The organism is Geodermatophilus sp. SYSU D00691, from assembly GCF_054050275.1.
Map to the genome: position 1 here is coordinate 57,672 of NZ_JBJGYZ010000013.1, position 56,480 is coordinate 114,151.

The window sequence follows — 56,480 nt, forward strand, 5'->3', positions numbered from 1 at the left end:
CCGCAGCCGTGCCGGCCTCGTCGGAGAGCGCGGATCGGTCATGTGCCGTCTCCTGTCGTCCACTCCTCGAAGGGAGCCGGCGCCGACCGACGCCGTCCCACCTCGGGTCGGCACCATCGCGACCGGCCGAGGACTCCGCAGCCGGAGGGATCGGTGCGTCACGTCGACCCCGGCGGTGGATCCCCGCGAGGGTGGGCGCGGTCGGCGGTGGCGTGGCCGCCCTGCGCGGCGAGCAACCCGGCGTCCTCGCGGACGACCCTGTCGTAGAAGGAGCCCATCAGCTCGCGGAACCGGTCGGGGGCCTGCACCCACGGCAGGTGCCCACAGGCGTCGAGGACCACGTGCTGGGCAGAGGGCAGCCTGCGACGGACGGCGTCGATGCTGGCCCCGTAGATGTCGTCCTGCCCGTAGACGACGAGGACGGGTACGTCGCTGCCGGCGCCGAGGTCGTCGAGCGTCGCGGCCGGCGTGGAGCGGATCGCGGCGACCGTGGCGCGGGCCGGGCGGCTGCGTGCCCCTCGGAGCCAGGACCGGTCCACCGGCGGTGCGGTCGCCGGGTCCGGGAAGTAGTCGGCCCAGACGTGGGCCAGCACGCGGCGGCCCGCGAGGTCCCCGAGCGGGCCGGGGAGGTGCGCGGCGAGCGACCACGCGCCCAGCGCAGCGAACCCGAGCGGGCCGCTCCTGCGGCGGTTGTGGGCCATCACCTCGCGCTGCATGGTGGCCCAGTCGGTACCGACGCCGGCGGAGGAGTTGGCGAGGACGACGCTGCGCACCCGACTCGGGTGCGCGTGCAGGTACAGCTGCGCGAGCAGACCACCCCACGAGTGCCCGAACAGGTGGACGCGTTCCGCGCCGAGTGCACGGCGGATCGCCTCGACGTCGGCGATGTGGTCGGCCAGGCCGTACGAGCCGTCGCCGGTGGAGGCGCCGACGCCGCGCTGGTCGAAGGTCACGGCACGGAACCTGTCGCCGAGGTGGCGGGCGACCGGCTCGAGGTAGTCCGGACAGCCGGGACCGCCGTGGAGGAGCAGGACGACGTCGCCGGACGCGCCGAACTGCCGAGCGGCCAGCACGACCCGGCCGGAGCGCACCCGCCGGTGGGCGGGGACCGGCGGCAAGGAGCGCGGGTCGGCGAGGAAGCGGACGACGGCTGCGGCCTCGTCGCGGACCCGGGCGGCATCGGAGACGTGCCCGCCGGCGGCCAGCCGGTGGACCGCGGCGCCGGGGTAGAGCTCCCGCAGGCGGGTCGCCATGGCTCCGTAGAGCTCGTCACGGTCGGCTTCCAGCAGCAGGACCCGACCGGGCCATGCGGCCAGGTCGGCGGCGGCCATGCGGTCCCGCGCGTGGAAGTCGGCCGCGAGGGCCGACAGCGCCGTCATGCGCGCCTTGGCATCCGGCAGGACACGCTCCTCCAGGTAGGCGGTCCAGGACCTCCGTTCCGCCTCGGGCAGGGACCGGAGCAGGCGGGTGAACGCCATCCGGACCAACCACCGGACGACCGGCGCCGGGAGCGCGCCCAGGATCCGCCGTTGCGCCTCGGCCGACCGCCGCCGGGCGGGGTCGGGGGCGGCCGTGCGGCCCAGCACCAGGTGGTGCGCCCGTGCGGGTGCGGCCCGGACGAGGACCTGCGCCACCATGCCGCCGAAGGAGTTGTCCCAGACGTCCACGGTCGCCAGGCCCTCGGCGTCGAGGACGCCGAGGATGCCCTCGACCAGAGCCGACATCGATCGCAGCGGGGGATAGGTCACCGCGACGACGCGGACGTGGGGCTCGAGCGCCTCGATCACCTGGAACTCGGCCTCCGCCTGCCCGGCGCCGCCGGGGAGGAGCAGGACGACTTGCGGGCCGGTGCCGCTGTGCAGGACCCGCCACTCGTGCCCGTCCACCCGGTGGACCCGGGTGAGGGTGTGCGCGGACGCGGTGATCCCGGTCATGTGGGCGACCTCCCGAATGCCGCCGCGGGCTCGGTCCACGACCTGCCCCGGAGCTGCTTCGAACCCGTGGTGCCCGAGGGATCGTGGCCGAGCCCGGCGAGGTGCAGCAGGGGCCAAGGCCCTGGGGTCCTGCCCGAACGGCTCGACGTCCGGATCCGGTGCGGCCGGTCCCTGGGCTTCGCCGGTGCCGTGCCGCCGGGCCGACAGCCGTGGACCTGCGGCCGGTACGGCGCCATCGTGGCTCCATGCGCCAGGAGGCGACGACGTGCTGCGTGGTCGGTGGTGGGCCGGCGGGGATGATGGCCGGGCTGCTGCTGGCCCGCGCGGGCGTGGACGTGGTGGTCCTGGAGAAGCACGAGGACTTCTTCCGTGACTTCCGCGGCGACACGATCCACCCGGCGACACTGCGGATCCTCGCGGAGCTGGACATGGCCGAGGAGTTCCTCGCTCTGCCGCACACCCGGATGCCGCGGGTGACCATGGAGACGGCGTCCGGGCCCGCGGTGATCGCCGAGTTCACCCGGTTGCGGCCGTACGGGTTCATCGCCTTCGTGCCGCAGTGGGACTTCCTCGACTTCCTGCACGACCGGGCGGAGACCTGGCCCGCCTTCCGCCTCCTCCGGCGGGCCGAGGTGACCGACCTGGTCCTCGACGGTGCCCGCGTCGCCGGCGTGCGCGCCGACACCCCGGACGGGCCGCTCGAGGTCCGCGCCGACCTGGTCCTCGCCGCGGACGGCCGCAACTCCGTCGTCCGCGAGCGCGCCGGGCTCGAGGTGATCTCCACCTCACCCCCGATCGACGTCCTCTGGTTCCGGCTGCCCCGGATGCCCGACGAGGAGATGCCGCTGTTCCGGAGCGAGGGCGACAGCGTCCTGGTCTCCATCGACCGGGGCGCGTACTGGCAGCTCGCGCACGTCATCCCGCACCAGGGGTTCGACCGGGTGAGGGCCCGCGGTCTGCCGGCGTTCCGGGAGGCGGTCGTCGGGCTCGTGCCCACCTTCGACGACCGGGTCGGGGGCCTCACCGACTGGGAGCAGGTGAAGCTGCTCAGCGTGCGGGTGGACCGCCTGCGCACCTGGTACCGCCCGGGCCTGCTGTGCATCGGGGACGCGGCGCACGCCATGTCGCCGGCGGGCGGCGTCGGTATCAACCTCGCCATCCAGGACGCGGTCGCCGCCGCCAACGTCCTGGTGCCCGCCTTCCGGGCCGGCGGTCCGACCGTCGAGGACCTGCGCAGCGTCCAGCGACGGAGGGACACGGCCACCCGCCTGACCCAGGCGTTCCAGATCAGGGTGGTCGGCAACCTCTACCCACGGTCGGGACCGGCCGGTCGCGATCGGCCGGATCCGATCCTGGTCCGCCTGATCCGCCGGCTGCCCCCGCTCAGGCACCTGACCGGCCGGTTCATCGGCATGGGCCTCCGGCCGGAGCACGTGCGCACCGCCGCAGCCATGCCGCTCGGCTGACGTGGTCGGCGGGCACCTCCGCCCGCCGGTGGGACCGTGTCCGCGGTTGCTCAGGCCGTGCTGCGCAGCCGAGCCGCACGGCGCACGTCGACGGCGAGCACCGACGGCAGCCGGAGCAGCCGCTGCTCGAGCAACCGGCTCTCGTCGGTGTCGGCGAAGCAGTCGAGATCCAGACGCCACCGGCCGGCGCCGGCCTCCTCGGCCTCGAGGTGGGTGAAGCGGTGCCCGCGGCCGGTGAGGAGGGCGAGGACGCGCTGGACACCGACGTCGTCGGTGGTGGTGACGGTGAGACGGACGAACTGCGGGAAGTACGCGACGGCGTGCACGGGGATCTCCAGGCGGGCGTGGGTGGGAGGTGCTCCCGATCCGTGCTCACGGACCCGCCGGCTCGAGAGTCAGCCTCCGGCGAGCCCGCTGATAATCACCGTCCTGCGCATGCGGCGAGGTTACCGGCCGCCACGCGACCGCCGGAAGCCCGGCAGGCCGGCGCCGGCAGGATCGCTCAGGCGACGTCTTGACGGCGCTGCGGCGCCGGAGCGGCCGCCGCCCCTCCGGGCAGCACGACGAGCGCCGGCCGCGCGGCGGCCGGGCGGGCCTCGCCGAGCCGGGCGCGCAGCCCCGTGTTCGCGTAGCCGGCCGGCAGCCGGTGGCACTCGTCCAGGACCTGCAGCGGCGGTGCCGGGGCGGGCTCCTGCGCGAGGTGGACGTACACGATGCGGTCCGCGGGGTCGTAGATGTTCATCTCGTCCTCGCCTCCTCCGCGGTGCGTTCCGGACAGGTACAGGATGGCCCCGGGGTACGACAGAACCGGGGTCCTCGGAGGGCGTCCGGTTCACTGGTTCAGACCCTGGTCGGCCGCGGAATTCAGCGGTCTGGCTAGCCTGCTCGGCGTGCCGCTGCTGGGCCCGACGGACCCCCTCCCGCACCGCCCCGCGCGGGTCCTCGTCGCCGGCACCTCGGGGTCGGGGAAGACCACTCTGGCGTCCCGGATCGCGCACGCCCTGGGCAGCGAGCACGTGGAGATCGACGCTCTCTTCCACGGCCCCGGGTGGACGCGGCGGCCGTCGTTCGAGGCCGACGTGCACGACGTCGCCGCGCGGCCCACCTGGGTGACCGAGTGGCAGTACGACAGCGTGCGCGAGCACCTGGCGGAGCGGGCCGACCTGCTGGTCTGGCTGGACCTGCCCCGGCCCGTCGTCATGCGCCAGGTCGTCCGGCGCACGCTCGTCCGGCGGCTGGGGCGCCGGGAGCTCTGGAACGGCAACGTCGAGCCCCCGCTGCGGACGGTCCTCACCGACCCGGAGCACATCGTGCGCTGGGCCTGGACCACCCACGGCCGGACCGGAGCCCGCGTGACCGCGCTGCTCGACCGTCGTCCCGACCTCGTCGTCGTCCGGCTGCCGAGCCGGGCCGAGGTCGCGCGCTGGCTGGACGGGCCGCTGCGCGACCGGTGACCCGGCTACCCGCGCCGGTCGGTCGCCGCGTCGAGCAGCTTCCCGGCGATGCGGGCGAGCTGGTCGACCTCCTCCGGGGCCAGCCGGTCGACCACCAGCCGGCGCACCTCCGCGACGTGTCCCGGGGCGAACCCCTCCACCGCGGCCCGGCCGGCGGGGGTGAGCCGGGTGACCTGGCCGCGCCCGTCCCGCTCCGACGGGCAGCGGACCACCCAGCCGCGGTCCTCCAGCGCGCTGACGGCGTGCGAGAGGCGGCTGGGGGAGGTGGCGGTCAGGCCGGCGAGCTCGCTCATCCGCAGCTGCTGCCCGGGAGCCTCGGAGAGCATGGCCAGGATCTGGTAGTAGACGTGGCCGATCCCGGCGTCCTCGCGCAGCTGCCGGTCCAGCCGCTGCGGCAGCAGCGTCATCAGGCGGACCAGCGGCAGCCAGGCCGCCATCTCCGCCGGCGTCAGCCAGCGGGTCCCCTCCGGAGCGGTCATGCCGCCTGGAAGGAGCGCCTCGACAGCCCGACGCCGTAGCCGTCGAGCCGCGTGACGACCGGCGCGGTCGGGTCGGTGGCCGCCCCCAGGGTGACGAACAGCGGGGTGAAGTGCTCCACCGTCGGGTGCGCGTAGGGCATGCCCGGCGCGGCGCTGCGGAACCGGGCGAGCTCGGCGACGTCGCCGCGGGCCAGGGCGTCGGCGGCCCAGGCGTCGAAGTCGGCCGACCATCCCGGCACCTCGTTCCCGACGAACATCTCGCGGGTCAGGAACGGCAGGCCGTGGGTCATGTGGCCAGAGCCGACGACGAGCACGCCCTGCTCGCGCAGCGGGCGCAGCCGCTCGCCCAGGGCCAGCAGCCGGTCGGGGTCCTCGGTGGGGAGGGACAGCTGCAGCACCGGGACGTCGGCGGCCGGGTACATGATCTTGAGCGGCACCCAGGCGCCGTGGTCGAGGCCGCGGCGGGCGTGCTGGTGCACGTGCTCGGTGTCGGGCACCAGCCCCACGACCTGGCGGGCGAGCTCGCCGGCGTCGGGGGTGTCGTAGCGGAACGTGTGGTAGAGGGGGTCGAACCCGCCGAAGTCGTACACGAGCTCGTCGGGCCGGTCGGCGCTGACCGACAGCGGCGCCGACTCCCAGTGCGCGGAGACGACGAGGATCGCCTTCGGCTTCGGCAGCGAGCGGGCCCAGGCGTGCAGCGGGTCGAGCCACTCCGCGCTCTGGAAGGGCAGCGGGCCGCCGCCGTGGGAGAGGTAGAGGCTGGGCAGCGGCCCGTCCTCCGGCGTCCACACCGCGTGCGGCTGCTCGGCCTCGAGGGCCGCGGCGCGGGTGAGGTGCCGGGCGAAGGGGTGGGCCGCGGGGATGCGCGCGTCGGCGATCGCGGTGGTGGACATGCCGTCTCCTCGGAACTTGAAGTCTCAACAACCGTACGGCGGTTTCGTTGAGACTTCAAGCAGAGACGCGACGGCCCCCGCCCGGGTCTGCGGGCGGGGGCCGTCGTGCTCGGGTCAGCGCAGGTCGAAGCGGTCCAGCTCCATGACCTTGACCCACGCGGTGACGAAGTCCTGGACGAACTTCTCCTTCGCGTCGTCGGACGAGTAGACCTCGACGATGCCGCGGAGGATCGAGTTCGACCCGAAGACGAGGTCGGCCGCGGTGGCGGTGCGGACGACGTTGCCGTCGGCGTCCAGGCCCTCGTAGACGCCCTCGATGTCGACCGACGTCCGCCACGAGACGCCCAGGTCGAGCAGGTTGCGGAAGAAGTCCTGCGACAGCACGCCCGGCCGGTCGGTGAAGACGCCGTGCTGCACGCCGCCGGTGTTCGCGCCGAGCACCCGCAGCCCGCCGACCAGCACCGTCATCTCCTTGGGCGTCAGCTCCAGCATGTACGCCTTGTCGACGAGCAGCGTCTCCGGCCCGATCTTGGTGCCGGGGGAGACCCAGTTGCGGAAGCCGTCGGCCCGCGGCTCCAGCCAGCCGAAGTTCTCGACGTCGGTCTGCTCCTGGGAGGCGTCGGTCCGCCCAGGGGAGAACGGCACGGTGATCTGCACGCCGGCGTCGGCCGCGGCCTTCTCCACCGCCGCGCTGCCGCCGAGCACGATCAGGTCGGCGAGGGAGACCTTCTTCCCCGTCTGCTGCTCGAACTCCGACTTCACCCGCTCGAGCACCGGCAGCACGTCGCGGACGCCCTCGTTGACCGCCCAGTCGATCTGCGGCTCGAGGCGCAGCCGGGCGCCGTTGGCGCCACCGCGCTTGTCGGTGCCGCGGAACGACGCCGCTGCCGACCAGGCCGTGTGCACCAGCTGCGGCACGGAGAGCCCCGCGGAGAGCAGCCGCTGCTTCAGGTCGGCGATCTCGGCCTCGCCGACCAGCTCGTGGTCGACGGCCGGGACCGGGTCCTGCCAGATGAGGTCCTCGGCCGGCACGTCCGGACCGAGGTACCGGCTCTTCGGGCCCATGTCGCGGTGCAGCAGCTTGAACCAGGCGCGGGCGTACTGGTCGGCGAAGTACTCGGGGTCGTCCCGGAACCGCTCGGCGTACGCGCGCAGCTCGGGGTCGACCCGCAGGGCCATGTCGGCCGTGGACATCATCGGCGGGTTCTTCTTGCCCTCGATGTGCGCGTCGGGCACGAGCTCCTGGGCCTCGGGGTTGCTCGGCTGCCACTGCTTGGCGCCGGCCGGGCTCGTGGTGAGCTCCCAGTCCCAGCGGAAGAGCGTCTCCCAGTAGGAGTTGTCCCACGTCGTCGGCGTGGGGGTCCAGGCGCCCTCGAGACCGCTGGTGATCGTGTCGGCGCCCTTGCCCGTGCCGTACTGGCTGATCCAGCCCAGGCCGTTGCCGTGCACCGGGCAGCCCTCGGGCTCGGGGCCGACCAGCTCGGGGTTGCCCGCGCCGTGCGTCTTGCCGAAGGTGTGCCCGCCGCCGATGAGGGCGACGGTCTCCTCGTCGGTCATGCCCATCCGGCGGAAGGTCACCTTGATGTCGTGCGCCGAGGCCAGCGGGTCGGGGTTGCCCTTGGGGCCCTCGGGGTTGACGTAGATCAGGCCCATGGTGACGTTCGCGAGCGGGCCCTCGTCGAGGTTCAGCGGGTCCTCGCCGGCGTAGCGCTCGTCGCCGAGCCAGGTGTCCTCCGGACCCCAGAAGACCTCCTCGGGCTGCCAGGTGTCCTCGCGACCGAAGGCGAAGCCGAAGGTCGGCAGGCCCATGTCGTCGTGCGCGACGTTGCCGGCGAGCACGAGCAGGTCGGCCCAGGAGAGCTTGCGGCCGTACTTCTGCTTGATCGGCAGCAGCAGGCGGCGGGCCTTGTCGAGGCTCGCGTTGTCCGGCCAGCTGTTGAGCGGGGCGAAGCGCTGGGCGCCCTGGCCGCCACCGCCCCGGCCGTCGGCGATGCGGTAGGTGCCGGCCGCGTGCCACGACATGCGGATGAACAACGGGCCGTAGTGGCCCCAGTCGGCCGGCCACCAGTCCTGCGAGGTCCGCATGAGCTGGCGCAGGTCCTGCTTCAGCTCCTCGACGTCGAGCTCGGCGAAGGCCTTCTTGTAGTCGAAGTCCTCACCGAGCGGGTCGGCGTCCTTCGCCGTCTTGTTCAGGACGCCCAGGTCGACCTGGTTCGGCCACCAGTCGCGGTTGGTGCGCGGCCGGCGGTCGGTGTGCGCCTCCGGCGACGGGATCGCCGGGTTCTCGCTCTCGCTGGTGCTCGCGGTCTCGACCTTGTTGTGCTCGTCCTTCACGGTGTGCCTCTCTGTGGTGCGGATCCGTCAGGGTTCGGGGACGTGCGGGCCGAAGCGCAGGCGGGGCAGCGGCCCCACCAGATCACCTCGGCCTCGTCGATCTCGTAGCCGGCGTCGTCGGACGCGGTCAGGCACGGGGCCTCGCCGACCGCGCACGCGACGTCGACGATCGCGCCGCACGAGCGGCAGACGACGTGGTGGTGGTTGTCGCCGGTGTGCATCTCGTAGCGCGCGACCGAGCCGGTCGGCTGGAAGCGCCGGACCAGGCCCGCGTCGGTCAGCACGCGCAGCACGTCGTACACCGCCTGGTGCGACACGTCGCCGGAGTCGCGGCGGACCGCGGCGAGGATCGACTCGGTGTCGGCGTGCGGGTGGTCGTGCACGGCCGCCAGCACCGCGAGCCGCGGGCGCGTCACGCGGAGGGGCACCCCGCGCAGCAGGCGCTCGAGTTCCGCGGCGGTCGGCACCCCTTCACCTAACTCCGAAATCTTGAATGGATCAAGTCCAGCGTCGTCTCATGTTGCGACGCCGTCCCCGCCGGTACGGTGCCGCGACGTGACCGCCACCGTCGTCCGCCCGCTGACCCTCGACGAGGCGCGTGCGCTGATCGCGGGCCCCGAGGAGTTCGGCCGCCGCACCGGGCTGGGCGTCGCCGAGGGGTACCTGGAGTTCCCCGAGGCGCTGCCGGCCACGGTGGAGGCGCTCGCGGCGGGGACGCCCCCGGAGTGGTTCAGCCACCTGATCGTCGACCCGGACGCGGACCTGGTCGTCGGCCTGGGCGGGTTCACCGGCCCGCCGCAGGACGGCGCGGTGGAGATCGGCTACAGCGTCGCCCCGGCGCACCAGGGCCGCGGCCACGCCACGCGGGCCGCCCGGGCGTGGGTGGAGGCGGCGCGGCGGGCCGGCGTGGCCACCGTCCGGGCGCACACCCTGGCGCAGGAGAACCCCTCGACGGCCGTCCTGGCGCGGGTCGGGTTCGCGCGCGTGGCCGAGCTGCACGACGCGGAGGAGGGCGACCTCTGGCGGTGGGAGCTGGCGCTCTAAGCCGTGCCGGCGGCCCGGTCGCGGGGCATCAGCGCGACGGCGGCGAGCATGACCAGCGACACCGCGGCCGTGGCCAGGAAGACCTGGTGGACGGCGGTGCTCAGCGGCCCGGGCAGCACGTCGCCGCTCTCCACCGACGTCGTGCCCAGGGAGGCGTTCACCACCGCGCCGAACACGGCGACCCCCACCGCGCTGCCCAGCGAGCGGAAGAACATGTTCGCCGCGGTCACCACCCCGCGCTGCTCCCAGGGCACCGCGGACTGCGCGGCGATCAGCGTGGGGGCGGCGGTGAAGCCCATGCCCAGGCCGATCACGAAGCAGGTGGCGCCCACCTGGAGGACGCTGGTGCCCTCGTCGAGCAGGAGCAGCAGCCCGCTACCCAGCACCGCCACCGCGGCCCCGATCAGCGACGTCCGGCGGATGCCGATCCGCAGGTACACCCGCCCGGCCTGCGAGGCCGACAGCGGCCAGCCGAGCGTCAGCGCCGCCAGCGCGAACCCGGCCACCAGCGGACCCGTGCCCAGCGCCACCTGGGCGAACGTCGGCACGTACGTGGTGAGCCCGAGGAGGATGGCGCCCACGCAGGCGGCCACCAGGCTCGTGGTCACGATCAGCCGGTCGCCCAGCAGCCGCAGCGGCACGACGGGGTCGGCGGCGCGCCGTTCGACCAGCACGAACACGGCCAGCAGCGCCGCGCCCGAGCCGAGGACGGCGATGCTCGGCGCCGAGCCCCACGCCCACGCCTGGCCGCCCTCGAGCAGGCCGAGGATCACCAGCGTGAGGCCGCCGGTGAGCACGACCGCGCCCGCGTAGTCGATCCGCGGCCGGCGGCGCTCCACCTGCTCGGTGAAGCGCAGGGCGATCATCGCGCCGGCGACCAGGCAGAGCGGGATGTTGACGAAGAAGATCCAGCGCCAGCTGACGTACTCGGAGAAGACCCCGCCCAGGGTCGGGCCGACGACGGCCGAGATCGCCCACACGCTGGCGACGTAGCCCTGCACCCGCGCACGCTCGGCCAGCGTGTAGAGGTCCCCGACGATGGTCATCGACATCGGCTGGACGGCGCCGGCACCCAGCCCCTGGACGGCGCGGAAGGCGATGAGCGCCCACATGTTCCAGGCCAGGCCGCAGAGCACCGAGCCGAGGAGGAACAGCCCGATCCCGGCGAGCATCACCGGCTTGCGGCCGAACAGGTCGGCGAGCTTGCCGTAGACCGGGACGGTGACCGCCTGCGCCAGCAGGTAGACCGAGAACAGCCACGGGAACTCGGCGAAGCCGCCGAGGCTGTCGACGATCGACGGGACGGCGGTGGCGATGATCGTCGAGTCGATCGCGACCAGGCCGGTGGAGAGCATGACGCCGATGAGCACCGGGCCGCGCTCCGACCGGAACCCCACCCCGGACGACGCCGGGCTCCCCGACGTCGGGGAGCCCGGGACGGTGCTGCGTGCGGCGGGGCGTCTCACTCCTCCATTCGTACCCGCGTCCCCGCCCGCAGGAGCACCCAGGTGAGCAGGGCCACGACCACGCCGAGGGCCGTGATCCCCCAGGCGACGGTGCCGAGCGCCGGGAACTCCGCGCCGATCCGCGCCCGCACGTCGACGATCCCGGAGCCGTCGGCGTTCATGACCACGAACACCCACTCGCCGTCGTCCGGACGCCAGTCGACCTGCTGCGTGCCGGGGCCCTCGGCGCGGGCGAGCCAGAAGTCCTGGGCGCCGGGCGCGGCGGCCGGCGCGCCGCCGGGCAGCTCGTCGTCCGGGCCGGCGGGGGAGTCGAACCCGAGGGCGTCGACCTCGGTGCGCCGGACGTCGCCGAGGTAGGCCGCCGCGTCGGCCGGCCGGGCGATCCCGACGAAGACCGCGCGGTCGTCGACGGGGGTGACCTCGACCCGCGCCTCGCCGACGGCCGCCGACACCGGCAGCCAGTCCGGGCCGGCGACCAGCTCGGCCCGCTCGCTCACGAGCGCGTACCCGGACGAGGTGAACCGGTCCTGGGGCGAGACGACGACGCCGTCCTCGCGGCCGACGCCGTGCGCCCAGAGCAGGACGCCGCCGCCGACGAGCAGGCCCAGCGCCGGCAGCACGAGCAGGCAGCCGAGGACGAGGGCCACGATGCGCCCGGCGCGGCCGGGGCGCCGCGCGGGAGCGCGGGGTGGGGGAGCGGTGGTGACCATGGGGACCTCCCGGTGGGGATCGGACGACTCGAGCCTCGCCGGGCGCGTCCCCGCCCACGAGCCCCGCGAGGAGCCGGTCGCTCCCTCGCGCGGGGGAGGCAGGTCGCCTCGCGCGGGGGGTCCTCCCGCGGCGCTTCCGGCGGGACCATGGGAGGTGTCGCCGTCAGCCCGGCGCTGGGCCGGGACCCGTGGGGACGCCTGGCTGGCCGCCGGGCTCGTCGTGCTGTCGCTGTCGTCGGTGCTGGCGATGCCCGCCGGCGACCCCTACCGCCCGGTCGACGCGGCCACGCTGCTGCTCGCCGCGATCGGCCCGGCCGCGCTGGTCTGGCGGTCGACCGCGCCGCTGGCCGCGCTGGGCGTGGCCGGCGCCGCGATCCTCGCCAACGCGGCGCTCGGGGCCGCCATCGGCTTCCTCGAGTGGCCGGCCTGGATCGCGCTGTTCAGCTCGTTCGACGTCGGGGGCCGGCGCGTCCGGGTGGCCGCGGCGGCGATCACCGTGGTGTCCATCGCCGGCTGGGTGGTCCTCGACCGGGCGCACCCGGTGGGGTCGGTGCCCGGGATCGTCATCCACTTCCTGATCGCCGCGGTGATCGGTGACCTGAGCAGCCGGCGCACCCGCGCCCGGGTCGCCGAGGCACGCCGGGCGGCGGAGAGCGAGCAGCACGCGCTGGCCGCCGAGCGGCTGCTGCTCACCGAGCGGGGCCGGCTGGCCCGCGAGCTGCACGACTCCCTCGGCCACACGGTCAACGTGGTGGTGCTGCAGGCCGGGGTGGGCCGGCGGGTGTTCGACGACGACCCCGGCTACGCGCGGGAGGCGCTGGCCTCTATCGAGACCGCCGGCCGGGCGGCGCTCGACGAGCTCGACCGCCTGCTGCGGGTGCTCCAGCCCGACGGGCGCGGCTCGCCCGAGGCGTTCGCGCCCACGTCGGAGGACCTGGTGGAGCTGGTCGAGCGGGTGCGGTCGACCGGGCGGGAGGTCGAGCTGCGCGCCGACGCCGGCGACCTGCCGGCCGGGGCCGCGCGGGCGGTGCACCGGATCGTGCAGGAGGCGCTGACCAACGCCGTCCGGCACACCGCGGCCGGCCGGATCCGGGTGGAGATCGCCCGGCAGGGCGCCGACGTGCTGCTCGAGGTGACCAACGAGTGCGACCCGGTGGCCGCGCCGGTGCCCGGCCACGGGCTGGTCAACATGCGCGAGCGGGCCCGCCTGGAGGGCGGCGTGCTGGAGGCCGGACCGATCGAGGGCGGCTTCCGCGTGCACGCGGTGCTGCCCGTGGCCGCGGCGGTGGCCCCGTGATCCGGGTGCTGCTCGCCGACGACGACGGGCTGGTGCGCAGCGGGCTGCGGGCGCTGCTCGGCGGCGAGCCGGACCTCACCGTGGTGGGCGAGGCGGCCGACGGCCGGGAGGCGGTGGAGCGGGCGCGGTCGCTGCTGCCCGACGTCGTCCTCATGGACGTGCGGATGCCGCGGCTGGACGGCGTCGCCGCCACCCGGGAGATCGCGCGCTGGCCGCGCCGGCCGCGGGTGCTCGTGCTGACCACGTTCGACCTCGACGAGGTCGTCGACGACGCGCTGGACGCCGGCGCCGACGGCTTCCTGCTCAAGCGGGCCACCCCCGAGGAGCTGGTGGCGGGGATCCGCACCGTCGTCGCCGGCGACGCGCTGGTGGCGCCCGCGGTGACCCGGCGGCTGCTGGCCGCCTACGCCGCCCGCAGGCCGCCCGACCGCGAGCGGCTGCGCCGGGCGGCCCGGCTCACCGACCGCGAGGCGGAGGTGCTGCGCGCACTGGCCGAGGGGCTGTCGAACGCCGAGATCGCCGGCCGGGTGCAGGTCGCACCGGAGACGGTGAAGACCCACCTGAAGAGCATCCTGGCCAAGCTCGGCGTCCGGGACCGCACGCAGGCGGTCGTCTGGGCCTACCGCACCGGCTTCGCCGGCCCGGGGTGAGCCGTCACTGCACGCCGAGGCGGGCGATCGGCTCGACCAGCTCCCGCTCCTCGTAGGACAGGTGCGACAGCAGCGTGTCGCCGAGCAGGTCGACGGCGGCGCGCAGGCCGTCGAGGCCGCCGTCCCCCGAGACCAGCGCGACCAGCGCCCGGTCGACGCCCTCGAGGACGTCGTGGATGACTGCGTGCTCCTACTCGAGCCGGTCGATCACCGGCGCCAGCCGCGGGTCGCCCGCCCGCAGGTGCGGGAACAGCGAGCGGTCCTCGAGGGTGTGGTGGGTGGTCACCACGCGGCAGTAGGCCTCGCAGTAGGTGCCCAGCGTCCAGTTGTTCTGCCGCATGGTCATCGTGTTGATGTGCGACCGGGCGGTGCCCACGTCCACCGTCCCGGCGGCGACCTGCTCGACGAGGTCCTGCACCTGGGCGAGCTCGGCGCGCAGGTGGTCGTGGACGTCGACGAGGTGCTGGCCGGCCGCCTGCTCGTGCGCGGTGTAGGTGCGCCGCGGGTCGCGGGCCGGGCCGGTGGGCCGTTCGGTCTCGTCCCACAGCCGGGTGCTGCTGCGGCGCGTCCCGTCGTCCGGGGTGGGGACGACGGCGAACGCGCCGACGGCGACCACCGGCCGCGCCGCAGGCGCCGCGGGGATCCCCGACCGCTCGGCCGCCACCAGCTCCCGCACGCCGGGGGCGACCTCGGCGGCGAACCGGCGCAGGTCGTCGGGGTCGTCGCTGCCGAGGATGAACGTGCTCACCCCGTCGCGGAGGGCCAGCTCGGCGAGCTCCTCGGCCCACTGCTCGGCGGGCCCGTGCAGCCGCCCGCGGCCGGTGGCGGCGAACCGGCCGCTGACGTTGAGCAGCCGACGCACGTCCGCGGGCTCGCGGCCCGCCTCCAGCGCGGCGTCGTCGACGATCGCGTTGCCGGCGGCGAGGTCGCCGGGCTGCAGGTAGGACAGCGACGGCAGCCAGCCGTCGGCCCGGCGGCCGGTGAGCCCCAGCATCTTCGGCTTGTAGGCGCCCAGCCAGATGCCGACGTCGTGCGCGGGCGCCGGGCCGCGCTCGGCGCCGACCACGCGGTGGAACTCGCCGTCGACGCGGACGCCGCCGCGCGCGTCGGCGTCCCACACCTGCCGGACCACCTCGATCGCCTCCTCCAGCGCGCGCACGCCCTGGCCGGCGGTGAGCCGGCGACCGCCCATGGCCTCGATGGCGTCCCAGAACGCGCCGGCGCCCAGGCCGAGCTCGACCCGGCCGCCGCTGAGCAGGTCGAGGCCGGCCACGCTGCGGGCCAGCACGGCCGGCGGGCGCAGCGGCAGGTTGGTGACGTTGGCCGCCACGTGCACGCGCTCGGTGCGGGCCGCGACCCAGGACAGCAGCGTCCAGGTGTCGAGGAAGGCCGGCTGGTAGGGGTGGTCCTGGAAGGTGACCAGGTCCAGGCCCACCTGCTCGGCGAGGACGGCGAGCCCGACCACCCGCGCGGGCTCGCCGTTCGCCGGGGTGAGGAAGGCGCCGAACGAGAGAGGGTGACCGTAGTCGGACATGTGCTGCCAATCGTCTGCGAGACAGAACATCTGCAATGTACAACGTCTGCGCTGCCGCGCTACGCTGGTGCGGTGACCGCCGACGGCCGCCTCGACGCCGACCTGGGCTGGATGCTCGGCGTCGTCTTCCGCGGTTACGCGCAGGCCGCCGGGCACGTGCTCGCCGACCTGCCCGGCGGGCCGCGCGGCTACCAGGTGCTCACCGCGGCGGTGGGGGAGCCGGCGCGCAACCAGGGCGCGATCGGGGCCGAGCTCGGCATCGACCGGACGGTGCTCACCTACCTGATCGACGACCTCGAGCGGCAGGACCTGGTGGAGCGCCGGCCCGATCCCGCCGACCGGCGCAGCCGGCTCGTGGTCGCCACCGACACCGGCCGCGCCGCCTGGCAGGAGCGCCGCGACGCGCTGCGCCGGGTCGAGGCGCACGTGCTGGGCCCGCTGCCGGCGGCCGAGGCCGAGACGTTCCGCGCCCTGCTGCAGAAGGTGGCCTGCGGCTGGCAGGCCCTCGACCCGCTCCGCGACCTGTGCGCGGTGGTCGAGACGGCCGGGGACCGGCCGGACCGCTAGCGGCCGGCGAGCGCCCGGTCGACGGCGGCGGGCAGCGGCCCGTTCAGCGTCGGCCCGTGGCCCGGGACCAGCGTGTCCGCCGGCACCGTGCGCAGCCGGTCGAGGGCGGCGGCCAACTGCCGCTCGTCCTCGTTGAACACCCCCGGCAGCAGCTGCGGCCCCTCGGGCAGGCGGGAGAGGGGGTGGCCGGTGACCAGCGCGTCACCGGAGAACAGCACGCCCGCTCCCGGGTGCAGGTAGGCGGTGTGCCCGCTGGTGTGGCCCGGGGTGGCGACCGGGACGAGCCGGCCGGGGACGTCGAGCGGGACGTCGGCGGGGACGGCGACGACGTCGGGCAGGGCCATGCGCACGTGCGGGAGCACGGCCCGCAGCGTCTGCGCGACCCACGTGACGCCGGCCCGCGAGCGGCACTGGCCGAGCATCTCGAGCGGCGTGATCTGCTGCAGGTACTCGCGGCGGGCGTGCCGGGCCTCCTCGGCGCCGGTGTGCACGGGCGCGCCGGACCTGCGCGCCAGCGCCGGGATCCCGCCCATGTGGTCGAGGTGGGCGTGGGTCAGCACGATCGCGGCGACGTCCTGGGGGTTCCGCCCGATCGCGGCCAGGGACCGCACGACGGAGGCGGCGTCGTTGGGGTAGCCGGCGTCGACCAGGGTGACGGCGTCCCCCTCGACGACGAGCGCCCAGTTGACGTTGGTGCCGGTGACCATGGTGATCTCGCCGGTGACCCTCGTGAGCCGCACCGCCCGACCCCTTCAGCCGCGCGCCGGCTCGACCCGGCCGGCGACCTCGCCGAGGGAGATCCGCGCGCCGCCGGTGCCCGGGGCGGTCGCGCTGATCACCACCTCGTCGCCGTCCTCGAGGAACGTGCGGGTCGAGCCGTCGGCGAGGGTCAGCGGCTCCCGGCCGCCCCAGGACAGCTCGATGAACGAGCCGCGCTGGTCGCGCTCGGGACCGGACACGGTGCCGGAGGCGAACAGGTCGCCGGTGCGCAGGCTGGCGCCGTTGACGGTCATGTGCGCCAGCTGCTGGGCCGGCGTCCAGTACATGAGGTCGAACGGCGGGCAGCTGACCAGCTCGCCGTTCAGGCGCACCTCGAGCCGGAGGTCCAGCCCCCACGGCTCGGTGCCGGCGTCGTCGAGGTAGTGCAGCAGCGGCACGTCGCGCTCGGGCGGGCGCACGCGGGCCGCCTCGAGCGCGGGCAGCGGCACCACCCACGGCGAGACCGAGGTGAGGAAGGACTTGCCGAGGAACGGGCCGAGCGGCACGTACTCCCAGGCCTGCAGGTCGCGGGCCGACCAGTCGTTGACCAGGCAGACGCCGAAGACGTGCTCGGCGAGGTCGCCGAGCGGCACCGGCGTGCCGAGGTCGGATCCCGTGCCGACGACGAAGCCGACCTCGGCCTCGATGTCCAGCCGCTGCGAGGGCCCGAAGGTGGGGGCGTCGTCGGTCGGCGCCTTGCGCTGGCCCGAGGGGCGGACGACGGGGGTGCCGGAGACGGCGACGGTGCCGGCGCGGCCGTGGTAGCCGATCGGCAGGTGCCGCCAGTTCGGCGTCAGCGGCTCGGAATCGGGCCGGAACATGCGGCCGAGGTTCTCGGCGTGGTGCCGGGAGCTGTAGAAGTCGACGTAGTCGGCCACCTCGACCGGCAGGTGCAGCGCCACCTCGTCGCGGGGGATCAGGTGCTCCTCGACCGCGCGCCGGTGCGAGGGCTGGGTGAGCCAGTCGGTCACCTGCTCGCGCTGCTCGCGCCAGGCCCGCGGCCCCAGCGCCAGGAAGGCGTTGAGCGAGCCGGTGAGGTGCACCGGGTCCTCGGTGAGCCCGCCGAGGTCGAGCACGGAGTCGCCGACCGCGATGCCGGTGCGCCGGACGCCGTCCCGGCAGGAGAAGACGCCGTAGGGCAGGTTGTCGAGACCGAAGCCGGTGCCGTCGGGGAGGTCCAGCCAGGTCACGCCGAGGGACCCCGGCCCGACCAGGTCCAGGCGTACTTCCCGTCGTCCACCGCCGTCCCGCCCTCGCCGAGCGCGAGCGGCCGGAAGGTGTCGACCATGACGGCGAGCTCGTCGAAGGCCTCCACGCCGAGCGCGCGCTCCACGGCACCCGGCTGCGGGCCGTGCGAGTGCCCGCCGGGGTGCAGGCTGATCGAGCCCTTGCCGATGCCCGAGCCCCTGCGGGCCTCGTAGTCGCCGTCGACGTAGAACATGACCTCGTCGGAATCGACGTTGGAGTGGTAGTACGGCACCGGCACCGCCAGCGGGTGGTAGTCCACCTTCCGCGGCACGAAGTTGCAGATGACGAAGTTCTGCCCCTCGAAGACCTGGTGCACCGGCGGCGGCTGGTGCACCCGGCCGGTGATCGGCTCGAAGTCGGCCACGTTGAACGCGTAGGGGTAGAGGCAGCCGTCCCAGCCGACGACGTCGAACGGGTGCTCCGGGACGACGTGCACGGTGCCGGCCAGCCCGCCGGGGCCGTCGCCGCGGTGCTTGACGTACACCTCGACATCCCCGGAGCTGTCGCCGCCCTCGACGGTCAGCGGCTCGGCGGGCGCCCGCAGGTCGCGCTCGCAGTACGGCGCGTGCTCGAGGAACTGCCCGTAGCGCGACAGGTAGCGCTTCGGCGGGGCGATGTGGCTGTTGGCCTCGATCGCGTAGGTGCGCAGGGGCTCGTCCCCGGCCGGGATCCACCGGTGCGTCGTCGCCCGCGGGAGGACCACGTAGTCGCCCTGCCCGACCTCCAGCGCGCCGAACACCGTCTCCACGGTGGCGCTGCCGCGCTCGACGTAGACGCACTCGTCGCCGGTGGCGTTGCGGTAGTAGGGGCTGGGCAGGCTGCTGACCGCGTAGGAGATGCGCACGTCGGCGTTGCCCAGCACGAGCCGCCGGCCGGTGACCGGGTCGACCGCCTTGTGCTCCTCGCCGGGGAACAGGTCGTGCAGCTTCAGGTGCCGCGGAATCAGCGGGCTGTTCGGCGTGGTCGCCTGGTCGGGCAGCTCCCACGGGCGGGCGTCGACCATCGCCGACGGGATGCCCCGGTGGTAGAGCAGCGAGGAGTCCGACGAGAAGCCTTCCTCGCCCATGAGCTCCTCGGAGTACAGGCCGCCGTCGGGACGGCGGAACTGGGTGTGCCGCTTCGGCGGGATCTCGCCCACCTGCCGGTAGAACGTCATCGGTGGATGCCTCCTGGTGCGGTCAGGCCGGGACGGGGACGTTGCGGGCGAGCAGCCGCGCCACCGCGGGGGCGACGTCGGCGGCGCGGGTGCAGACGGCGGCCACGTGGGCGTCGGGTCGTAGCACCCAGAGCTCGTCGGGGCGCGCGCCGAGCGCCTCGCGCAGCACGGGCGTCGGGTCGAGGTCGCCCATCCGGTGCACCGCGACCGGCGGCTCGGCGGGCAGGTCCGCGGGCGGCGCGGCGTCGTCCCCGACCAGGACGGTGACGCCCGCGCGGGCGAGCTGGCGCAGCCGGACGAGGTCCGGCCGGCCCGGCACGGTGACCGGGCAGTCGGGCACGAGCACGCCGGGTGCCGGGACGGGGACCTCGCCACGGGCGGGCCGGCCGGCGAACGGGCGGCGCGGGTCGGGGGTGGTCAGCGGCGAGCCGACGTACCAGAACGGCTCGGCCAGCCGGCCGGAGTCGACCTGCGCCCGGGCGGCGGGGTCGGTCGCGGCCCGCTCGAGGACGTCGAGCCGGTGGCGGGCCTCCTCGTCGCTGCCCGGCACGAGGAAGCGCATGGTCGCGCTGGTGACGTCGAGGTTCTCCAGCGCCGCGGCGTGCCGCTCGGCGTGGTAGCTCTCCAGCAGCTCGGCCGGGGCCCAGCCGCGGGCGACGAAGGCGATCTTCCAGGCGGCGTTCTCGGCGTCGAGCACCCCGGAGTTCAGGCCGCGCGCGCCGAACGGCGAGTACAGGTGCGCGGCGTCGCCGGCGACCAGCACGCGGCCCACCCGCATGCGGTCGACCACGCGGGAGGAGAAGCGGTAGACCGACTTCCACACCACCTCGTAGGGGCGGTCGCCGACGACCTGGCGGATCCGGCGGTCCAGGCCGCCGGAGGCCTGCTCGGCGGCGAGGTCGAAGTCCGGCGGCACCTGCCAGTCGATGCGGAACGTGGAGTCGGGGCAGGGGTGGACGAGCACCTGCCGGCCGGGGTTCCACTCCGGGTCGAACCAGAACCGCCGCTCGGTCTCCCAGCCCGGCAGGTCGGTGCGGATGTCGCAGATCAGGAAGCGGTCGCCGAACGTCCGGCCCTCGAACGCCAGGCCCAGCTCCGCCCGGACGACGTCGCCGCGCGGCCCGGTGCAGGCGACGGCGAACGAGCCGTGGACGGTCGCCCCGTTGGCGCACGTGACCGTGACGCCGGCGTCGTCCTGGGCGATCCCGGTGACCGCGTGCTCCCACCGGACCTCGATCCGCGGTTCGCCGGCGAGCCGCTCGTCGAGCAGCGCCTCCGTCTCGGACTGCGAGACGTTCACGAACGGCGGGAAGGGGGAGCGGCCGCGGTCGGTGAAGGTGAACGAGAACAGCTCGCGGTCGCGGTGGAAGGTGCGCGCGGTCGTCCAGGTGACGCCGCGGCGGGCGATCTCGCTCCCGACGCCCACGGCGTCCCAGACGTCGAGGACGTCGCGCTGCTGGCAGATCGCCTTGCTGCCGACCGGGTCCCGCCCGGGACGGCCGTCGAGGACGACGACGTCCAGGCCCCACCGGGCGAGCAGCAGCGCCGCGGTCTGCCCGACGGGCCCGCAGCCGAGGACGACGACCGGGGAGCTCATCCCTGCAGCTCGTCCCAGACCCGGCGGTCGCGCTCCGCCGTCCAGATGACCGGGCGCTCGACGCCGTCGAACTCGTCCCACAGCCGCTGCACGTCGAAGGGCAGGCAGTGCTCGAAGATCGGCCACGCGCCGTACTGCGGGGCCAGCGCGGCGTGCGCGGCGTCGAAGGCCTGCTTGAGCGTCCCGCCGGCACGGTGGACCTCGCCCACCGTGCGCTGCATGGTGAGCAGGAAGTCGCGGGTCTGCTCGATCGCGGCATCCACCTCGTCGCGGCCCCGGGCGATCCTGCCGCGACCACCGATCAACTGCTGGGCGCCCAGCGCCTTGACCCGGTCGAGGGTGCCGGCGGCCCAGTCGAAGTGAAACGCGTCGCCGGTGTAGAGCGCGGCCTGCGACTCGACCAGGTCGCCGGCGAAGCAGATCCCTTGCCTCGGCAGCCAGGCGACGATGTCGCCCTCGGTGTGCCCGCGGCCCAGGAACTCCAGGACCAGCTCGCCGCGGTCGCCGCCGAGCTCGATGGTCAGCCTGTCGCGGAAGGTCAGCGTCGGCCAGGTCAGGCCGGGGATCGACTCGGGCTCCTCGAACAGCCGCGGCATGCGGCCGTACTCGCTCTCCCAGTCCTGCTGGCCGCGCTCGGCGATGAGGTGCTTGGTCTGCTCGCTGCTGACGACCACCTCGGCGTCGAACGCGCTGGCGCCGAGGACGCGGACGGCGTGGTAGTGGCTGAGCACCAGGTAGCGGACCGGCTTGTCGGTGTGCTCGCGCAGCTTGGCCAGCCAGCGGCGGGCGGCGACGGGGGTGGCGAGGGCCTCGAAGCAGACGAGGAAGTCCTCGCCCTCGATCGCGCCGAGGTTGGGGTCACCCTCCGCGGTCAGCGCGTACACGCCGTCGGCGAGCACCTCGAGGGTCTGCGCCTTGACGCCGAGGTCGGCGGAGGAGGCGAACGGCTTGGCGACCATGGAGCGAGCCTAAGCAGTCCGTGACCGCGGCCACACCCCGTCCGCCGCCGTCCACCGGACGGGCAGCCGCTTGACCCCGCGCTGGAAGTTCGACCGCAGCAGCGCCGGCTCGCCGTCGAGCTCGAGCGTGCTCGTGCGCCGCAGCAGCGCGCCGAACAGCGCCCGCATCTGCGCCTTGGCCAGCTGCGCGCCGAGGCAGAAGTGCGGGCCGTGCCCGAAGGACAGGTGCGGGTTGGGCGCCCGGAGGACGTCGAAGCGGTCGGGGTCGGCGAACACGGCCTCGTCGCGGTTGGCGGAGGTGAAGGAGACGACCACCTTGTCGCCGGCGCCGATCCGCGTGCCGGCGAGCGCGACGTCGGCGGTGGCGGTGCGGCGGAACACCATGACCGGCGTCCACCAGCGCAGCATCTCGTCGACGGCGGAGGGCAGCAGCGAGGGGTCGGCGCGGACGGCGGCCAGCTGCCCGGGGTGCTGCAGCAGCGCGATCAGCCCGCCGGGCAGGCCGTTGCGCAGCGTCTCGTTCCCGGCGACGGCGAACAGCCAGAACATGTTCTCGAACTCGGCGTCGCTGACCCGGCCGCCGTCGTCGTCCCGCTCGGCCAGGAGGATCGACATGACGTCGTCCCCGGGGGAGCGGCGCTTCTGCTCGGCGAGCAGCCCCGCGTAGAGGTAGAGGTCGGGCATGCCGGCCCGGGTGCGCGGGTCGGGCATCCGCCCGTCGGCGTCGGGCCGTGGCCGGGCGGCGAGCGCCTCCCGCGCCATCGCCGTCCCGCCCGTGCCGTCGAACGCGGCCGACACGGCGTAGTCGGGGTCCTGCCAGCCGATGACCCGGTTGGACCAGTCGAACAGCAGCCAGCGGTCCTCGGCCGGCACGCCCAGGACGTCGGCGAGGGTGAGCAGCGGCAGGTCGGCGGCGACGTCCTTGGCGAAGTCGGTGACCCCCTCGGCGGCGCCGGCGACCATGCGGTCGACCAGCCCTTCCGCCGTCGCCTCGATCGAGGCGGTCAGCGCCGCGACCGCCCGCGGGGTGAACGAGCGGGACAGCAGCCGCCGCAGCCGGGAGTGCTCCGGCGGGTCCATGTTGAGCATCATCCGGCGCACCCAGGCCAGGTCGGCGGCGTCGCGGACCTGGGTCGCGCCCAGCCACGAGGAGAACGTGGCCGGGTCGCGCAGCACGCGCTCGACGTCGCCGTGCCGGAGCACCAGCCAGAACCCGGGACCGGCGGGCAGCCCGTGCAGCGCCGGCTCCCCGACCCAGGTCACGGGCGCCTCGGCGCGCAGCCGCCGGAGCAGCTCGAACGGCGGCCCCTCCTCGTAGGTCGCCGGGTCGACGAGCGGGGTCACGTCGGACATGTCGGCTCCTTCGACCTGCGCACCTGCGGCCCGGCCTCCTACGGTATGGCCACCGTGCCCGGCTGAGCCGGCGAGGAGGGCGTCATGGCCGTGTTCCGCATCCTCGAGGCGAGGGCCCGTCCGGGCGCCGTGGAGCGCGTGGCGGAGCTGCTGGTCCGCCAGAACGACGAGGTGGTGGCCGCCGCGCCGGGGGCCCTGTTCTCCCAGGCGCTGCGCAGCGGTGACCAGGTGATGGCGGTGTCCAGCTGGGCCACCGTCGAGGACATGCAGCGCTACCTCGACCGCGATGTGACGCGCGAGTTCTACCGCGCCCTGCCCGAGCTGCTGATGGGCACCCCGAGCATCCGGACCTACGAGGAGATCCGGACCGGTGCGGGGGGACGGCCGTGAGCTGGTACTACCCCAAGGGCTGGACCGACCAGGAGGCCGGCGTCGAGCAGGTGCTCATCCACTACGTGAACACGCCGCCGGGGCAGTGGCCGGACTGGTCGTGGGGCCACGAGTCCCGGGTGCTCGAGGACCGCGGCGGCTTCCCGCGCACGCGGCTCAAGGTGCTGCGGATGCCGCGCGAGGTGTGGGACATGGAGCACGGGTGGCACACGCCCGAGTACCGGTTCCACTACTACTTCGAGGTCTACCAGGACGGGCACCGCTGGACTACTGACCTGTTCACCGAGGACATCGTCTACCGCGACCTCGAGTACGTCGACGACCACGGCTGGACGACGAACATCTGCATCTACTGGTCGGTGGGGGACTGGTCGGCGCCGGTCTACAGCCCGATGGAGGACCCGCGGTTCCCGGCCGACTCGCCGTACCGCGCCACGAGGTACTACTCGTACTGGGACAAGGAACGGTTCCACCACGACAAGTTCCACATGCTGCAGTCACTGGAACGACCGCACCGCTGGCGCTCGCGCATGTACGGCCCGCGCGGCGCCACGCTCGTGCAGCAGTACCACGTCGGCCGGATGTACCCGCCCGAGGAGAAGGACGAGTTCTGGCTGGGCCCGGACGGGCGCTCGGCACCGGGCGGCGACAGCTGGTGGGTCCACCACCTCTAGGACGGGAGTTCCGTGACCGAACTGCGAGCGGCCGCCACCGAGGCGCGCCGTGCCGAGTCCGAGCAGCTGTTCGGCCTGCGCAAGACCTGGTTCGACCCGGCCCCGGGCATCGAGATGGTGCAGCTGCACTTCGCCTGGACCCGCCCGGGGGAGGAGCCGGACTGGGAGGAGGCCGACTCCCGCGTCATGACGCCGAGCGAGACCGCGCCCCGCCTGCGCATGGCGGTCATCGAGGCGCCGCGACAGCTCGACGGCAGCCGCGAGTACCTGCTGCACCACTTCTTCTTCGTCGTCCGCGGGACCGACTGGGTGAGCTCGCCGGTGTTCACCGAGGAGATCGTCGCCCGCGAGGTCAGCCACGTGGACGACGACGGCCGGTGGACCCACGTCGGCATCGCCTGGGGCGTCTCCCCGGGCGACCCGGCGCTCGCCGCCCCGAACTACACCGCGGCCGCCATGGACGGCCTGCCGTTCGAGGACCCGGGCGCCGGCGCGCCGGCCGAGCCGGCGCCGATCCACGAGTTCATGCAGGCCCAGCCGCTGCCGCACGTCTTCCGCGGCCTGGTGTGGGGGCCGCGCGGCGCGGAGGTGCGCTACGTCGTCCACCTCGTCCGGACCGGGCACCCGGACGGCGAGGACGAGGAGGTGTGGGCGGACGACGGCGGCCGGGGGTGGCGCCTGACGCTGTGACCGCCGGCCTCCCGCTGAGCTGGGACACGCCGGCGGGGGAGCGGACGCCCGCCGGCCGGGTCCGCTACCGCGGCCCGCTGGCCGGCGCCGACCGCCCGCTGCACCTGCACCTCGGCTTCGACGGTGCCGGGCCGCCGTTCGTCGCCGTCCCCCTGGAGCGGGACGACGACGGCACGTGGACGGGGGAGGTGCCCGGCACCGACGGGCACCTGCTGCTCGACGGCGCCGTCGCCACCGACGACGGCGAGTGGGACAACAACGGCACCGCGGACTACCGGCTCTGGCTGGGGCTCGACCCGGTCGACTCCCACGTGCACGCCCGGGTGCGGGGGCTGGAGCCGATGGGCTTCGACAGCCTGCGGGTGGCGCTGGCCTCCGGCGGGATGACGCACGGGCTGGTGTCCTGGCAGGACAACGCGTTCGTCGACGAGGTGGCCGAGGGCGTGCCCTGGCTGACCCGGCTGGTCTGGGTCGGGCCGAAGGGGCCGGACGTCGACGAGGTCCGGCGGCGGCTGGCCGACGGCGCCGCCGGGCTGAAGTTCCACCCCAGCTACGACGAGTACCCGGCCGACTCGCCCCTGCTGGACCCGTTCCTGCGGGTCGCCGCCGAGGCGGGCGTGCCGGCGACGGTGCACACCGCGCCCGGCCCGTCGGACCCCGACCTCGTGCGCCGGCTCGCCGAGCGGCACCCCGACGTGCCGTTCGTGCTGTACCACACCTTCCTCGGCTTCCCGGAAGGCCGGCGGCGCGCGGCCCGGCACGCGCAGCAGCTGCCGAACCTGCACCTGGAGACGTCGTGGTGCCGGTCGGCCGAGGTCGAGCTGCTGATCGACGAGGTCGGCCCGGACCGCGTGCTGTTCGGCTCCGACGCCGCCGTCGACGGGCCCGCCCACTACGTGCGCACGCCGCCGAACGTCGAGCTGACCGAGACCTACAACGGCGGCCTGCTGCGCCTGGCCCGGCGGCTGCCGGCGGAGACGCTGCGGGCGCTGCTGGAGGGCAACACCCGCCGGCTGTTCGGCCTGCCGGCGCGGTGGCCCCCGGAGCCCGGCGTCCGGGAGCTGTTCTCCCGCGCCATGGCGACGGCGCAGCGGGTGGTCGAGGGGGTGTCGCCCGACCAGCTCCGCCGGCCCACCCCGTGCGCCGACTGGGACGTGGAGGCCTTGCTGCGGCACCTCGTCGCGACCGTCCAGAAGGCCGGGCGGGTGGCCGGGAGCCGACGGCGGTCCCGCCCCGGTGCCGGGTGGGCTGCCTCGTTCGCCGCCGCCGCGCGGGCGGCCGAGGAGGCGTGGGCCGACGACGAGGTGGCCGAGGGCGACCTGGAGGTGGCGTGGGGGCTGCTGCCGGCGCCCGCGGTCCTCTCGGGGTTCGTGCTCGAGCTGGTGGTGCACGCGCACGACCTGGCCGTGGCCACCGGGCGCGTCTCCGTGCTCGACGACGGGCTCGCGGTCCCCGCGCTGCACATCGCCGAGCGGCTCGTCCCGGCGTCGCTGCGGGGTCGCGGCGCCGCGTTCGCCGCCCCGGTTCCGGTGCCCGCCGGCGCCGACGACTGGACCCGCCTCGCCGCCTTCCTGGGGCGGACACCGTAGGGGGCTCGGTGTCCGCCGGCGGACTACGTTGACGCTCTCGTGCGCACGGATGCGGTGATCCGGGCGCGGGATGCCGCACGCGTGCGCATCAGCGCGGTGCTCAGCCCGGCTGCAGCGTTTGCGCGACCTCCCAGACGTGACCGGCGGGATCGGCGAACGCGGCGGTCCGCTGCCCCCACGTGCGGTCCTGCGGACCGTTGAGCAGCTCGACGCCCCGGTCGGCGAGCTCGCCGCACACGGCGTCGACATCCGGCACCCAGATGGTGAACTGGACTCGCGACCCGGCGTCCGACGGCGCCACCCGCGCCGGCTCGATCAGCTCCGGAGCCGCTTGGACACGGAGCAGGTTGAGGATCGTGCTCCCGAAGCGGAACGCGGTGGAGTTCTCGTCCTCGACGACCGGCTCGAGGCCGAAGACGTCCCGGTAGAAGTCCGCCGTCCGCGGCAGGTCCTCGACGAACAGGGTGACGGCCCCGAGGCCGGTGAACGACGGGCTCACGTGGGGAACCTCCGGTCTACTGGTGCGGTGATCGTCGCAGTGGAGGACCGGTGTCCCGACCAGAACTGATCGATGAGAAGACCGCCCTGCTCGCCGCCCTCCGGTCGCAGCGCGAACACGTCCTGGGCATCCTCGACGGTCTCTCCGACGAGGAGCTGCGGCGTCCGGTGCTGCCGTCGGGCTGGTCCTGCCTGGGCCTGGTCAAGCACCTCGCCGTCGACGTGGAGCGCTTCTGGTTCCGGGCCGTCCTCGCCGGCGAGCAGGTGGAACTCGATTCGGGGGACGGCGGATGGCGCGTGCCCCACGGCATGACCGGCGACGAGGTCCTCGCCCTGTACCGCGACGAGGCCGCGCGTGCCGACGCGGTGATCGGTGATCGCGCGCTCGACGCGGAACCGGCCTGGTGGCCCACCGAGCTCTTCCCCGGCCTGCCCGTGCGCGACGTCCGGCAGACGGTCCTCGCCGTCATCGTCGAGACCGCCACCCACGCCGGCCACCTGGACGCCGTTCGAGAGCTGATCGACGGCCGCACCTGGCTGGTGCTGACCGAGTGATCGGAACAAGCGACGGCCCGGGCGCCGCCGGCTGCGGGGTCAGGCGTCGAAGTCGACGGTGACGGCGTCGGAGAGCGGGAGCGTCTGGCAGGTGAGCACGTAGCCGGCCTCGACCTCGTTGGGCTCGAGGGCGTAGTTGCGGCGCATCTCGACCTCGCCGTCGGTGACCTTCGCCCGGCAGGTGCCGCACACGCCGCCCTTGCAGGCGAACGGCAGGTCGGAGCGCACCCGCTGCGCCGAGTCGAGCACCGGCTCGTCCTTGGGCAGCGCCAGGGTGGTGGTCCGGCCGTCGAGGACGACGGTCACCTGGCTGCTGGGGCCCTCGACGGTCTGGTCGTCGCCGCGGACCGGCTGCGGCGGGACGTCGTCGACGTAGAAGAGCTCCTGGTGCACCTTGTCCCGGGCGACGCCGAGCTCACCGAGCAGCGCGCGGGCGTCCTCGACCATCCCGTGCGGACCGCACAGCCACCAGTGGTCGACGTGCTCGACGTCGACGAACGCGTCGACCAGCGTGCGCAGCCGCTCGCCGTCGAGCCGGCCGCTGGTCAGCTCGGCGTCGCGCGGCTCGCGCGAGAGCACGTGCACCAGCTGCAGGCGGGTGCCGTAGCGGTCCTTCAGGTCGGCCAGCTCGTCGGCGAACATGACCGTGTTGGTGCGCCGGTTGCCGTAGAAGACGGTGACCGTCGACTCCCCGTCGCGCAGCACCGAGCCGGCCAGGCTGATCGCCGGCGTGATGCCCGAGCCGGCGACGACGAACACGTGGTGCCCGGGCACCGACAGGTCCGCGGTGAACGTCCCCGACGGCGGCAGCACCTCGATCTCGTCGCCCGGCCGCACCTCGTGCACCAGGTAGGCGGAGAAGAAGCCGCCCGGCACCTCGCGGACCCCGACCCGCGGCGGCGCGCCCACCGGCGCGCAGATCGAGTAGGAGCGCCGCTCGTCGCGGTCGCCGACCACCCGGCGCAGGGTGAGCGCCTGCCCGGGCTTGAACGCGTAGTCGTCGGCCAGCTCGTCGGGGACGTCGAAGGTCACCGCGACCGCGTCGTCGGTGAGCTGCTCGATCTTCGCGACCTTGAGCGGGCGGAACTGGGGACGGCGTCGCGTCGGCGCGCTCACTCAGATCTCCTTGACGTGCTCGAACGGCTCGCCGCACGCGCGGCAGCGGCGCAGTGCCTTGCAGGCGGTGGCGCTGAACTCGCTCTGCTCCACCGTGTCGGCCGAGCCGCACTGCGGGCAGGCGGCGGTGCGCCGGGTGGGGCCCAGCTGCAGCGGGATCGGCCCGGCGGGGCGCACCGGCGCCGTCCCGGGCGGGGCGATGCCGGCCGCGGCGAGCTTGCGGCGGCCCGCGGCGCTGATCCAGTCCGTCGTCCAGGCGGGGGAGAGGACGGTGCGGACGTCGACGTCGGCGAACCCGGCCTCGTGCAGCGCGAGGACGAGGTCGGCGCGCATGACGCCCATCGCCGGGCAGCCGGTGTAGGTCGGGGTGATCTCGACGACGACGGTGCCGTCCTCGACGCGGACGTCGCGCAGCACCCCGAGGTCGGCCAGCGTGAGCATGGGCAGCTCGGGGTCGGTCACCGTCCCGGCGACCGCGCGGGGGTCGGTCAGCACGGCGGTCACCACGTCGCCGCCGGGTGCTCGCGGGCCAGGCCCTGGAGGGTGGCGAGCAGCTCGGTGAGCTCCTCGCCGTGCTGCCCGGCCCGCCCACGCGGCGGCGCGCCGGCCGGCCACTCCGGCACCGTGAGGGTGGCGCGCTCAAGCACCGTCGTCAGCACCTCGCGCACCTCGTCCCGGACGTCGGCCGGGTCCACGGCGACCCCGGCCGCGGTCAGCCGCTGCTCTACGTCGGTCGCGGTGAACACGTCGGCCAGCAGCGGCCAGACCGCCTCGGCGCCGGCCTGGGCGCGGCGGTGCGACTCCTCGGTGCCGTCGCCCAGCCGCAGCACCCAGCGCGCGGCGTGGTCGCGGTGGTAGGCCAGCTCGTTGACGCCCTTGGCGGCGATCGCCGCGAGGACCGGGTCGCGGGACTCCCGCAGCCGGGCGAACACCGCCAGCCGCACCGAGGCGGCCACCAGCAGGCGGACCATCGTCTGCGCGAAGTCGCCGTTCGGGGCCTCGACCAGGCCGGTGCTGCGGAACTCGTCGGGGTCGCGGAAGTAGGCGAGGGCGTCCTCGTTGGGGATCGAGTCGGTGGCCAGCTGCCGGGAGCGGCCGAGGACGCCGGCCGAGCCGGCGCGGGCCAGCAGCAGCCGCGCCTGGCCGAGCAGGTCGAGGGCGGTGTTGCCGATCGCGACCTCCTCCTCGAGCTCCGGCGCGTTGGTGATCCACTGCGTCAGCCGCTGGGCGAGCACGAGGGCGTCGTCGCCGAGCATCAGGCAGTAGACGCCGAGGTCGGCGGGGTCGACGCCGTCGGGCACCGTGGTGTCGACGCCGGCCAGCGGGTCGTCGAAGCCGGTGCCGAACGCCCAGTGCCCCGCGTCGTCGTGCGCGTTGCTCAGCGCGTCGTAGACGGTCTCTTCGTGCACGGGAGCTCCTACCGGAGTGGATCCGCGCAGGTGACCCGCACGGATCCACTCCGCTTCACATGTGGGGGACGTTCTCGGGGATCTCGTAGAACGTGGGGTGGCGGTAGACCTTGTCGCCGCTCGGGGCGAACATCGGGTCCTTCTCGTCGGGGCTGGACGCGGTGATGTCGGCGGCCTTGACCACCCAGATGCTCACGCCCTCGTTGCGCCGCGTGTACAGGTCGCGCGCGGCGTGCACGGCCATCTCGTCGTCCGGGGCGTGCAGCGACCCCACGTGCACGTGGTTGAGCCCCCGCTTGCCGCGCACGAACACCTCGTACAGCGGCCAGTCGCGCCGGCTGACGGTCGGCTTCGGCTCGACCGGGACGTCGGCCGACGTGGGGACGGCGCCGTGCCCGCCCTCGCTGGTCATCTCGCTCACGCGGCCGACCCCTCGTGCTTCGCCGCGTAGGCGGCGGCCGCCTCGACGACCCAGGCGTTCTCGTCGCGGGCGGCGCGGCGCCGGGCGATCCGCTCGGCGTTGCGCGGGCCGTGGCCGGACACGACCTGCTTGAACTCGTCCCAGTCGATCGTGCCGAACCGGTAGTGGCCGGTCTCGGGGTCGTAGGAGAGCTCCGGGTCGGGCAGGGTCACGCCGAGCACCTCGGCCTGCGGGACCGACATGTCGACGTAGCGCTGGCGCAGCTCGTCGTTGCTGTGCCGCTTGATGCCCCACGCCATCGACTGCGCGCTGTTCGGGCTGTCGTCGTCGGGCGGGCCGAACATCATCAGCGACGGCCACCACCACCGGTCGACGGCGTCCTGCACCATCGCCCGCTGCTCGGGGGTGCCGCGCATCATCGTCATCAGCAGCTCGAAGCCCTGCCGCTGGTGGAACGACTCCTCCTTGCAGATGCGGATCATCGCCCGGGCGTAGGGCCCGTAGGAGGAGCGGCACAGCGGCACCTGGTTGCAGATCGCGGCGCCGTCGACGAACCAGCCGATGACGCCGACGTCGGCGTAGGTCAGCGTGGGGTAGTTGAAGATCGAGCTGTACTTCTGCTTGCCCTCGATCAGCTTGTCGGTGAGGTCGGCCCGGTCGGCGCCGAGGGTCTCGGCGGCTGAGTACAGGTACATGCCGTGCCCGGCCTCGTCCTGCACCTTGGCCAGCAGGATCGCCTTGCGCCGCAGGCTCGGGGCGGCGAGCAGCCAGTCGCCCTCGGGCTGCATGCCGATGATCTCCGAGTGCGCGTGCTGCGCGATCTGCCGGATCAGCGTCTTCCGGTAGCCCTCGGGCATCCAGTCGCGCGGCTCGATCCGGTGGTCGGCGGCGATCGTCGCGTCGAACTGCTGCTGCAGCGTGGTCTCGTCGGGCCGTTCCAGGGTGGGCGCGGACATCCTCGTCCCCTCGGGATCCGTCATTTACTGACCGGATGGTCGGTAATGAGTGTGCCCCATCCCGCCGCGGCGCACAAGCGGGCCGAGCCAGGACTTGACAGCACCCGCCCGGGGAGAGTTGGTTACCTGACCATCTGGTCGGTATTTGGGGGGCGGTGCGCCCTGCCGGCCGCCGGCGACGACGCTGTGAGAACCACGGAGGCCCCCGCCATGACCGCCACCACGAGCGAGACGAGCCGGCACCTGGGCAGCGCGCCCGAGCCGGGGCTGCTGGACGACGTGGAGCGGCTCGGCGTCGACGAGCTGCGCGCCCTCCAGCTCGAGCGCCTCCGGTGGACGCTGCGCCACGCCTACGACAACGTGCCGCACTACCGCCGCGCCTTCGACGCCGCCGGCGTGCACCCCGACGACTGCCGCGAGCTGGCCGATCTCGCGAAGTTCCCGACCACCAGCAAGGCCGACCTGCGCGACAACTACCCCTTCGGCATGTTCGCCGTCCCCCAGGACCAGGTGCGCCGGGTGCACGCGTCGTCCGGCACCACCGGCAAGCCCACCGTGGTCGGCTACACCGAGAAGGACGTCGACACCTGGGCGACGGTGATGGCGCGGTCGATCCGGGCGGCCGGCGGCCGGCCGGGCGACAAGCTCCACAACGCCTACGGGTACGGCCTGTTCACCGGCGGCCTCGGCGCGCACTACGGCGCGGAGAAGCTCGGCTGCACCGTGATCCCGGTGTCGGGCGGCATGACCCCGCGCCAGGTCCAGCTCATCCGCGACTTCGAGCCCCGGGTGATCATGGTGACGCCGTCGTACATGCTCACCGTCCTCGACGAGTTCGAGAAGCAGGGCATGGACCCGCGGGCGAGCTCGCTGGAGATCGGCATCTTCGGCGCCGAGCCGTGGACCGAGCAGATGCGCCGCGAGATGGAGGAGCGCGCCGGCATCCACGCCGTGGACATCTACGGGCTGTCGGAGGTCATGGGCCCCGGCGTCGCCCAGGAGTGCGTCGAGACCAAGGACGGCCTGCACGTCTGGGAGGACCACTTCTACCCGGAGGTCATCGACCCGGCGACCGGCGAGGTGCTGCCCGAGGGCGAGCAGGGCGAGCTGGTCTTCACCTCCCTGACCAAGGAGGCCATGCCGGTCATCCGCTACCGCACCCGTGACCTCACCCGGCTGCTGCCGGGCACGGCCCGCCCGGGCATGCGGCGGATGGAGAAGATCACCGGCCGCACCGACGACATGATCATCCTGCGCGGCGTGAACCTCTTCCCGACCCAGATCGAGGAGATCGTGCTGCGCACCCCGGGCCTGTCCCCGCACTTCGCCCTCGAGCTGGTCACCCGCGGCCGGATGGACCACCTGATCTGCCGGATCGAGGCCCGGCCCGACTGCCCGGCCGAGCGCCGGGAGGCCGCCGCGGCCGAGGTGGCCAAGGGCGTCAAGGACACCGTCGGCACCAGCATCGAGGTGCTCGTCGTCGACCCGGAGACGCTCGCCCGGTCGGTGGGGAAGCTGCAGCGGCTGGCCGACCACCGGGACCGCGCGTGACGGCCACCGAGAACGCCGCGCCGGCCCGGCGCGGGCGGCCCGGGCACTCGCTGGAGTCGTTGCTCGACGTCGCCGTCGCCGTCTTCAACGAGCGCGGCTACGACGCCACGAGCATGGAGGAGCTCGCCGCCCGGCTCGGGGTCACCAAGTCGGCGATCTACCACCACGTGCCTAGCAAGGTGGAGCTGCTGCGGCTGGCGCTCGACCGGGCGCTGGACGGGCTGTTCGCCGTCACCGAGCAGCCCGGCGCCACCACCGGGCCGGCGATCGGCCGGCTGGAGCACGTCGTCCGCGGCTCGGTGCGCGTGCTGGTCGACGAGCTGCCGTTCGTCACCCTGCTGCTGCGGGTGCGCGGCAACTCCGAGGTCGAGCAGGCCGCGCTGGCCCGCCGCCGCGAGTTCGACCGCATCGTCACCGACCTGGTCCGCGCCGCCGAGGACGAGGGCGACGTGCGGCCCGACGTCGACCCCGCCGTCACCAGCCGGCTGCTGTTCGGCACCGTCAACTCCCTGACCGAGTGGTACCGGCCCGAGCGCGGTCTGGACGCCGCCGCGCTCGCCGACGCCGTCGTCGCCACCACCTTCGACGGCCTGCGCAAGCACTGAGGAGGCCCCCGTGACCGCACCCCTGCTCGAGAGCTACACCGCCGGCCGCTGGTACGCCGCGCCCGACGACGGCACCCCGATCGCCGACGCCGTGACCGGCGAGACCGTCGCCCGGATCAGCAGCACCGGGCTCGACGTCGCCGCGATGCTCGACCACGCCCGCACCGTGGGCGGGCCGGCGCTGCGGGAGCTGACCTTCCACCAGCGGGCCGGCCTGCTCAAGCAGCTGGGCCTGCGGCTGCTGGCCGACAAGGACGCCTTCTACGCGCTGTCCCGCCGCACCGGCGCCACCGACCGCGACAGCGCGGTCGACGTCGACGGCGGGTTCGGCACCGTGCTGTCCTACGCGTCGAAGGGACGCCGGGAGCTGCCCGACGACACCGTCGTCCTCGACGGCGCGGTCGAGCCGCTGAGCAAGGTCGGCACCTTCGTGGGCCAGCACCTGTACACCCCGCTGCGCGGCGTCGCGGTGCAGATCAACGCGTTCAACTTCCCGGTCTGGGGCTTCCTGGAGAAGTTCGCGCCCGCCTTCCTCGCCGGCGTCTCGACGATCGTCAAGCCGGCCAGCCAGACCGCCTACCTCACCGAGGCCGTCGTCCGGGCGGTCGTCGACTCCGGCCTGCTGCCCGAGGGCTCGCTGCAGCTGCTGGCCGGCAGCCCGGCCGGGCTGCTCGACGGCCTGGCCGGCCAGGACCTCGTGTTCTTCACCGGCTCGGCCGCCACCGCCCGCAAGCTGCGCAGCCACCCCGCCGTGGTGGCGAGCAGCGTGCGGTTCAACGCCGAGGCCGACTCGCTCAACTGCGCCGTCCTCGGGCCCGACGCGACCCCGGGCACCCCCGAGTTCGAGCTGTTCGTGAAGCAGCTGGTCACCGAGATGACCGTCAAGGCCGGCCAGAAGTGCACCGCGATCCGCCGGGCGTTCGTGCCCCGGGACCTCGTGGACGACGTCGTCGAGGCGACCCGCGAGAAGCTCGCGAAGGTGGTCGTCGGCGCGCCCGGTGCCGAGGGCGTCACCATGGGCGCGCTCGCGAGCCTCGACCAGCGCGAGGAGGTGCTGCGCTCGCTCAAGGCGCTGCGCGGTGTCGCCGAGCTGGTCGCCGGCGACCCCGGGTCCTTCGAGGTGGTCGGCGCCGACCGCGACCGCGGCGCCTTCCTCCCGCCGCTGCTGCTGCGCTGCGACGACCCGGCCGCCGCCGAGCCGCACGACGTCGAGGCGTTCGGCCCGGTGAGCACGGTGCTGCCCTACGACGGCGTGGCGCAGGCCGTCGAGCTCGCCGCCCGCGGCCAGGGCAGCCTGGTCGGCTCGGTGGTCACCCACGACCGGGAGTTCGCGCGGGAGTTCGTGCTGGGCGCCGCGCACGCGCACGGCCGGATCCTCGTGCTCGACCGCGACGACGCCAGCGAAAACACCGGCCACGGCTCGCCGCTGCCGGTGCTCGTGCACGGCGGCCCGGGCCGCGCCGGCGGCGGCGAGGAGCTCGGCGGCATCCGCGGCGTGCTGCACCACATGCAGCGCACCGCCGTGCAGGCCTCGCCCGACCAGCTCACCGCGATCAGCGGCCGCTGGGTCACGGGGGCGGAACGCACCGACGACGGCGTGCACCCGTTCCGCAAGTCGCTGGCCGAGCTGCGCATCGGCGACTCGGTCACCGCCGGCCCGCGCGTGGTCACGCTGGAGGATGTCGAGCACTTCGCCGAGTTCACCGGCGACACCTTCTACGCCCACATGGACGAGGAGGCCGCCGCGGCCAACCCGCTGTTCGGCGGACGGGTGGCGCACGGCTACCTGATCGTCTCGTGGGCGGCCGGGCTGTTCGTCGACCCCGCACCGGGGCCCGTGCTGGCCAACTACGGCGTGGACAACCTGCGGTTCCTCACGCCGGTCAAGCCGGGGGAGGAGCTCACGGTCACCCTCACCGCCAAGCAGATCAGCCCGCGCGGCGGCGCCGACCACGGCGAGGTCCGTTGGGACGCCGTCGTCGTCAACGGCGAGGGCAAGCCGGTCGCGACGTACGACGTCCTCACCATGGTCGCCAAGACCTGGCCGCCGTCGGTCAGCTGAGCGCCGCCTGGACGAAGGCCCAGACGTGCTTGCGCCGGCCCTCGGCCCACCAGCCGTGGGTGGCGCTCAGCCGGGCGACCAGGTAGAGGCCCAGGCCGCCGTGCGCGGGATCCCGGCCGACCGCCGGGGTGGGGGTGCGGTCGGTCGCGGCGTCGGTGACGTCGACGAGCCAGCCGTCGTCGTCCTGGCTCACCACGACCCGGACCGGGGGCCGGCCGTGGCGCAGCCCGTTCGAGGCCAGCTCCTCGAAGGTCAGCAGCAACCGGTCGACGTCGACCCCCGCGGATCCGGTCGGCACCGGGCGGCGGAGCACCTCCCGGTGCAGCCGCCCACGGGCGAGCGTCAGGTCGGCGGGCGCCGTCACGTCGCAGGCGAAGAGCTCGGTGCGCAGGCGCGGGGGCCGCGCCCGCCGCCACAGCGGCGCGTTCACGAGCCCGTCGCCGGGTCGTCCGGGACGCCGTCCGGCACCCGGTTCGGTCCCGCCTCGGCCGGCCGGGGCCGGTCCTGCCGGTGCAGCCGGACGGCGACCAGCGCGACGTCGTCGTCGGGACGGCCGTGCACGAGCCGGTCGAGGACGGCGTCGCAGAGCTCGTCGAGCGACAGGTGCGCGAGCTCGGTCAGCGCGGAGCGCAGCTGGGCGAGCCCGGTGTCCAGGTCGGCGTCGCGCCGCTCGACCAGGCCGTCGGTGTAGAGCAGCACGGTCGCGTCGCGGTCGAGGCTGACGACCGACTCGGTGCGCGCGACGTCGGGGTCGACGCCGAGCAGCCGCTCGGCCGGCAGCGTGGCGAGCGCGGTGACCTCGCCGCCCGGGGTAACGGCGAACGGCGGCGGGTGCCCGGCGTTGGCCCACCGCATGCGGGTCACGCCGCGGGCCAGCTCGTCGGGCGTCTGCTCGAAGCGGGCGACGGCGGCGGTGGCGAGGGTCCGCACCTGGAGCAGGGACATGGAGCTGTCCAGCTTGCTCAGCAGCTCCGCGGGCCCGGCCTCGCTGCTGGTGGCGATCCCGCGCAGCAGGCTGCGCAGCTGGCCCATGGTGGCCGCGGCGGCGGTGTCGTGCCCCGCGACGTCGCCGATGACCACCATCGTCGCGCCGTCGGACTGCAGGAAGGCGTCGTACCAGTCGCCGCCGACCGCGGCCGCCTCCGACGCGGGCAGGTAGCGGACGACGATCTCGGCGTGGTCCGGCTCCGGCGGCGCGGTGAGCATCGACCGCTGCAGCTGCAGCGCCAGCTGCTGCTGCTGGCCGTAGAGCCGGGCGTTGTCCAGTGCCAGCCCGGTGCGGTCGGCGACGTCCTGGGCGGTGGCCAGGTCCCCGTCGGCCGGCCGCCGACCCTTGTCGTAGAGGAGGGTGAGCAGGCCCAGGGTGCGGCCCCGGCCGCGCAGCGGCAGCGCGACAGCCGAGGTCGGTGCCAGCTGCGTCAGCAGCTCCCTGGCCTCGCCCGCCGGGGTCAGCCCGAGGGCCTCCTCGCCGGTCACGTCGATGACCTCGCCGGTCTCGAACGACCGGACGACGGCGGCGATGGTGGGCAGGGCCTCCAGCCGGGCGCGGCCGTAGCGGGCCAGCAGCGGGCGCGCGTGCGGGTCGCGGTGCCAGCTGCCGACGTCGCGCGGGTGGCCGTGCCCGTCGAGGACGCTGACGATGCACCCGTCGGCCAGCGTGGGGACGGCCAGCCGGGGGATCCGGCGGGTGGCCACGTCGGCGGTCAGCGAGGCCGCGAGCTCGCTGCTGACCTGCGCCAGCAGCGACAGCCGGGCGTTGGCCCGCTGGGCGTCCACCTCGGCGCGGCGGCGTTCGGTGACCTCGAGGAAGTAGACGGACAGGCCCTCCGGGCTGGGCCAGGCGCGGAGCTCGTACCAGCCGTCCAGCGGGGGCGGGTAGTAGGCGTCGAAGTTGACCGGTTGCTGCGAGGCCGCCGCCCGGCGGTAGCTGTCCTCGAAGACCGAGCCCCGCGCCGCGGGGAACGCCTCCCAGATGACCGAGCCGAGCAGCTCGTCCCGGCCGCGGGCGAGCAGCCGTTCGGCCTCGGCGTTGACGTAGGTGAACCGCCACCCGGCGTCCAGCGAGTAGAAGCCGGCGGGCATCGCCTCGAGCACGCGGGCCACCCGCAGGTCGCTGCCGCGCTGCGCGGTCACGTCCGATGCGACACCGAGCAGCCGGGTCGCCGTCCCGTGCGGATCGCACAGCGCCCGGCCGCGCGCGGACACCCAGCGGACCCCGCCGTCCGGGCGGACCACCCGGTAGGCCGCGTCGAAGTCCCCGCACGTCTCGATCGCCACCTGCAGGGCGCTCGACACGGTGGGCAGGTCGTCCGGGTGCAACCGGGCGTTGAAGCCCCCGATCGTGCGGTCGAACTCCTCGTCGGCCCCGTAGCCGAACATCTGCAGCAGCCGGTCGTCCCAGTCGAGCTCGCCGGAGACCAGGTCCCAGTCGAAGGTGCCGATGCGGGCGGCGTGCAGGGCGAGCTCGCCGCGGAGCCTGGCCGCGAGGTCGTCGAGGTGGAACTCGTCGCCGGGGTCGTCCGGCCCGACGTCCGCCGTCTCTTCTCCCGATCGCGCGCCGCTGCTCTCGTCCACTCCAGCCCTTCTGCACCCGCCGGACGACCCGACGGCCCCTGAGTATCCAGGGTCCGCGGTGGTCACTCCCGCCGCGCGGGACTCACAGCATGCGGGCCAGGTGCCGGTTGCGCCGGACGACGGTGTGCCTGAGCACCAGCCCGACGTGGGCGGCGATCGCGGCCAGCAGCGCGACCTGGCCGGCGACGTGCACCGGCAGCCAGCCGGTGCCGGCGGCCACGAGCAGCAGCCCGGTGGCCGGGACGACGACGAGGAGCAGCAGCAGCGCCTTCTCGAGCCGGCCCTCCAGCCGCCGCTCGCCCGGGCTGAGGTGCTCGGCCCACGGCGGCAGCGGGGTGGTGCGCCGCCAGAGCAGCCGGACCAGCGCCAGGACGACCACCAGCAGGCCGAGCGCGACGTGCAGCTCGGCGAGGGTGAACCCGTCGTCGAACGCGTCGCCCCGGACGACGTCGGTGAGGACGGCGGCCGCCTCGTCGTCCTCGCGGGCGTCGAAGGCGTCCTCGACCCGCTCGCTCTCGGCCTCGGCCGCCTCCTCGGCGGCCTCGCCCTGCTCCTCGGCCGCCTCCTCCCGAGCGTCGGCCTCGGCGTCGAGCCGGTCGTCCTCGCGGTCGAGGCCCTCGTCGAGGTCCATCGCCCAGCCGACGGCGAACTGACCGGCGAGGGCGGCGACGGTGAGCCAGTGCAGCGCCTTGCTGACCAGGCCGTAGCCGTGCGGGCCGTTGCGCAGGCGCAGCCGGCGCGGCCAGGTCCCCGTGGTCGTCACGCCGGTCACGGTAGGGCGGAGGACCGGGGGTCGCCCGCCCGTTCACCTGCTCGTGCGTAACCCCCGCCCGGCTCGGCCGTTGGTCAGCGCACACCGCCCACGGCCTCCATCGGAGGAGCCCGTGCGATCCCGCCTCGCCTCCTGCCTGCTCGCCGCCGCCGCCGTCGTGGGCGCGGTCGCCACCGCCCCGGCCGCAGCGGCCGGGGACGACCCCCTCCGCTACGTCGCGCTCGGCGACTCGTACAGCGCGGCCTCCGGCGTGCTGCCGCCGGATCCGACCGCGGCGCCGCAGTGCCTGCGCTCCACGCGCAACTACCCGCACGTGATCGCCGCGGCGACCGGCGCGCAGCTGACCGACGTGACCTGCGGCGGCGCCGACACCGGCGACTTCACCGCGGCGCAGCACCCGGGCGTGGCCCCGCAGCTGGCCGCGGTCCTCCCCGACGCCGAGCTGGTCACCATGACGATCGGCGGCAACGACAGCGGGGTCTTCATCACCTCGATCGTGCAGTGCGGGCTGGCCGGCGCCTCGACGCTCGGCCGGGGGAGCCCGTGCCGGGACCGCTACGGCTCCTCCTTCGAGGACACCGTGCGCACCACGACCTACCCGGCGCTGGTCGAGGCGCTCACCGCCGTCCGGGCCGCCGCGCCCGACGCCGAGGTGGCGATCCTCGGCTACCCGTGGATCCTCCCCGAGACCGGCGGCTGCTTCGACCGCATGCCGGTGGCCGAGGGCGACGTCCCCTACCTGCGCAGCCTGCAGGCGACGCTCGACGACGCGGTCCGGCGGGCGGCCGCGGCGACCGGCGTGACGTACGTGGACATGGACCAGGTCTCCGAGGGCCACGACGCCTGCGCGCCGCTGGGCGTCCGCTGGATCGAGCCGGTGCTGCACGGCACCAACGCGGTGATCGTGCACCCGAACGCGCTCGGCGAACGGGCCATGGCCGCGCAGGCGATGGCGGTGCTCGGCCGGGCCTGAGCGGGCGCCGCGCCGTCTTGATCGGGCGGCCCGCTGGTGGCTGGATGGCCTCGGAGCACCTCGGCGTGCTCGGCCAGGAGGTCCAGCGATGACCACGTCCACCGCCGAACGGCCGGCCACGTTCGCGCCGCCGCGGATCGAGGCCGAGCAGCGGCCCGACGGCCGGCTGCACATCCGCTCGACCGAGCCGCTGGGGGAGCACCCGGCGAGCGTCGTCCACTCCTTCCGCGCGCACAGCGAGGCCCATCCCGACCGGCTGCTGGTCGCCGAGCGGGGCCCGGAGGGTGAGTGGGCGAGCTGGACGTGGGGCGAGGTCCGGGCGCTGGTCGACCGGCTGGCGCAGGGGCTCCTCGACCGCGAGCTCAGCGGGCGACCGGTCATGGTCCTCTCGGGCAACTCCCGGCTGCACCTGGCGGTGACGCTGGCGGCGATGACCGTGGGGACGCCCGTGGTGCCGACCAGCGTCGCGTACTCCCTGCAGAGCACCGACCACGCCAAGCTCCGGGCGATGGCCGACCTCGCCGATCCCGGGCTGGTGGTGGCGGAGGACGCGTCGTACGCCGCGGCGGTGGCGGCCGTGGGGCAGGGGCGCACGGTGCTCAGCCGGGACGGCGTGCTGACGCCGGAGTCGTTCGGCGCCGACCCGACCGACGCCGTCGACCGGCGCTGCGCCGGCCTCGAGGGCGGCGACGTCGCCAAGATCCTGTTCACCTCCGGGTCGACCGGGACGCCGAAGGGCGTGGTGAACACGCACGGCATGCTCGCTGCGAACCAGCAGCAGATGCGCCAGGTGTGGCCGTTCCTCGACGACGAGCCGCCGGTGCTGCTCGACTGGCTGCCCTGGTCGCACACCTTCGGCGGCAACCACAACCTCGACATGGTGCTGACCCACGGCGGGTCGCTGTGGATCGACGACGGCCGGCCCGCCCCGCCGCTGATCGGCCGCACCGCGCGCAACCTGGTCGACGTCCGGCCGACGCTGTACTTCAACGTGCCCGCCGGCTACGCCGCGCTGCTGCCCCTGCTGGAGGGCGACGACGACCTGGCGCGGGCGTTCCTCGACCGGCTGCGGCTGGGGTTCTTCGCCGCCGCGGCGCTGCCGCAGCAGCTGTGGGACCGGCTCGAGGCGCTCAACACGCGGCACGGCGGGTCGATGCGGATGACCACCTCGTGGGGGCTGACCGAGACCGCCCCGGCGGCCACCAGCGCGCACTTCCCGATCACCCGCAGCGACGTGCTCGGCGTGCCGCTGCCCGGGGTGGAGGTGGCGCTGGTGCCGGTGGGCGAGAAGCGGGAGATCCGGGTGAAGGGCCCGAACGTCACGCCCGGCTACCACCGCGCGCCCGAGCTCACGGCCGCCGCGTTCGACGAGGAGGGGTTCTTCCGCACCGGCGACGCCGTGGCGCCGGCCGACCCGGACGACCCGGCGGCCGGGCTGGTGTTCCGCGGCCGGATCGCCGAGGACTTCAAGCTCTCCACCGGCACGTTCGTCAGCGTGGGGACGCTGCGGCCGAAGCTGCTCTCGGCGTCGCAGGGTCTGCTGGCCGACGCGGTGCTCTGCGGCCAGGACGGCGACCACGTCACCGCGCTGGTCTGGCTGGCCCCCGCGCACGCCGGCCGGGTCGACGCGGACGCCGTGCCGGAGGGGTCGCTGCGGGACGAGCTGGCGGCGACGATGGCCCGGCTGGCCGCCGAGGGCGGCGGCTCCTCGCAGACCGTCGAGCGGCTGCTCGTCCTCACCGAACCGCCGCAGCTCGACGCCGGTGAGATCACCGACAAGGGCTACGTCAACCAGGCCGCCGTCCGCGACCGCCGGGCCGACCTCGTCGCCCTGCTCACCGCCGACCCGCCGCCGGCACGGGTCGTCGTGCGGTGAGGGTCAGGCCAGCGGACCCTCGCCGCGGGTGAGCGCGAGCAGCAGGTCGCGGGTGGTGGCCAGCTCGTCGGGGTCGAGCGGCCCCTCGAACAGCGGGGCGATCGAGGCGCCGTCGCAGGCGCGCAGCACCACGACGACGCGCTGCGGGTCGACGCCGTCCTCGGCCAGCGTCTGGTTCCAGCGCCGGTAGCGCTCCTGCGACAGCCGCGCGGCCTCGGGGAACGAGCCGAGCGTGGCCAGGAGGGTGGCCAGCTCCACGGCGTCGCCGCGCTCCTCGAGGTCGTCGAAGGTCACGCGCACGTAGGCGCGCAGCCGCCGCCCGGGCGCGTCGTCGTCCGGGTCGACCCGGTCGTCGACGGCCCGGGCGAACCGCTCGAAGAGGTCGTCGGCGAGCGCGCCCAGCAGCTCGTCCTTGCTCCTGAAGTGGTGCATCAGGCCGCCCTTGGAGACGCCGGCCTCGCGGGCGACCGCGTCCAGGCTGACGCCGGCGCCGTGGACGAGGACCGCGCGCGCGGCGGCGTCGAGCAGCGCCCGGCGTGTCCGTGCGGCGTCGCGCAGCGGTCCCGGCACCCCTACCTCCTCGGCTCTCGAGCGACTACTGCTTCATGGTGGCGAGCTGGATCAGGTTGCCGCACGTGTCGTCGAGCACCGCGACCACCACCGGCCCCAGGTCGGTGGCCTCCTGCGTGAACTCCACGCCCAGCCCCTTGAGCCGCTCGACCTCGGCGTGGACGTCGTCGACGGCGAACTGCGTGAAGGGGATGCCGTCGGCCACGAGGGCCTCCTTGAACGGGCGGGCCGCCGGGTGGCCGTCGGGCTCCAGCAGCAGCTCGACGCCGTCCGGGGCGGCGGGGGAGACCACGGTCAGCCAGCGGTACTCGCCGGCGGGCACGTCGGTCTTCTTCACGAAGCCGAGCTTCTCGGTGTAGAAGGCCAGCGCCTTGGCCTGGTCGTCGACGAACACGCTGGCGACGTTGATCCGGATCACGGGTTCGGAGCCTCTCGGTCGATGGGCCACCGCTCGACGATCGAGCGCAGCGGGCCCGTGTCGATGTGGTGGAACTTGTACCGGCCCTGCCGGCGGGTGTGCACCAGACCGGCCTCCTCGAGCACGGCGAGGTGCTGCGAGATGGCCTGGCGGGAGGAGCCCAGGCCGTGCTTCATGGTCAACCGGGTGCAGATCTCGAACAGCGTCTGACCGTCCTTGTCGGTCAGCTCGTCGAGGATGGTGCGTCGGGTCGCGTCCCCCAGGGCCTTGAACAGCTCCGGGTCGGCCTCCACGCGCACCGTTATAGGCAAGCAGGCGCTTGCCTGTCAAGCAGGTAGCTAACAAACCGTCTGGTCGGTACGCTACTCGACCATGAGCACCACCGTCCGACCGCTCGACGCCCCGGCCACGCTCGAGGAGGAGCTCCGCCCGGCCGGCCCGCGGGAGTGGGCGGCGCTGGCGGTGCTCGTCCTCGCCGTGGTGCTGCTGGCCGTCGACGGCACGGTGCTCGCCCTCGCGGTGCCGGCGCTGACCGCCGACCTGCAGCCGACCGCCGGCGAGCTGCTGTGGATCGGCGACGTCTACGGCTTCGCGCTGGCCGGGCTGCTGGTGCTCATGGGCGGGCTGGCCGACCGGTTCGGCCGCAAGCGGGTGCTGCTCGTCGGCAGTGCGGCCTTCGGCGTCGCGTCCGCCGTCGCGGCGTTCGCGCCGGACCCGGCCACGCTGATCGCCGCACGGGCCGCCCTGGGCATCGCCGGGGCGACGCTCATGCCCTCGACGCTGTCGCTGATCCGCAACCTCTTCCCGATCGCGCGGCAGCGCACCCGGGCGATCGCGCTGTGGAGCGCGGCGGCCTCCGGCGGTGCGGTGCTCGGCCCGCTGGTCGGCGGGGTGCTGCTCGAGCACTTCTGGTGGGGCTCGGTCTTCCTGGTCAACCTGCCGGTCGTGGCCGTGCTGCTGGTCGGCGGCTGGTTCCTGCTACCGGAGTCGCGCGACCCGCGGCCCGGACGGCTCGACGTCCTCGGCGCGGTCCAGTCGGTGGTCGCCGTCCTGGCCGTCGTGTACGCGGTCAAGGAGGTCGTCGGGCACGGCCCGACGCCGGTCGCCGGCGCGACGGCACTGGTCGGCGTGCTGACGGCGGTGCTGTTCGTGCGGCGGCAGCGGCGCGTCCCGTCGCCGCTGGTCGACCTCCGCCTGTTCGCCAACCGCGCGTTCTCCGGCGCCCTGGCCAGCCAGCTGATCGCGCTGGTCGCGCTCATGGGCCTGCTGTTCTTCTTCTCCCAGTACCTGCAGCTGGTGCGCGGGCACACCGCGCTGGAGGCGGGGGTGCGGGAGCTGCCGCTGACGCTCGCCTCGCTGGGCGTGCTCCTCGTGGTCGGCCCGCTGGTCGCCCGGGCCGGCCTCGGCCGCGCGATCGGGCTGGGTCTCGGCCTGTCGGCGGCCGGCATGCTGGCCCTGGCCGGCGCCGAGTCGCTGCCGGGATACGCGTGGCTCGCCGTCGCGCTGCTGGTGCTCGGCGCCGGGTTCGGGCTGGCGTTCACGCTGAGCACCGACGCCGCCGTGGGCTCGGTGCCGCCGCACCGCGCCGGGACGGCGTCGGCGCTGTCGGAGACCTCCTACGAGCTCGGCGCCGCCCTCGGCATCGCACTGCTCGGCTCGCTGCAGACCGTGCTCTACCGCGCGCACCTGCCCGCGGAGTTCGGGGGCGCGGCGCGGGAGTCGCTGGCCCGCGCCGGCGAGGTGCTGGACGAGGCGGCGCTGACCACCGCCCGGGAGTCGTTCACCTGGGCCGTGCAGGTCACGTCCGTCGTCGCCGCGGTGCTGCTCGGGGTCGCGGCCGTGACAGCGTGGCGGGTGATCCCCTCGACCCGCACGCGCACGCCGCACGCCTGATCACCAGCCGGAGGAACCGAGCCATGAGCGAGCCCGTCGTCAGCACGCTGCGCGTCCGGATCGGCCAGGAGGACGCGCACTACGGCGGCAACCTGGTGGCCGGGGCGAAGGTGCTCGAACTGTTCGGCGACGTCGTCACCGAGGTCGCGATCATCACCGACGGCGACGAGGGCCTGTTCGTCGGCTACGACAGGATCGAGTTCCTGGCGCCGGTGCACGCCGGCGACTTCCTCGAGGTCACCGGCACCGTCACCCGGATCGGCACCACCAGCCGCACCGTGGCGCTGGAGGCGCGCAAGGTGATCGCCTCCCGCTACGACGACACCCCGTCAGGCGCCGACGTGCTCGACGAGCCGGCGGTCGTCGTCCGCGCCGTGGGGACCACCGTCGTCCCCGCGGAGAACAGCCGCGGCCCGCGCGGCAGGGGCCGGACCGCCTGATCAGGCCACCGGCAGCTGGGCCCGCATGCCCGCGATGAGCGCGGCGAGGCCGCGCTCGAAGGCCGTCTCGGTGCGGGCGCCGCCGTCGACGGCTGAGCCGTTCGGGCACCTACGGGCCGCCGGGGTGGACGGATCGGCACCTCCCCGGCGGCCGCGCGGTGCGGAAGCGTCGGGGGCATGTCGACTCTCCCGTACTGGGTCGCCGGCGCGCCGCGCTCCGGCGCCGACGTCCTCGAGGTCACCTCGCCGCACGACGGCCGGGTGGCCGGCCGGACCACCCTGGCGGGCGCCGCGGACGTCGAGGCCGCGGTGGCCGCCGCGCACGACGCCCGGGCCGCCTGCGCCGCGACTCCCGCGCACGTCCGCGCCGCGGCGCTGGACCACGTCTCCCGTCGGCTGGCCGAGCGCAGCGAGGAGATCGCCGCGCTCATCACCGCCGAGTCGGGCAAGCCGCTGAAGTGGGCGCGGCTGGAGGTCGCCCGCGCGGTCTCCACGTTCCGCTGGGGCGCCGAGGAGGCGCGCCGGTGGTCGGGCTCGCTGCAGCGGCTGGACACCGACCCCGCCGCGACCGGCCGGCTGGCGCTGGTCCGCCGCGCCCCGCGCGGGCCGGTGCTGGGCATCGCGCCGTTCAACTTCCCGCTCAACCTCGTCGCGCACAAGGTCGCCCCGGCGATCGCGGTCGGCGCGCCGATCGTGCTCAAGCCGGCCCCGGCCACGCCGCTGTCGGCGCTGCTGCTCGGCGAGATCCTGGCCGAGACCGAGCTCCCCGCCGGCGCCTGGTCGGTGCTGCCGGTGACCAACGAGGTGGCCGCCGAGCTGGTCCGCGACCCGCGGCTGCCGGTGGTCTCGTTCACCGGCTCGGTGCCGGTCGGCTGGTCGATCCGCGACGCCGTCCCGCGCAAGCACGTCACCCTCGAGCTCGGCGGCAACGCCGCCGTCGTCGTCGCCCCCGACCAGGACGACGACGCGCTGGCGTGGGCCGCGTCCCGGATCGCCACGTTCGCGATGTACCAGGCCGGCCAGTCCTGCATCTCGGTGCAGCGGGTGTTCGCGCACCGTGACATCGCCGACGTGCTCACCGACCGCGTGGTCGAGGCGGTGCAGAAGCTGGTCACCGGCGAGCCCACCGACGACGCGACCGACGTCGGCCCGCTGATCGACGAGGTCGCCGCCCGCCGGGTGGAGAGCTGGGTCGACGAAGCGGTCGCCGCCGGCGCGCGGCTGCTCACCGGCGGGGCGCGTGACGGCGCCGCCTACGCGCCCACCGTGCTCACCGGCGTCCCGGCCGACGCCAAGGTGGCCTGCGAGGAGGTGTTCGGCCCGGTCGTCGTCCTCGACGTCGTCGACTCGGTCGACGAGGCGTTCGCGCGGGTCAACGACAGCCGCTTCGGCCTGCAGGCCGGCGTCTTCACCGGCGACCTGCAGCTGGCCTTCCGCGCCGCCCGCGAGCTCGAGGTGGGCGGCGTGGTGGTCGGCGACGTGCCCAGCTTCCGCGCCGACCAGATGCCCTACGGCGGGCTCAAGGACTCCGGCACCGGCCGCGAGGGCGTGCACGCCGCCATGGAGGACCTCACCGAGGAGCGCGTGCTGGTCCTCACCGGCATCGACCTCTGAGCGACGCCCCGGGAGATCTGGTGGTGGCGGGGCGGCCGTGGCAGCGCGATCGCGGCCGCCTCCGCGATGCTGTGCACGCCGAGTCGCTCGCGCACGTGCTCCATGTGCTTGCGCACCGTGCCCACCGACACGAAGAGCTCGGCGGCGATGTCGGCGAAGGACCGCCCGGCGGCGGCACGCTCCAGCACCTCCCACTCCCGCGGCGTCAGCCGGGGGACGCCGCGCCGCCGCTGCTCCGCGTCCAGCCAGATCTCCTGCAGGTGCGGCCGCGCCAGGGCGGCGACCTGGCGGTCCCGCTCGGTGAACGGAGAATCTGACTCCCGCTGGAAGATCACCCGCCGGACCTCGCCCGGGGCCGCCGGCAGGGACACGATCATCGAGTACCGCAGCCCGACGAGGACCTGCAGCATGGGATCGGCCCGGCGGGCCCGTTCGGTCGGCAGGAAGTCGCCGGTGTGGATCACGCTGCGGAGGTCACCGCTGCGCTGCGGCCACGAGCACATCGATCCCGGCCAGTGCTGCCAGAAGGGCTCGTCCGGCGGGCACGGGTCCACGCGGTAGACGACCCGGCTCCCGTCGTCCTCGGCTCCCTGGATCAGCGGGGTGACGCGGGCCGCCGGCACGTGGTGCTGGTAGCTCACCCCGGAATCGCACGGCACCAGCTGCTGCAGCCCGTGCAGCAGCGCCCACGGCATCGCCTCGGCGGGGTCGTCCCTCCAGCCGTCCTCGAGCACCCGGAGGAGCTTCTCCGCGTCCCCCGCGCGCAACCACCCGTTCGCCATCGCGCGCTCCCAGCCGACGTCCGGACCGGTCGTCGGGTCACGCTAGGCCCGACGCCGTCCCCGGGAAATACGCCCGGGGGCGGATGAGCGTCCCGCCGCAGCGACGGAGTGCGCTGCGCCCGGGTTTCTGTGAGGAGAATCCCGCCCCAGCGCACTCCGAACTGCGGGTGCGGGATCAGGGCATGCTCTGCCGGAGGCGGGACAGCTCCCCGGTGAGGACGGCGAGCAGGGCGACGGCGTCCTCACGGGCGGCCGCGGCGGCGTCCCGGACGGCGGCGAACCGGCCGACCGCCGTCGCGTGCCGGGCGAGGAAGCCGTCGACGTCCCCGCCGTCGGCCAGCAGCGCGGCCGTGAGGGCGCGGGCGTGCTCGTCGAGCTGCTCCCGCAGCGCCACCTTGGCGGCGAGCACCCAGGTCGAGTCCCCGGGCACCTCCGCGGCCGGGACGCGGTCGAGACCCAGGGCGCGCCCGAGGGCCCGGTGCCGGGTGAGCACGGCGCAGACGGGCAGGCCGGTGCGCTCGACGACGTCGGCCAGGTCGACCGCCTCGGTGCGCGTCCCGAGTGCGGCCACGCCGTCCGCCAGCGAGTCCCGTGCCCCGGCGGCCCGCAGCCGCTCGGCGAGCGCGCGGTCGACCCCGTGCACCTCACCGGCGAGCGCCGCGAGCGCGGCCGGGTCGCGGTGCCGGCGCAGGAGCCGGTCGGCCACCCGCTCGGTCGCCCGCTGCACCTCCGGCAGCGCCAGCCGCTCGACCGCCGGAGGCACGTCCTCGTCGAGCAGCGCCCACACCGGGTCCAGCTGCAGCACCTGCTCGGCCGCGGCGAACGCGCGCGCGGCGACCGGCGTGCCGACGCCGTGCCGCTCCTCCAGCCGGTGCAGGAATCCGGGCCCGACCCGGTCGAGCAGGTCGCTGGCCAGCCGGGTGGCGGTGATCTCCCGGGCCAGCGGGTGCGCGGCGATCCGGTCGGGCCAGCGCTCGCACACCACCCGTGGGAAATAGCGCAGCAGCACCTCGCGCAGCGCGGGGTCGTCGGGCACGTCGCTGCCCAGCAGCTCCTCGCGCACCAGGTTCTTGGAGTAGGCGAGCAGCACGGCCGCCTCCGGGCGGGTCAGCCCGCCGCCGGCGGCGCGCAGCCGTTCGATGTCGGCCTCCGACGGCAGGTGCTCGAGCTCGCGGTCGAGGCCGGCCTGCTGCTCCAGGTCGCGGATCAGCGCGGCGTGCCGGTCGAGCAGGAACGGCGCCTGGTCGGCGCAGACGGTGAGCGCACGGGCCTGGCGGGCGTTGTCGGCGAGCACCGCCGCGGCCACCTCGCCGGTGAGCTCGCGCAGCAGCGCGTCCCGCTCGGCGCCGGTCAGCTCCCCGTCGCGCACCGCCCCGGCCAGCAGGATCTTGAGGTTGACCTCGCGGTCGGAGGTGTCCACGCCGGCGGAGTTGTCGATGAAGTCGGTGTGCAGCCGCACCCCGGCGCGGGCCGCGGCGACGCGGGCGCGCTGGGTCAGGCCGAGGTTGCCGCCCTCGCCGACCACGCGGCAGCGCAGCGTCCCCGCCGTCACCCGCACGCGGTCGCCGGCCCGGTCGCCGACCTCGGCGTCGGTCTCGTCGTCGGCCCGGACGTAGGTGCCGATCCCGCCGTTCCACAGCAGGTCGACCGGCGCCCGCAGGACCGCCCGCACGACCTCGTCCGGCGTCAGCTCGCTCGCCTCGATGCCCAGCCGGCGGCGGACCTCGGGGGAGAGCGGCACCGTCTTGGCGTCGCGCCGGTGCACGCCACCGCCGGGGGAGAGCACGGCCGGGTCGTAGTCCGCCCACGACGAGCGGGGCAGGGCGGCCAGCCGCCGCCGCTCGGCGAACGACGCCGCCGGATCCGGGTCGGGGTCCAAGAAGACGTGCCGGTGGTCGAAGGCGGCGACCAGCCGCAGCCGGTCGGACAGCAGCATGCCGTTGCCGAAGACGTCACCGGACATGTCGCCGATCCCGACGGCGGTCACCTCGTCGGTGTCGACGTCGACGCCGAGCTCGCGGAAGTGCCGGCGCACCGACACCCACGCACCCCGGGCGGTGATGCCCATGGCCTTGTGGTCGTAGCCGGCCGAGCCGCCGGAGGCGAAGGCGTCCCCGAGCCAGAACCCGCGCTCGACGGCGAGCGCGTTGGCCAGGTCGGAGAACGTCGCGGTGCCCTTGTCGGCGGCGACCACGAGGTAGGGGTCATCGCGGTCGAGGACGACGGTGCGCGGCGGGTGCACCACCCGGCCGTCGACCCGGTTGTCCGTGACGTCGAGGAGTCCGGAGACGAACGACCGGTACGCCGCCTCGACCGAGCCCTCACGGACGACGAAGGCGCCCTTGGCCCCGGCCGGGACGATCACCGCGTTCTTCACCAGCTGCGCCTTGAGCAGGCCGAGCACCTCGGTGCGGAAGTCCTCGGGCCGGTCCGACCAGCGGATGCCGCCGCGGGCCACCGGCCCACCGCGCAGGTGCAGCCCCTCGACGGTGGGGGAGTGGACGAACGTCTCGACCCAGGGCCGCGGCGCCGGGAGGAAGGCCAGCCGGGGCGAGGCGATCTTGAGCGCGAGCTGCGCCGGCGGCCGGCCGGAGGGGTCCTGGAAGGCGTTGGTGCGGACGACGGCGTCGATCACGTCGCGCAGCCCGCGCAGGATGCGGTCCTGGTCGAGGCTGGTCGTCGCGGCCAGCAGCGCGTCGAGCTCGGCGCCCGCCGCGGCGGCGACCGCGGCGTCGACGCCGTCCGGGTCGTGCTGCGCGCTGAACCGCCGCACCAGCGCCCGGGCGAAGCGGGGCGCACCGAGCACGGTCCGCTCGATGTACCCGCGGGACAGACCCGTGCCGGTCTGCGCCAGGTAGCGGCAGGCCGCGCGCAGCACGCCGACCTGCAGGACCGGCAGGCCCTCGGTCACGATCAGGCGCGCGAGGCCGTCGAGCTCGGTCTCCCCGGCCCACGCCGCGGCGAGCGCCTCGTCCAGCGCGGCCAGCGCCGGCTCCGGGCGCGTCCCCTCGGGCAGCAGCAGGTCGAGCTCGGTCGCCGTCCCCCCGTGGGACCGGGCGTCCGCGACGCGGACGCCGAGCCGCTCGAAGACCGGGACGACGTCGGCCAGCAGCGGCCGCTCCCCGGGCCACTCGACGACCGCGCCGACCAGCGGTCCGGCCCCGGCGGTCGCCGGGCGGAGCCGGACCCGGTCACGCACCGGGGCGGCGGTCACGGCTGCGCGGCGAACGCGGCCTCGAGCACGTCGAGGGCCTCGGTGAGCAGGTCCTGGCCGATGACCAGCGGCGGCAGGAAGCGCAGCACGTTGCCGTACGTGCCGGCGGTGAGGACGACGACGCCCTCGGCGTGGCAGAACTTCGCGACGGCCGCGGTGAGCGCGGGGTCGGGCTCCGTCGTCCCGGGCTTCACCAGCTCGACGGCGATCATGGCGCCGCGGCCGCGGACGTCGCCGATGGCCGGGAGCCGCTCCTGCAGCGCCCGCAGCCGGGGCAGCATGGTCGCGCCGATCGCGCGGGCGGCGCCGGCGAGGTCGAGCTCGCGCATGGTCTCGACGGAGGCCAGCGCGGCGGCGCAGGCCAGCGGGTTGCCGCCGTAGGTGCCGCCCAGGCCGCCGGTGTGGACGGCGTCCATCAGCTCGGCGCGGCCGGTGACGGCGGCCAGCGGCAGGCCGCCGGCCATGCCCTTGGCCAGGGTGACCAGGTCGGGGACGACGCCCTCGTGCTCGGTGGCGAACCAGTCGCCGGTGCGGCAGAAACCGGTCTGCACCTCGTCGGCGATGAAGACCGCGCCCGCCTGCCGTGCCCAGTCGGCGAGCGCGGGCAGGAAACCGGGGGCGGGGACGACGAAGCCGCCCTCGCCCTGGATCGGCTCGATGAGCACCGCGGCCACGTTGGACGCGCCCACCTGCGTCTCGATCTGCCGGACGGCGCGGGCCGCGGCCTCGGCGCCGGACAGGCCGTCCCGGAACGGGTAGCTCATCGGCACCCGGTAGACCTCGGGCGCGAACGGCCCGAAGCCGTTCTTGTAGGGCATGTTCTTGGCCGTCAGCGCCAACGTCAGGTTGGTGCGCCCGTGGTAGGCGTGGTCGAAGACGACGACCGCCGACCGGCCGGTGGCGACGCGGGCGATCTTCACCGCGTTCTCGACCGCCTCGGAGCCGCTGTTGAACAGCGCCGTGCGCTTCTCGTGGTCGCCGGGGGTGACCCGGTTGAGCTCCTCGCTGACGGCGACGTAGCCCTCGTACGGCGTGACCATGAAGCAGGTGTGCGTGAACGCCGCGACCTGCTCCTGGACGGCGGCGACCACGCGCGGGGCGGCGTTGCCGACGTTGACCACGGCGATGCCCGCCCCGAGGTCGATCAGCGAGTTGCCGTCGACGTCGACGACCACGCCACCGCCGGCCCGCTCGACGAACACCGGGAGGGTGGTGCCGACGCCGCCGGACACCGCGGCGGCCCGCCGGGCCATGAGCTCCCGCGAACGGGGGCCGGGGATCTCGGTGACCAGCCGGCGCTCCTGGATCGGCGTCGACGGGGGTGCGAGCAGGTCGGTCACGGGGAGCTCCTCGTCTCGACGGGGGAGGGGTGCGCCGTCGAGTCTGGGCGGCGCGGGCTTCCGCAGGTACGGTCCGGACCGGCGCGTCGGCCTGCTCCCCATGTCCACTTCGGCACGCCTCGTCGCCCTGGAGGTCCCGTGCCGGTCACCGTCGCCGATCTGCTCGGCTCGCCGTCGCTGGGGCTGCGCCTCCTGACCGAGGGCGCGCCGGTGGACCGGCCGCTGTCGTGGGTGCACGTGAGCGAGCTGGCCGACCCGGCGCCGTTCCTCGAGGGCGGGGAGCTGCTGCTCACCACCGGCCTGGCGCTGCGCGACGGCGAGGCGGGCCCGTACGTGCGCCGGCTCGTCGACGCCGGGGTGGCGGCGCTCGGGTTCGGCACCGGCCTCGGGCAGGACGCCGTCCTCCCGTCGCTGGTCGACGCGGCCGCGGACGGCGGGCTGCCGGTGGTCGAGGTGCCGCGGCAGACGCCGTTCATCGCGCTGTCGCGGAGCGTCTCGGCGGCGCTGGCGGCCGACGAGTACGCCGCCGTCGCCCGGGCGGCGACGGCGCAGCAGGAGCTCACCCGGGCGGCGCTCGCGCCCGGCGGGCCGGCGGCGCTGCTGGAGCGGCTGGCCCGCGCGGTCGGCGGCTGGGCGCTGCTGCTCGACACCGTGGGCGCCCCGCTGGAGGCGTCGCCCGCGGCGGCCGCGCGGCGGGCGCCGGGGCTGCAGGCGGAGCTGGACCGGCTGCGCGGGATGCGGGCGCCGGCGAGCGCGGCGCTGTCGGGGCCGGAGGAGACGCTGCTGGTGCAGTCCCTCGGCAGCGGTGCGCGCACCCGGGGCTTCCTCGCCGTCGGCCGCTCGGGCCCGCTGCCGCCGGCCGACCGGCACGTGGTCAACGCGGCGGCGCTGCTGCTCACGCTGCGCATGGAGCAGTCCCGCGGGCTGGACAGCGCGATGGCGGCGCTGCGGGCGGCGCTGCTGCGCCTGCTGCTCGCCGGCGAGGAGCGCACGGTGTCGGCGGTCGTCGACGAGCTCGGCCAGCAGCTGCCCGCCGAGCCGCTGCACGTCCTCGCCGTCCTGGGGACCGGGGAGCAGCGCTCGGCCGCGGTCGACGTCGCGGCCGACGCGGCGGCGCACGAACGCGCGGCGCTGTTCTCCGCCGCGCTCGACGACGCGCTGGTCCTGCTGGTCTCGGCCGACGGGCCGCTGCCCGCGCGGCTGGGCGCCCTGGCCGCGCGGGTGCCGGGGGCCGCGCTGGGGTCGTCGCGGCCGGTCGGGTGGTCGGCGCTGGCCGACGGCGTCCGGCAGGCGCGGCAGGCGGCCGAGCACGGGCGGGGGCGGTCGGCCGGTGTCGTCGCCTTCGCCGACCTCGCCGTCCCGGGGCTGGCGTCGCTGCTGGAGCCGACCGCGACCCGGGCCTTCGCCGATTCGCTGCTGGCGCCGCTGGTGGCCGCCGACCGCGCCGGCGCCGGTGACCTCGTGCACTCCGTGCGGGTGTGGCTGGCGCACCACGGCCAGTGGGAGCCGGCCGCCGCGCAGCTCGGCGTGCACCGGCACACGCTGCGCAAGCGCGTGCACCGCGCGGCCGACCTGCTCGGCCGCGACCTCGACGACCCCGGCGCCCGCGCCGAGCTCTGGATCGCCCTCCACCCGCCCGGCGACAGCTGACCGCGGCCGTCGTCCTCCCTCATCGCAACAGGTCCTCCCCCACGTCCCACCGTGGGGGAGGACCACCTGCGATCAGGTCAGCTGATCCCGACCCCTGCCCTCAGTGGCAGTGCTTCGCCGCGGTCGGGGGGACGTCCAGCGTCGGGTTGCGGTCGAAGAAGCCGACGGGCTTCAGCGAGAACGACACCGTGTCGACCGGCATCACCGGCCAGTCCTCCGGCCGCGGGATGTGGTGGATGCCGAACACGTGCCACAGCACGATGTCGGTGTCGGCGATCGACCGGTCGGCCTGCGTCCACGCGGGCAGCCCGGCGTCGCGGCGGCTCTGGTTGACGAACTCGCCGGAGGGCCAGCGCTCCTCCTCGTCGAACGGCGTCACCCACAGCGTGTGGCCGATGACCTCGGCCCGCTGCATGATCGGCGAGCTGCGGTCGACCAGCGCCGGGAACGACGCCGAGGGCACCAGCTTGTAGCCGACCGGCGTCCCGAGCCGGTTGAGCTTGCCGCGGTTGACCACCTTCCAGCTGCGCTGGGTGGCCCAGTCGTAGTCCTGCTTGCCGTCGGACTCGGTCTCCAGCGGGCGGGTCCGCTGCACCAGCGCCAGCCCGTACGGGTTGTCGTCGGAGACCGGCACCGCCTCGCTCTCCGACACCAGGACGGTGTTGGACGGGCCGTCGACCTCCATGTCCATGCGGGCGACGATGAAGTGCTGGTGGTAGGGCGCGTAGGTGCGCTCGTCGACGACGGTGCCGTACGGCGGCGCCTCGCCGTCGAAGGTGCTGGTCACCATGATCCCGGTGGCGCGCACCTCGCACTCGATGGTGCCGTCCTGGTAGAAGCGCCAGTAGGTCAGGTACTCGTAGTTGGCCACGGTGGCGTGGAACGAGACGACCATCCGCCGCGACCGGCGCACCTCACTGCCGGCGTGCTCGTCGACGTGCTTCCACAGCACGCCGTCGTCCTCCTCGTGCAGGCAGATGGCGTTCTTGATCGTGTAGGGCTCGCCGCGGCTGTCGTGCAGGACGGCGTCGACGTAGGTGATCTCACCGAGGCAGTCGCAGCCGAGCTCCAGCGACGTCGTCATGAAGCCCAGGCCCCACTCGCCGATGTCGAAGGCGGTGCGGCGGTGGTGGTCGGGGCTCGGGTCGCGGTAGGGGACGACCATCTCGGCGAACGACAGCCGGTGCGCGATCGGCCGGCCGTCGAAGCCGACCCGGTGGATGACCAGCCCCTCGCGGTGGTTGAAGCCCAGCCGCATCGACCAGTTCTGCCAGCGCAGCTCGTTGCCGTCCAGGGTGAACGAGACGCCCTCGGGCTGGGTGATCTCCAGCGGCTTGATGTCGGTGCGCTGGCTCAGGTCGGGCACCAGCGCCGGCAGGTACTCGCCCATGACGTCAGCCTTCGCCGGCGGCGCGGAGTCCTCGACCGCCAGCAGCTCCATCGTGTTCAGGTCGACGACGAAGTGCAGGCCCATCACCGGGTTGGCGTAGGGGTTGCCGTCGGGCGTCGACCGGTACCAGACGTCGGTCCAGCCGACCCGGCGGTCCTGGTACCCCTGCGGGATGAGCGAGTAGCCGTAGGCCCAGGTGTCGATCAGCACCAGGTCGAGGTCGGTGAGCCCCCGCTTGGCGAGCGCCTCGACCACCTCGGGGTGCTTGATCAGGGTCTCGTGCGCCTCGTGCCACTCGTCGACGGTCATGTTCGCCTGCTCGCCCGGCACCGCCTCCCACGACAGGACGGCGTCGTCGGTCAGCGAGACGACCGCCTTGAACGGCGTGCCCTCGTCGCGGCTCCAGCAGGTCACCCGCGCCTCGCGGCGGACGGGGTCGCCGGCGGCGAACGAGCGGACGACGTCCTTGGCCGGCTCGCGCAGCTCGATCGAGGCGAACCGCCAGCGCTCGTCGACGCCGCGGTCGCGCCGCAGGATCGCCGCGGCGGCGCGGAACTCGTCGGCGGTCAGTGGGTCGAGCGGGTGCGCGGTCATCGGGTCTCCTCCGGGCGGTCGGGACGGTCGGCGAGCAGGGGGAGCGAGGGGTCCCAGCGGGTGCCGTCGCGGGCGTCGCGGCGGCGGCGGGCGATCGCCGACAGGGCCTCCAGCACGACCCGGTTGGCGAGCGCGGCGGTGATGTCGGCGTGGTCGTACGGCGGGCTGACCTCGACGACGTCCACGCCGACGACGGGCAGCTCGAGGCAGATGCGGCGCACCGAGTCCAGCAGCTGCCGGGCGGTGAGGCCGCCGGGCTCCGGGGTGCCGGTGCCGGGCGCGTGCCCGGGGTCGCAGACGTCGATGTCGACGGAGAGGAAGACGCCCTCGCACTCGTCGGTGGCGATGCCGAAGGCCTCGGTGAGGCACTCCTCGAGGCCGCGGTGGCCGATCTCGGTCATCTCGTAGGAGCGCATGCGGTGCGCCGCCATCCAGTCCAGCGTCTCCGGCGGCGGCCAGTAGCCGCGCAACCCGATCTGCAGGAAGCGTTCGCCGCGCAGGGCGCCGGACTCGATCAGCCGGCGCATCGGCTGCCCGTGGCCCCACAGGGAGCCGAACTCGATGTCACCGGTGTCGGCGTGCGCGTCGAAGTGGATCATCGACACCCGCCCGTGCCCGACGACGTCGGCCACCCCGGCGGCGTCGGGGAAGGCGATCGAGTGGTCCCCGCCGAGCACCACCGGGATCGCCCCGGACCGGGCCACGGTGGCCACCGCCTCCCGCAGCGCGGGCAGCGCGGTCTCGATGTCGCCGGAGTACATCTCCACGTCGCCGGCGTCGAGGACGCGCAGGTCGCGCAGCCCGTCGGTGCGCAGCGCCAGGCTGGGCCGGGAGCCGTCGTGGGCGAGGTAGTCGGTCATCCGGATGGCCTGCGGGCCGAACCGGGTGCCGGGGCGGTGCGAGGTGCCGCCGTCGAACGGGGCGCCGACGATGACCACGTCGGCGCCCGCGAACGAGGACGGGT

54 protein-coding genes (2 of these 54 cut by a window edge) are annotated in these 56,480 nt (G+C 74.8%); 20 read left to right on the forward strand and 34 right to left on the reverse strand.

Translation table 11 applies throughout. The features are described from left to right. Both ACI797_RS11830 and ACI797_RS11835 read right to left on the reverse strand, forming a co-directional pair. Positions 1 to 42, reverse strand: partial view of a hypothetical protein gene (locus ACI797_RS11830; protein ID WP_456858801.1) — the 5' portion only. 528 nt of this gene lie to the left of the window's left edge; 42 of the gene's 570 nt are visible here — the first part of the coding sequence; it begins with the start codon at positions 40 to 42; its stop codon lies off the left edge, out of view. A 116-nt stretch (positions 43 to 158) separates the two neighbouring features. Next, positions 159 to 1,934 (reverse strand): alpha/beta fold hydrolase, encoded by a 1,776-nt coding sequence (locus ACI797_RS11835; protein WP_456858802.1) that lies wholly within the window; start codon positions 1,932 to 1,934, stop codon positions 159 to 161. A 245-nt stretch (positions 1,935 to 2,179) separates the two neighbouring features. Between ACI797_RS11835 and ACI797_RS11840 the strand changes: the two genes are divergently transcribed. Next, complete coding sequence (locus ACI797_RS11840; protein ID WP_456858803.1) at positions 2,180 to 3,400, forward strand: FAD-dependent oxidoreductase; 1,221 nt, start codon at positions 2,180 to 2,182, stop codon at positions 3,398 to 3,400. Between the two features lie 50 nt (positions 3,401 to 3,450). On the opposite strand, the gene ACI797_RS11845 is transcribed toward ACI797_RS11840, so the two are convergent. Both ACI797_RS11845 and ACI797_RS11850 read right to left on the reverse strand, forming a co-directional pair. Then, positions 3,451 to 3,726, reverse strand: coding sequence for a hypothetical protein (locus ACI797_RS11845; RefSeq protein WP_456858804.1), 276 nt, complete (start codon positions 3,724 to 3,726; stop codon positions 3,451 to 3,453). A 176-nt stretch (positions 3,727 to 3,902) separates the two neighbouring features. Further along, positions 3,903 to 4,142: a hypothetical protein gene (locus ACI797_RS11850; RefSeq protein WP_456858806.1), complete on the reverse strand. Its 240-nt coding sequence runs from the start codon at positions 4,140 to 4,142 to the stop codon at positions 3,903 to 3,905. 148 nt (positions 4,143 to 4,290) lie between these two features. Between ACI797_RS11850 and ACI797_RS11855 the strand changes: the two genes are divergently transcribed. After that, positions 4,291 to 4,854, forward strand: a complete 564-nt coding sequence (locus ACI797_RS11855; RefSeq protein ID WP_456858808.1) for a hypothetical protein — start codon at positions 4,291 to 4,293, stop codon at positions 4,852 to 4,854. Between the two features lie 5 nt (positions 4,855 to 4,859). Here ACI797_RS11855 and ACI797_RS11860 read toward each other — a convergent pair whose 3' ends face one another. The 4 genes from ACI797_RS11860 to ACI797_RS11875 form a co-directional block, all read right to left on the reverse strand. After that, positions 4,860 to 5,333: a MarR family winged helix-turn-helix transcriptional regulator gene (locus ACI797_RS11860; protein WP_456858809.1), complete on the reverse strand. Its 474-nt coding sequence runs from the start codon at positions 5,331 to 5,333 to the stop codon at positions 4,860 to 4,862. Next, entirely contained in the window at positions 5,330 to 6,226 is an 897-nt protein-coding gene (locus tag ACI797_RS11865; protein WP_456858810.1) for a dioxygenase family protein, read from the reverse strand. The genes ACI797_RS11860 and ACI797_RS11865 overlap by 4 nt, the downstream gene beginning before the upstream one ends. Before the next feature lie 114 nt (positions 6,227 to 6,340). Next, positions 6,341 to 8,560, reverse strand: coding sequence for a catalase/peroxidase HPI (gene katG, locus ACI797_RS11870; RefSeq protein WP_456858812.1), 2,220 nt, complete (start codon positions 8,558 to 8,560; stop codon positions 6,341 to 6,343). Next, positions 8,557 to 9,027, reverse strand: a complete 471-nt coding sequence (locus tag ACI797_RS11875; protein WP_456858814.1) for a Fur family transcriptional regulator — start codon at positions 9,025 to 9,027, stop codon at positions 8,557 to 8,559. The genes katG and ACI797_RS11875 overlap by 4 nt, the downstream gene beginning before the upstream one ends. An 88-nt stretch (positions 9,028 to 9,115) precedes the next feature. Here ACI797_RS11875 and ACI797_RS11880 point away from each other — a divergent pair, with 88 nt between their 5' ends. After that, positions 9,116 to 9,604, forward strand: a complete 489-nt coding sequence (locus tag ACI797_RS11880) for a GNAT family N-acetyltransferase (protein WP_456858815.1) — start codon at positions 9,116 to 9,118, stop codon at positions 9,602 to 9,604. Here the strand turns inward: ACI797_RS11880 and ACI797_RS11885 are convergent. Both ACI797_RS11885 and ACI797_RS11890 read right to left on the reverse strand, forming a co-directional pair. Next, the gene (locus ACI797_RS11885) at positions 9,601 to 11,001 is read right to left on the reverse strand and encodes an MDR family MFS transporter (protein WP_456858816.1); all 1,401 of its coding nucleotides are present in this window, start codon (positions 10,999 to 11,001) and stop codon (positions 9,601 to 9,603) included. The genes ACI797_RS11880 and ACI797_RS11885 overlap by 4 nt on opposite strands. 65 nt (positions 11,002 to 11,066) lie before the next feature. Then, entirely contained in the window at positions 11,067 to 11,780 is a 714-nt protein-coding gene (locus ACI797_RS11890) for a hypothetical protein (protein ID WP_456858817.1), read from the reverse strand. A gap of 154 nt (positions 11,781 to 11,934) precedes the next feature. Between ACI797_RS11890 and ACI797_RS11895 the strand changes: the two genes are divergently transcribed. Next, positions 11,935 to 13,077 carry a sensor histidine kinase gene (locus ACI797_RS11895; RefSeq protein ID WP_456858818.1) on the forward strand — a complete coding sequence of 381 codons (1,143 nt, stop codon included), beginning with the start codon at positions 11,935 to 11,937 and terminating at the stop codon, positions 13,075 to 13,077. Further along, positions 13,074 to 13,727, forward strand: coding sequence for a response regulator (locus ACI797_RS11900; RefSeq protein WP_456858819.1), 654 nt, complete (start codon positions 13,074 to 13,076; stop codon positions 13,725 to 13,727). The genes ACI797_RS11895 and ACI797_RS11900 overlap by 4 nt, the downstream gene beginning before the upstream one ends. Before the next feature lie 190 nt (positions 13,728 to 13,917). On the opposite strand, the gene ACI797_RS11905 is transcribed toward ACI797_RS11900, so the two are convergent. Further along, the gene (locus ACI797_RS11905; protein WP_456858820.1) at positions 13,918 to 15,261 is read right to left on the reverse strand and encodes an LLM class flavin-dependent oxidoreductase; all 1,344 of its coding nucleotides are present in this window, start codon (positions 15,259 to 15,261) and stop codon (positions 13,918 to 13,920) included. 72 nt (positions 15,262 to 15,333) lie between these two features. On the opposite strand from ACI797_RS11905, the gene ACI797_RS11910 reads away from it, so the two are divergent. Continuing rightward, positions 15,334 to 15,828, forward strand: a complete 495-nt coding sequence (locus tag ACI797_RS11910; protein WP_456858821.1) for a MarR family winged helix-turn-helix transcriptional regulator — start codon at positions 15,334 to 15,336, stop codon at positions 15,826 to 15,828. Here ACI797_RS11910 and ACI797_RS11915 read toward each other — a convergent pair. From ACI797_RS11915 to ACI797_RS11940, 6 genes are read right to left on the reverse strand one after another with little or no spacing between them, the layout of a single operon-like run. Beyond that, positions 15,825 to 16,568, reverse strand: coding sequence for an MBL fold metallo-hydrolase (locus ACI797_RS11915; RefSeq protein WP_456858822.1), 744 nt, complete (start codon positions 16,566 to 16,568; stop codon positions 15,825 to 15,827). The two genes, ACI797_RS11910 and ACI797_RS11915, sit on opposite strands and share 4 nt — an antisense overlap. A gap of 12 nt (positions 16,569 to 16,580) precedes the next feature. After that, positions 16,581 to 17,777 (reverse strand): fumarylacetoacetase, encoded by a 1,197-nt coding sequence (gene fahA / locus ACI797_RS11920; RefSeq protein WP_456858823.1) that lies wholly within the window; start codon positions 17,775 to 17,777, stop codon positions 16,581 to 16,583. Next, a complete protein-coding gene (locus ACI797_RS11925; protein ID WP_456858825.1) occupies positions 17,774 to 18,991 on the reverse strand; it encodes a cupin domain-containing protein in 1,218 nt (405 codons plus the stop codon). Before ACI797_RS11925 ends, fahA begins: the two co-directional genes overlap by 4 nt. A gap of 22 nt (positions 18,992 to 19,013) precedes the next feature. Beyond that, positions 19,014 to 20,588, reverse strand: coding sequence for an FAD-dependent monooxygenase (locus ACI797_RS11930; RefSeq protein WP_456858827.1), 1,575 nt, complete (start codon positions 20,586 to 20,588; stop codon positions 19,014 to 19,016). Beyond that, entirely contained in the window at positions 20,585 to 21,547 is a 963-nt protein-coding gene (locus tag ACI797_RS11935; protein WP_456858828.1) for an MBL fold metallo-hydrolase, read from the reverse strand. The genes ACI797_RS11930 and ACI797_RS11935 overlap by 4 nt, the downstream gene beginning before the upstream one ends. A gap of 9 nt (positions 21,548 to 21,556) precedes the next feature. Continuing rightward, on the reverse strand, positions 21,557 to 22,900 hold the full coding sequence (locus ACI797_RS11940) for a cytochrome P450 (protein ID WP_456858829.1): 1,344 nt from the start codon (positions 22,898 to 22,900) through the stop codon (positions 21,557 to 21,559). A gap of 84 nt (positions 22,901 to 22,984) precedes the next feature. On the opposite strand from ACI797_RS11940, the gene ACI797_RS11945 reads away from it, so the two are divergent. Genes ACI797_RS11945 through ACI797_RS11960 form a run of 4 tightly spaced genes read left to right on the forward strand, consistent with a single transcriptional unit; the run spans position 22,985 to position 26,243 of the window. Continuing rightward, positions 22,985 to 23,290, forward strand: coding sequence for an antibiotic biosynthesis monooxygenase (locus ACI797_RS11945; RefSeq protein ID WP_456858830.1), 306 nt, complete (start codon positions 22,985 to 22,987; stop codon positions 23,288 to 23,290). Further along, positions 23,287 to 23,964, forward strand: coding sequence for a hypothetical protein (locus tag ACI797_RS11950; protein WP_456858831.1), 678 nt, complete (start codon positions 23,287 to 23,289; stop codon positions 23,962 to 23,964). Before ACI797_RS11945 ends, ACI797_RS11950 begins: the two co-directional genes overlap by 4 nt. Positions 23,965 to 23,976: 12 nt before the next feature. Next, entirely contained in the window at positions 23,977 to 24,654 is a 678-nt protein-coding gene (locus ACI797_RS11955; RefSeq protein WP_456858832.1) for a hypothetical protein, read from the forward strand. Further along, positions 24,651 to 26,243, forward strand: coding sequence for a TIGR03086 family metal-binding protein (locus ACI797_RS11960; RefSeq protein ID WP_456858834.1), 1,593 nt, complete (start codon positions 24,651 to 24,653; stop codon positions 26,241 to 26,243). Before ACI797_RS11955 ends, ACI797_RS11960 begins: the two co-directional genes overlap by 4 nt. Positions 26,244 to 26,343: 100 nt before the next feature. Here the strand turns inward: ACI797_RS11960 and ACI797_RS11965 are convergent, their stop codons facing one another. Further along, a complete protein-coding gene (locus tag ACI797_RS11965) occupies positions 26,344 to 26,742 on the reverse strand; it encodes a VOC family protein (protein ID WP_456858835.1) in 399 nt (132 codons plus the stop codon). A 50-nt stretch (positions 26,743 to 26,792) separates the two neighbouring features. Here ACI797_RS11965 and ACI797_RS11970 point away from each other — a divergent pair, with 50 nt between their 5' ends. After that, entirely contained in the window at positions 26,793 to 27,296 is a 504-nt protein-coding gene (locus ACI797_RS11970; protein ID WP_456858836.1) for a DinB family protein, read from the forward strand. Positions 27,297 to 27,335: 39 nt separating this feature from the next. Here ACI797_RS11970 and paaE read toward each other — a convergent pair whose 3' ends face one another. Genes paaE through paaA form a run of 5 tightly spaced genes read right to left on the reverse strand, consistent with a single transcriptional unit; the run spans position 27,336 to position 31,198 of the window. After that, positions 27,336 to 28,412: a 1,2-phenylacetyl-CoA epoxidase subunit PaaE gene (paaE, locus tag ACI797_RS11975; RefSeq protein WP_456858837.1), complete on the reverse strand. Its 1,077-nt coding sequence runs from the start codon at positions 28,410 to 28,412 to the stop codon at positions 27,336 to 27,338. Further along, on the reverse strand, positions 28,413 to 28,907 hold the full coding sequence (paaD, locus tag ACI797_RS11980; RefSeq protein ID WP_456858838.1) for a 1,2-phenylacetyl-CoA epoxidase subunit PaaD: 495 nt from the start codon (positions 28,905 to 28,907) through the stop codon (positions 28,413 to 28,415). It lies immediately after the preceding gene. A gap of 5 nt (positions 28,908 to 28,912) precedes the next feature. Then, on the reverse strand, positions 28,913 to 29,821 hold the full coding sequence (gene paaC, locus ACI797_RS11985; protein ID WP_456858839.1) for a 1,2-phenylacetyl-CoA epoxidase subunit PaaC: 909 nt from the start codon (positions 29,819 to 29,821) through the stop codon (positions 28,913 to 28,915). A gap of 55 nt (positions 29,822 to 29,876) precedes the next feature. Further along, a complete protein-coding gene (gene paaB / locus ACI797_RS11990) occupies positions 29,877 to 30,233 on the reverse strand; it encodes a 1,2-phenylacetyl-CoA epoxidase subunit PaaB (protein ID WP_456538942.1) in 357 nt (118 codons plus the stop codon). 5 nt (positions 30,234 to 30,238) lie between these two features. Next, positions 30,239 to 31,198: a 1,2-phenylacetyl-CoA epoxidase subunit PaaA gene (gene paaA / locus ACI797_RS11995; protein WP_456858840.1), complete on the reverse strand. Its 960-nt coding sequence runs from the start codon at positions 31,196 to 31,198 to the stop codon at positions 30,239 to 30,241. A gap of 210 nt (positions 31,199 to 31,408) precedes the next feature. Between paaA and paaK the strand changes: the two genes are divergently transcribed. The 3 genes from paaK to paaZ are packed head-to-tail and all read left to right on the forward strand — an operon-like array spanning position 31,409 to position 35,416. After that, on the forward strand, positions 31,409 to 32,749 hold the full coding sequence (gene paaK / locus ACI797_RS12000) for a phenylacetate--CoA ligase PaaK (protein WP_456858841.1): 1,341 nt from the start codon (positions 31,409 to 31,411) through the stop codon (positions 32,747 to 32,749). Continuing rightward, on the forward strand, positions 32,746 to 33,354 hold the full coding sequence (locus ACI797_RS12005; RefSeq protein WP_456858842.1) for a TetR/AcrR family transcriptional regulator: 609 nt from the start codon (positions 32,746 to 32,748) through the stop codon (positions 33,352 to 33,354). The genes paaK and ACI797_RS12005 overlap by 4 nt, the downstream gene beginning before the upstream one ends. A 10-nt stretch (positions 33,355 to 33,364) precedes the next feature. Beyond that, entirely contained in the window at positions 33,365 to 35,416 is a 2,052-nt protein-coding gene (paaZ, locus tag ACI797_RS12010; protein WP_456858843.1) for a phenylacetic acid degradation bifunctional protein PaaZ, read from the forward strand. Here paaZ and ACI797_RS12015 read toward each other — a convergent pair. The 3 genes from ACI797_RS12015 to ACI797_RS12025 form a co-directional block, all read right to left on the reverse strand. Beyond that, complete coding sequence (locus tag ACI797_RS12015) at positions 35,409 to 35,846, reverse strand: ATP-binding protein (RefSeq protein WP_456858845.1); 438 nt, start codon at positions 35,844 to 35,846, stop codon at positions 35,409 to 35,411. The genes paaZ and ACI797_RS12015 overlap by 8 nt on opposite strands. After that, the gene (locus ACI797_RS12020) at positions 35,843 to 37,990 is read right to left on the reverse strand and encodes a SpoIIE family protein phosphatase (protein WP_456858846.1); all 2,148 of its coding nucleotides are present in this window, start codon (positions 37,988 to 37,990) and stop codon (positions 35,843 to 35,845) included. Before ACI797_RS12020 ends, ACI797_RS12015 begins: the two co-directional genes overlap by 4 nt. A gap of 82 nt (positions 37,991 to 38,072) precedes the next feature. Further along, positions 38,073 to 38,753 carry a cytochrome b/b6 domain-containing protein gene (locus ACI797_RS12025; RefSeq protein ID WP_456858847.1) on the reverse strand — a complete coding sequence of 227 codons (681 nt, stop codon included), beginning with the start codon at positions 38,751 to 38,753 and terminating at the stop codon, positions 38,073 to 38,075. 121 nt (positions 38,754 to 38,874) lie between these two features. On the opposite strand from ACI797_RS12025, the gene ACI797_RS12030 reads away from it, so the two are divergent. Together ACI797_RS12030 and ACI797_RS12035 are read left to right on the forward strand one after the other, a co-directional pair. Further along, complete coding sequence (locus tag ACI797_RS12030) at positions 38,875 to 39,735, forward strand: SGNH/GDSL hydrolase family protein (RefSeq protein ID WP_456858848.1); 861 nt, start codon at positions 38,875 to 38,877, stop codon at positions 39,733 to 39,735. A gap of 88 nt (positions 39,736 to 39,823) precedes the next feature. Further along, complete coding sequence (locus tag ACI797_RS12035) at positions 39,824 to 41,611, forward strand: AMP-binding protein (protein ID WP_456858849.1); 1,788 nt, start codon at positions 39,824 to 39,826, stop codon at positions 41,609 to 41,611. 3 nt (positions 41,612 to 41,614) lie between these two features. Here the strand turns inward: ACI797_RS12035 and ACI797_RS12040 are convergent, their stop codons facing one another. From ACI797_RS12040 to ACI797_RS12050, 3 genes are read right to left on the reverse strand one after another with little or no spacing between them, the layout of a single operon-like run. Further along, a complete protein-coding gene (locus ACI797_RS12040; RefSeq protein ID WP_456858850.1) occupies positions 41,615 to 42,181 on the reverse strand; it encodes a TetR/AcrR family transcriptional regulator in 567 nt (188 codons plus the stop codon). Between the two features lie 25 nt (positions 42,182 to 42,206). Next, entirely contained in the window at positions 42,207 to 42,599 is a 393-nt protein-coding gene (locus ACI797_RS12045) for a VOC family protein (protein ID WP_456858851.1), read from the reverse strand. Then, positions 42,596 to 42,892, reverse strand: a complete 297-nt coding sequence (locus tag ACI797_RS12050; RefSeq protein ID WP_456858852.1) for an ArsR/SmtB family transcription factor — start codon at positions 42,890 to 42,892, stop codon at positions 42,596 to 42,598. The genes ACI797_RS12045 and ACI797_RS12050 overlap by 4 nt, the downstream gene beginning before the upstream one ends. 79 nt (positions 42,893 to 42,971) lie before the next feature. On the opposite strand from ACI797_RS12050, the gene ACI797_RS12055 reads away from it, so the two are divergent. The 3 genes from ACI797_RS12055 (at position 42,972) to ACI797_RS12065 (ending at position 46,546) form a co-directional block, all read left to right on the forward strand. Further along, positions 42,972 to 44,492 (forward strand): MFS transporter, encoded by a 1,521-nt coding sequence (locus tag ACI797_RS12055; protein ID WP_456858853.1) that lies wholly within the window; start codon positions 42,972 to 42,974, stop codon positions 44,490 to 44,492. Between the two features lie 23 nt (positions 44,493 to 44,515). Further along, the gene (gene kal, locus ACI797_RS12060; protein WP_456858854.1) at positions 44,516 to 44,932 is read left to right on the forward strand and encodes a 3-aminobutyryl-CoA ammonia lyase; all 417 of its coding nucleotides are present in this window, start codon (positions 44,516 to 44,518) and stop codon (positions 44,930 to 44,932) included. Positions 44,933 to 45,109: 177 nt separating this feature from the next. Continuing rightward, positions 45,110 to 46,546, forward strand: a complete 1,437-nt coding sequence (locus ACI797_RS12065) for an aldehyde dehydrogenase family protein (RefSeq protein ID WP_456858855.1) — start codon at positions 45,110 to 45,112, stop codon at positions 46,544 to 46,546. Here the strand turns inward: ACI797_RS12065 and ACI797_RS12070 are convergent. The 3 genes from ACI797_RS12070 to gabT all read right to left on the reverse strand — a co-directional run bounded on the left by ACI797_RS12070 (position 46,441) and on the right by gabT (position 51,882). Further along, complete coding sequence (locus ACI797_RS12070; RefSeq protein ID WP_456858856.1) at positions 46,441 to 47,328, reverse strand: response regulator transcription factor; 888 nt, start codon at positions 47,326 to 47,328, stop codon at positions 46,441 to 46,443. The two genes, ACI797_RS12065 and ACI797_RS12070, sit on opposite strands and share 106 nt — an antisense overlap. Before the next feature lie 175 nt (positions 47,329 to 47,503). Beyond that, entirely contained in the window at positions 47,504 to 50,542 is a 3,039-nt protein-coding gene (locus ACI797_RS12075) for an NAD-glutamate dehydrogenase domain-containing protein (protein ID WP_456858857.1), read from the reverse strand. Beyond that, complete coding sequence (gene gabT / locus ACI797_RS12080) at positions 50,539 to 51,882, reverse strand: 4-aminobutyrate--2-oxoglutarate transaminase (protein ID WP_456858859.1); 1,344 nt, start codon at positions 51,880 to 51,882, stop codon at positions 50,539 to 50,541. Before gabT ends, ACI797_RS12075 begins: the two co-directional genes overlap by 4 nt. 138 nt (positions 51,883 to 52,020) lie before the next feature. On the opposite strand from gabT, the gene ACI797_RS12085 reads away from it, so the two are divergent. Further along, a complete protein-coding gene (locus ACI797_RS12085; protein WP_456858860.1) occupies positions 52,021 to 53,532 on the forward strand; it encodes a PucR family transcriptional regulator in 1,512 nt (503 codons plus the stop codon). A 100-nt stretch (positions 53,533 to 53,632) separates the two neighbouring features. Here the strand turns inward: ACI797_RS12085 and ACI797_RS12090 are convergent, their stop codons facing one another. Both ACI797_RS12090 and speB read right to left on the reverse strand, forming a co-directional pair. After that, positions 53,633 to 55,516, reverse strand: coding sequence for a primary-amine oxidase (locus tag ACI797_RS12090; RefSeq protein ID WP_456858861.1), 1,884 nt, complete (start codon positions 55,514 to 55,516; stop codon positions 53,633 to 53,635). Further along, positions 55,513 to 56,480, reverse strand: the 3' portion of a protein-coding gene (speB, locus tag ACI797_RS12095; RefSeq protein ID WP_456858862.1) for an agmatinase. The gene runs 70 nt beyond the window's last position; the window shows 968 of its 1,038 coding nt (coding positions 71-1,038); its start codon lies beyond the right edge, outside the window; it ends in the stop codon at positions 55,513 to 55,515. The genes ACI797_RS12090 and speB overlap by 4 nt, the downstream gene beginning before the upstream one ends.

What these genes read in the sequence shown, in the direction of transcription:
- ACI797_RS11835 (WP_456858802.1), bottom strand. Translation starts at nt 1,934, where the DNA reads ATGACCGGGATCACCGCGTCCGCGCACACCCTCACCCGGGTCCACCGG.
- ACI797_RS11840 (WP_456858803.1), top strand. Translation starts at nt 2,180, where the DNA reads ATGCGCCAGGAGGCGACGACGTGCTGCGTGGTCGGTGGTGGGCCGGCG.
- ACI797_RS11850 (WP_456858806.1), bottom strand. Translation starts at nt 4,142, where the DNA reads ATGAACATCTACGACCCCGCGGACCGCATCGTGTACGTCCACCTCGCG.
- ACI797_RS11860 (WP_456858809.1), bottom strand. Translation starts at nt 5,333, where the DNA reads ATGACCGCTCCGGAGGGGACCCGCTGGCTGACGCCGGCGGAGATGGCG.
- ACI797_RS11865 (WP_456858810.1), bottom strand. Translation starts at nt 6,226, where the DNA reads ATGTCCACCACCGCGATCGCCGACGCGCGCATCCCCGCGGCCCACCCC.
- ACI797_RS11890 (WP_456858817.1), bottom strand. Translation starts at nt 11,780, where the DNA reads ATGGTCACCACCGCTCCCCCACCCCGCGCTCCCGCGCGGCGCCCCGGC.
- ACI797_RS11905 (WP_456858820.1), bottom strand. Translation starts at nt 15,261, where the DNA reads ATGTCCGACTACGGTCACCCTCTCTCGTTCGGCGCCTTCCTCACCCCG.
- ACI797_RS11925 (WP_456858825.1), bottom strand. Translation starts at nt 18,991, where the DNA reads ATGACGTTCTACCGGCAGGTGGGCGAGATCCCGCCGAAGCGGCACACC.
- ACI797_RS11930 (WP_456858827.1), bottom strand. Translation starts at nt 20,588, where the DNA reads ATGAGCTCCCCGGTCGTCGTCCTCGGCTGCGGGCCCGTCGGGCAGACC.
- ACI797_RS11935 (WP_456858828.1), bottom strand. Translation starts at nt 21,547, where the DNA reads ATGGTCGCCAAGCCGTTCGCCTCCTCCGCCGACCTCGGCGTCAAGGCG.
- ACI797_RS11940 (WP_456858829.1), bottom strand. Translation starts at nt 22,900, where the DNA reads ATGTCCGACGTGACCCCGCTCGTCGACCCGGCGACCTACGAGGAGGGG.
- ACI797_RS11945 (WP_456858830.1), top strand. Translation starts at nt 22,985, where the DNA reads ATGGCCGTGTTCCGCATCCTCGAGGCGAGGGCCCGTCCGGGCGCCGTG.
- paaB (WP_456538942.1), bottom strand. Translation starts at nt 30,233, where the DNA reads ATGACCAGCGAGGGCGGGCACGGCGCCGTCCCCACGTCGGCCGACGTC.
- paaA (WP_456858840.1), bottom strand. Translation starts at nt 31,198, where the DNA reads ATGTCCGCGCCCACCCTGGAACGGCCCGACGAGACCACGCTGCAGCAG.
- paaK (WP_456858841.1), top strand. Translation starts at nt 31,409, where the DNA reads ATGACCGCCACCACGAGCGAGACGAGCCGGCACCTGGGCAGCGCGCCC.
- ACI797_RS12035 (WP_456858849.1), top strand. Translation starts at nt 39,824, where the DNA reads ATGACCACGTCCACCGCCGAACGGCCGGCCACGTTCGCGCCGCCGCGG.
- ACI797_RS12055 (WP_456858853.1), top strand. Translation starts at nt 42,972, where the DNA reads ATGAGCACCACCGTCCGACCGCTCGACGCCCCGGCCACGCTCGAGGAG.
- kal (WP_456858854.1), top strand. Translation starts at nt 44,516, where the DNA reads ATGAGCGAGCCCGTCGTCAGCACGCTGCGCGTCCGGATCGGCCAGGAG.
- ACI797_RS12065 (WP_456858855.1), top strand. Translation starts at nt 45,110, where the DNA reads ATGTCGACTCTCCCGTACTGGGTCGCCGGCGCGCCGCGCTCCGGCGCC.
- ACI797_RS12070 (WP_456858856.1), bottom strand. Translation starts at nt 47,328, where the DNA reads ATGGCGAACGGGTGGTTGCGCGCGGGGGACGCGGAGAAGCTCCTCCGG.
- ACI797_RS12090 (WP_456858861.1), bottom strand. Translation starts at nt 55,516, where the DNA reads ATGACCGCGCACCCGCTCGACCCACTGACCGCCGACGAGTTCCGCGCC.